Source organism: Rhodococcus sp. MPR-R1B, assembly GCF_058793255.1.
Genome location: NZ_JBXAFO010000024.1, coordinates 1 through 55945, shown reverse-complemented (window position 1 = coordinate 55945; position 55945 = coordinate 1). Strand labels below are relative to the sequence as shown.

Genomic DNA, 55945 nt, shown 5'->3' with positions numbered 1-55945 from the left:
CGGATTCCCCGACGTGGCTGCTGATGGGTGCCTTGTTCGTCATGGGCCTCGGTATGGGTTGCACCATGATGCCGCTGATGACCGCAGCTATCGTGACGCTCTCCAACGAGCAGATCGCTCGCGGCTCCACCCTGATGAACATCGTTCAGCAGACCGCAGGTTCGATCGGTACCGCCGTGATGTCGGTGGTCTTGACCAACCAGCTTCTCGATCGCGGCCTCGATACGACGATGGTCGGTGCGGCGTCGCACATTCCGACCGAGCCGGGAAGTCCGCAGGAGTCTGCTGCGAATTCGATTCTCAGTGCGGCGTCGGACGCATTCGGCAACACCTTCCTCGTTGCCACTGTGCTGATCGTTCTGACCCTCATCCCGGCGTTCTTCCTGCCGCGTAGCAAGACCACCAGGCCGGTGGCCGAGGGCGAGACGGCAACGCCGATCGTTATGCACTGACCGCTTTTCAGTAGATCGTTTGTCCAGGTGAGGGCGGCACACATCTTGTGTGCCGCCCTCATCTTTTGGCCGTGGAATACAGCGGGATGGTTGAATGTTTGATCAGTTACATGCAAACGCATGGATCTAGTTCGCGGAGGAGCAACCATGCAGTTCGGAATCTTCACGGTCGGCGACGTCACCACTGATCCAACGACCGGGGTCACGCCCACCGAGCACGATCGCATCAAGGCCATGACGACCATCGCCAAGCATGCAGAGGAAGTCGGTCTCGACGTCTTCGCGACCGGCGAGCATCACAACAAGCCGTTCGTTCCGTCGTCTCCGACGACGATGCTCGGATACATCGCTGCTCAGACCGAGAAGATCACGTTGTCCACGTCCACGACGCTGATCACCACCAACGACCCGGTGAAGATCGCCGAGGATTACGCGATGCTCCAGCACCTCGCCGAGGGGCGCGTCGACCTGATGATGGGACGCGGAAACACCGCGCCGGTGTACCCGTGGTTCGGCAAGGACATTCGCGCCGGAATCCCGTTGGCGCTCGAGAACTATCAACTTCTTCGCAGGCTGTGGGACGAGGAGGTCGTGAACTGGCAAGGGGAGTACCGCACACCACTCCAGGGATTCACGTCCACTCCGCGCCCGCTGGACGGCATCGCTCCGTTCGTGTGGCACGGGTCGATCCGCAGCCCCGAGATCGCGGAGATCGCGGCGTATCACGGTGACGGATTCTTCGCGAACAACATCTTCTGGCCGAAAGAGCACTACATCGAGCTGATCAATCTCTACCGCCGGCGTTACGAGCACTACGGCCACGGGTCCGCGGATCAGGCGATCGTCGGCCTCGGCGGTCAGGTCTTCATGCGCAAGAACAGTCAGGACGCGGTCAAGGAGTTCCGTCCGTATTTCGACAATGCTCCGGTGTACGGCCACGGGCCCTCACTCGAAGAGTTCACCGAGCAGACGCCGCTGACCGTCGGTTCCCCTGAACAGGTCATCGAGAAGACCTTGGCTTTTGCCGATTTCTTCGGTGACTACCAGCGCCAGCTGTTCCTGATGGATCACGCCGGACTGCCGCTGAAGACGGTGCTCGAGCAGCTCGATCTGCTCGGTGAGGAAGTTGTTCCGGTTCTGCGCCGTGAGTTCGCGGCCAGGCGGCCAGCACATGTGCCGGACAACCCGCCCACTCACGCGTCGATGAAGACGGCTCGTGAGGCAAGCAGTGTCACTGCCTGACGAGCAACTGCCTGAGGTTCCGGTCAGCACCACCGAACTCGCCACCGACGCCTGGGAAGCCTTGTTTCGCGCACAGGTGTCGGTGCTGCGGCGGCTCTCTGCCGACGACGTCTGGGATCAGGTGTTGATGCGCGAGTACGACGTGCTGTTCACGCTTAGTCTTGCGCCGAGTAGTTCCCTTCGCCTGCATGACCTGAATCGGGAGATATTGCTGAGCCAGCCGTCGCTCAGCCGCCTGGTGGAACGGTTGGAGGGCGAAGGTCTGGTAACGAGAAGTGTTGATCCACAGGATCGCCGCGGGACGATCGTGCAACTCACCGAAGCGGGTGCAGCGCTGCAGAAATCAGTGGGTCGCCGTCATGCGGCAAGTATTCGCCGCCACGTCGGACCGGCCCTGGACGCGGATGAACTTCGACTGTTGGCCGAATTGTGCACGCGTCTGCGTCTCGCGCAGTCATGACTGGAGGCAGGATGGACGATATGAGCAACCTCGAAGCGCAGCCCGTCGAGCAGGAATGCGAAGGCCATCCGGCGGAGAGCGAGATTCAGATCCTCACTCCGCGCGACGTACCGCTCGGCGGCCCGCGGGCCATGCGAGTGCGACGCACCCTCCCGCAACGCGAGCGTTCGCTGATCGGGGGATGGTGTTTTGCAGATCATTACGGTCCGGATGACGTCGGCTCAGGACCGGGCATGCATGTGCCGCCGCATCCGCATACCGGTTTGCAGACGGTGAGTTGGCTGTTCACCGGAGAGATCGAGCACCGTGACAGCATCGGTTCCCACGCGATGGTGCGGCCGGGCGAACTGAATTTGATGACGGCCGGGAGCGGGATCGCGCACTCCGAGGTGTCGACACCGAACACCAAGGTTCTGCACGGGATGCAGTTGTGGGTGGCGCTGCCGGATGCGGCGCGCGATACCGCACCCGCATTTGTTCACTACCGGCCCGAGCCGGTGACCACCGGCGGCGCCACGCTCAGTGTGTTCCTCGGTTCGCTCGCCGGTGACACATCTCCGGTGTCGACATTCACCGAATTGTTGGGCGCCGAGGTGATTTTGGATCCTGGCGCCGAGATCGCCCTCGATGTCGATCGTTCACATGAGCACGGCGTAATCGTCGATCAAGGATCGGTAGTGCTACGCGGAACCACCGTCGGCTGGGCCGAGTTGGGTTATCAAGCACCGGGTTTCGGCAAACTGACATTGCGTAATCCGGGATCCGAACCGGCTCGACTGCTACTTCTCGGCGGTAAACCGTTGGGAGAGCAGGTCATCATGTGGTGGAACTTCATGGGCCGCACCCACGAAGAGATCGTCGAGTATCGACGCAAGTGGCAGGCCGAGCTTGCCTCCGGATTCGACGGCAGCGTCCCGGACCGGCGTTTCGGCGTCGTGCCGGGATACGACGGTCCGGCGCTCCCGGCACCCGAGTTGCCGAACAGTACGTTGCGGCCCCGAGGCTAGTCGTTGCTCTTGCTGCTACCGGCCGCGAGCGTCGTTTCGATCAGGCTTGTTCGATGTCCTGGTGAGCCTTCGCGAGCATGATGTAGCCGGCGCCGTTGGCGGTGATACCGGCCTTTTCGCCTTCGGAGAGTTCACGTTTGACCTTGGCGGGCACGCCGGCGACCAGTGATCCAGGCGGGATTTGCATCCCCTGAGACACGACGGCGCCGGCTGCAATCAGTGACCCCGAGCCGATGTGTGCGCCGTTGAGCACCACGGCACCCATGCCGACGAGAACGTCGTCTTCGACGGTGCACCCGTGCAGCACTGCGTTGTGGCCGACCGAGATTCGTTCGCCCAGCACTGCGGGGAACGTCGGGTCGGCGTGCACGGTGCAGTTGTCCTGAATGTTGGTGTCAGCGCCGATGGAGATCGATTCTGCGTCGCCGCGGATAACCGCGCCGTACCAGATGCTGGCTCCCGCAGCGATGGTCACCGCGCCGACAACGGTGGCGTTGGGTGCGATGAACGCACTTTCGTCGATCTGCGGGGTGTTACCGAGAACGGTGGCGATGATCGGGTTGGTCATGGTTCTCCTGTGCGTTGGAATGACGTGCTCTGACGGTACCTGGACTACTTCGCTGTGGGTTTTCGATTCATGACGACTGTGCCGACGCCCGCGGCCACCACCAGTGCGATGGCCACGAGTGTGAACGCGTCGAGCGTTTGCCCGATCACGAGGACTCCGGCCAGTGCGGCCGCTGCGGGTTCGAGGGCGATGAGGACGGCAAAGACTTTCTTGGCGAGAGAGCGCAGCGCCCACATTTCCAAGCTGTACGGGATGACGGACGAGAGGACGGCGACGGCTGCGCCTGCGGCGAGCATCGTCGGATCCAGTAGTTCACTTCCTCCCGAGACGACGCCGAAGGGCAGCGTCAATACGGCCGCGACGATGCTTGCGCCTGCCAACCCGTCGGCGCTCGGGAGCGTCGCGGCCAGGTGGGAACCGGCCACGATGTATCCGGCCCACGCAGTAGCGGCGATCAACGCGAACATCACCCCGATCGGGTCCAAACCGGATTCGCCGTGATCGCCCAACCCGAGCAGCAACACTCCGCCGAAGGCGAGCAGCACCCATGCTCCGTCGGCCCACCGACGAGACAGAACTGCGGCCAGGGTGAGCGGTCCGAGGAACTCGATGGTGACGGCCGTTCCGATGGGCACCGTGTCGAGGGCGAGGTAGAAGGCGCCGTTCATCACGGCGAGGGCGATGCCCAGTGCGAAGATGCCTTTGCGCTGCCGGTTCGACCATCTGCTCCATCGCGGGCGGACGATGACGCCGAGGATGATCGCGGCGATCGTCAGCCGCAGCGTCGTGGCTCCGGCCGGCCCGATCTGCGAGAACAATGTCGTCGCGAATGCCGCTCCGAACTGGAGCGACAGTATCGAGGTGAGGACTGCTCCGACCGGCAGTAGCTGACTGCCCGCCTTCATTCTCCGGTGAACTCGGGACTTCGACGCTCGAGCATCGCGGCGACGGCTTCGTGGTGATCTCGGGTGTGGTGGGCGATCGACTGCATGGCGGCCGAGAGTTCGAGCAGGCTCTCGAGGCTCTGGTGCTGGCCCTCGCGGAGGAGCTTTTTGGTCATGCGGAGTACCTGCGGGGGATTGGCGGCTACTCGAGCTGCCAAAGCGTGCGCTGCGGAAAGCAATTCCTCGGGCTCGGTCACCTGCGAGACCAGACCCCAGTCGAGTGCTCTCGCAGCATCGATCGGTTCACCGGTGAACGCCATCTCGGCCGCGCGGGCGTTGCCGATCGCGCGCGGGAGCAGCCACGCTCCGCCGTCGCCGGGGATGAGTCCTACCTTGACGAAACTCTCGGCGAAGACTGCGGCGGTCGAGGCGATGCGGAGGTCGCACATGAGTGAGAGGTCGCAGCCCGCTCCGATGGCCGGGCCGTTGACCGCCGCGATGGTCGGCACCTCACACGTGTACAGCGCGAGCGGGATGCGTTGGATGCCGTGCCGGTAGCCCTGGCGGATCTCGCCGGGTGCGCCACCGAACATGCCCTCCTTGTCTCGCATGTGCTTGACGTTGCCGCCGGAGGAGAAGGCCGATCCGGCCCCCGTCAGAATGACCGTGCGCACACTCTGATCTCGGTTGACCGCGGTGACTGCGTCTTCGAGGGCCTCGATCATGTCGATCTCGGAGATCGCATTGCGGGTGTCCGGGCGATTGAGGGTCCACGTGACCACATCGCCGGTTCGCGAGATCAGTACGGCGTCGCTCATGGGTGCTCCTGGTTGTCGATGGCAGTTGAACTCAGTCTCTCACCACAGGATTTCGCAATAACAATCATTCGTGCTTGATTTTTATGGATGTGGGTGTGATGCTGGTCGCATGGCCGAACTTCAGACGTTCATCGATGACTTGCGGGCCGAAGGCGAGAGCCTCGACGCCCTGGTTGCGGATCTGCCCGAGGAGAAGTGGGCGACAATGACGCCTGCGGAAGGGTGGACCATCGCACATCAGATCGGGCACCTGCACTGGACGGACAGTGCAGCGATCCTGGCGATCACCGACCCGGACGGGTTCGCGGAGCAGTTGAAGGCGGCGTTCGTGAACCCGGCAGGGTTTGTCGACGACGGTGCTGCCGAACAGGCGGCCCGCCAGCCGGCGGAGTTGCTCGCCGATTGGCGAGCGGGGCGCACCGCTCTCGTCGAGGCGCTCACCGCCGCCCCGGCCGGAACCAAGTTCCCCTGGTACGGCCCGCCCATGGGCGGTGTCTCCATGGCTACCGCGCGACTGATGGAGACGTGGGCGCACGGGCAGGACGTTGCCGACGCACTCGGCGTCGAACGCGCTCCGACGGCGCGCATCAAGAACATCGCTCACCTGGGTGTGCGGACGCGAAACTTCGCGTACTCGGTCAACGAGAAGACGCCGCCCGCCGACGATTTCCGGGTTGAGTTGACCGCGCCGGACGGGTCGCTCTGGACCTGGGGGCCGGAAGATGCGCCGCAGAAGGTCACCGGGCCGGCGTTGGACTTCTGCTTGCTGGTCACCCAGCGTGCCAATCGCGCCGATCTCGATCTGGTCGCCGTGGGTGCCGATGCGGACGAGTGGCTCGGGTTCGCGCAGGCCTTTGCCGGACCCAGCGGTGAGGGACGAGCCGCCGTCGGATCCAGCGGTGAGGGACGAGCATCGAAGGTGGGCAAATGAGTTCGGTACGGATCGGTAACTGCTCCGGGTTCTACGGCGACCGCGTCTCGGCGATGCGCGAGATGCTCGAGGGCGGCGAACTCGACTACCTGACCGGCGACTACCTGGCCGAACTGACGATGTTGATCCTCGGGCGGGATCGGATGAAGGACCCGTCGCTCGGCTACGCGAAGACGTTCCTGCGGCAGGTGGAGGACACGCTCGGCCTTGCGCTCGACAAGGGGGTGAAGATCGTCGCGAATGCAGGCGGTCTCAATCCCGCCGGACTGGCCGACGCGTTGCGCGAGGTCAACACCAAGCTGGGGTTGAACGCGAAGATCGCCCACGTCGAGGGCGACGATTTGATCTCTCGGGCAGACGAACTCGGACTCGGCTCCCCACTGACGGCCAATGCGTACCTCGGCGCCTGGGGCATCGTCGAAGCATTGTCGGCCGACGCCGATGTCGTGGTCACCGGACGGGTCACCGATGCGTCGGTGATCGTCGGTCCGGCCGCTCACCATTTCGGTTGGAAGCGAGATGATTTCGATCAGCTTGCCGGTGCTGTCGCGGCGGGCCACGTCATCGAGTGCGGAACCCAGGCCACCGGCGGCAACTACGCGTTCTTCACAGAGATTCCCAATCTGGGCCGGCCTGGCTTCCCGATCGCCGAGATCAACGCGGACGGAACCTCGGTCATCACCAAGCACGCCGGAACGGACGGCGAGGTGAGCGTCGGCACGGTGACGGCGCAGCTGCTGTACGAGATCACCGGTGGACGCTATGCAGGCCCGGACGTGACGACCCGCATCGACAACGCAGTGCTCACCCAGGAAGGCCCGGACCGGGTGTTGATCAGCGGCGTCACGGGCGAGGCTCCGCCGCCGCAGTACAAGGTCTCCCTGAACACGCTGGCCGGGTTCCGTAACGAGGCCACCTTCATCCTCACGGGTCTCGACATCGAGGCCAAGGCCGATCTGGCGAAGACTCAGCTCGAATCCTGGCTGACGAAGAAGCCCGCCGAACTGGTCTGGACTCTCGCTCGCACGGATCATCCGGATTCCGACACCGAGGAAACCGCGAGTGCGTTGCTGCGCTGCGTGGTTCGCGATTCCGACCCCAAGGTGATCGGTCGCCCTTTCTCCGCGGTTGCGGTGGAAATGGCACTTGCCAGCTACCCCGGCTTCTCGCTGACGGCTCCGCCGAGCAACGGCCAACCGTACGGAGTGTTCACCCCCGGCTACGTCGACGCGGGATCGGTGCCGCACGTGGCCGTACTGCCGGACGGCACGCGCGTGGACATCGCTCCGTCCACGTTGACGCAGGACCTCGAACCCGTCGGCGAACCGGAGCGTCCGGAGCCGTTGCCGCCACAGACGTCGCTTTCAGTACCACTCGGCACGATCGCCGGTGCCCGTAGCGGCGACAAGGGCGGAAATGCCAACGTCGGCGTCTGGGTTCGCACGGACGATCAGTGGAAGTGGTTGGCGCACACACTGACCGTCGAGATGCTCAAGGAACTGCTACCGGAAGCAGCAGACCTGAACGTCACTCGCTACCAGCTTCCGCACCTTCGTGCCGTCAACTTCGTGATCGAGGGAATTCTCGGTCAGGGTGTCGCCTCGCAGGCGCGGTTCGATCCGCAGGCCAAGGGAATTGGTGAATGGCTGCGTTCGCGCCACATCGACATCCCGATTTCGCTACTCCCCGTAACTGACGAGAAAGAGGATTCACGGTGACCGTGTGGACCACACCGGAAAGGCTTGCGCTTCGCGAGACCGTACGCGGATTCGTGAACCAGGAGATTCTGCCGCATCTGACGCAGTGGGAGCGAGACGGCGAGATTCCGCGCGAATTGCACCGCAAGGCAGGCGCTCTCGGACTCCTCGGGGCCAGCGCACCCGAATCGGCCGGTGGTGAGGGCGGCGACGCCGTCGACTCCATCGTGATCTGTGAGGAGATGCATCAGGCAGGTGCATCGGGCGGGCTGTTCGCATCGCTCTTCACCTGCGGCATCGCGGTGCCGCACCTGATCGCGGCCGGCGACGAGGCGCAGATCGAGAAGTGGGTCAAGCCGACCCTGCGCGGCGACAAGATCGGCTCGCTCGCCATCACCGAACCCGGCGGTGGCAGCGACGTCGGCCACCTGACGACAACGGCCAAGCGCGACGGTGATCACTACGTCGTAAACGGGGCCAAGACGTTCATCACCTCTGGTGTTCGCGCCGACTTCGTTGTCACCGCCGTCCGCACCGGTGGCCCTGGTGCGGGTGGTGTCTCACTGCTCGTGATCGAGAAGGGCACACCGGGATTCACCGTCTCGCGCAAACTCGAGAAGATGGGCTGGCGCGCATCCGATACCGCGGAACTGTCCTTTGTCGACGCTCGGGTTCCGGTGGAGAATCTGGTTGGCGCAGAGAACAGCGGCTTCGCACAGATCGCCCAGGCATTTGTTTCCGAACGTGTCGCTCTCGCCGCGCAGGCGTATGCCAGTGCAGAGCGTTGCCTGGAGCTGACCCTCGAATGGTGTCGCGCCCGCGAGACTTTCGGTCGCCCCCTGATCAGCCGGCAGGCCGTGCAGAACACCGTCACCGAGATGGCCCGCAAGATCGACGTCGCCAAGGTGTACACGCACTCGGTGATCGAACGGCACATGGCCGGTGACGGCGATCTGATCGCCGAGGTGTGCTTCGCCAAGAACACGGCAGTCGAGACGGGCGAATGGGTTGCGAACCAAGCCGTTCAGCTGTTCGGCGGCCTCGGATACATGCAGGAAAGCGAAGTGGAGAGGCAGTACCGGGACATGCGAATTCTGGGAATCGGTGGCGGAACCACCGAAATCCTCACCGGCCTCGCGGCCAAGCGATTGGGGTATCAGTCATGAGTGTCATCCGGTCAACACTGGACACCAATTCCGAGGTGTACAAGACCGCAACTTCGACCATGAACACCAAGCTCGCCGAGATCGAGGTCGAGCACGCCAAGGCGTTGGCGGGTGGCGGCGAGAAGTACACCGAGCGGCACCACAAGCGGGGAAAGCTCCTGGCACGCGAGCGGATCGAACTCCTGCTCGATCAGGATTCACCGTTCCTCGAACTGTGTCCCCTCGCTGCGTGGGGGAGTGACTTCCCGGTCGGCGCCAGCACTGTGGTCGGTATCGGCGTCGTCGAAGGTGTCGAATGCCTGATCGTCGCCAACGATCCCACCGTGCGCGGCGGCACCAGCAATCCGTGGACGCTGCGTAAGGGATTCCGGGCCAACGACATCGCCATGCAGAACCGCCTCCCGGTGATCTCCCTCGTAGAGTCCGGTGGCGCAGACTTGCCGACGCAGAAAGAGGTGTTCATCCCGGGCGGGCGTATGTTCCGTGACCTCACTCAGCTGTCCGCAGCCGGAATCCCCACCATTGCACTGGTCTTCGGTAACTCGACGGCCGGCGGTGCGTACATCCCGGGCATGTCCGACCACGTCGTGATGATCAAGGAACGCTCCAAGGTGTTCCTCGCAGGCCCGCCGCTGGTCAAGATGGCCACCGGTGAGGAATCCGACGACGAGGCACTCGGCGGCGCCGAAATGCACGCTCGCAAGTCCGGGTTGGCCGACTACTTCGCCGCCGACGAGCAGGACGCGATCCGCATCGGGCGCTCGATCGTCAAGCGGCTCAACTGGACCAAGAAGGGGCCGGCGCCGCGCGCGGAGATCATCGAACCGCTCGAGGATCCGGAAGAGTTGCTCGGCATCGTTCCGGCCGACCTTAAGATCCCGTTCGATCCGCGTGAGGTCATCGCCCGTATCGTCGACGGTTCCGACTTCGACGAGTTCAAGCCGCTCTACGGTTCCTCCCTCGTGACCGGGTGGGCCGAGCTCAACGGCTACCCGATCGGCATCCTGGCGAACGCACGTGGAGTGCTCTTCAGTGAGGAATCACAGAAGGCCACGCAGTTCATCCAGCTCGCCAATCGTTCCAACACGCCGTTGCTGTTCCTGCACAACACCACCGGGTACATGGTGGGTAAGGAATACGAGGAGGGCGGCATGATCAAGCACGGATCGATGATGATCAATGCGGTTGCCAACTCCAAGGTTCCGCACATCTCGATCCTGCTCGGAGCGTCCTACGGCGCCGGTCACTACGGTATGTGCGGACGCGCGTTCGATCCGCGGTTCCTCTTTGCGTGGCCCAGTTCCAAGTCCGCCGTCATGGGCGGTGCGCAGCTCGCCGGCGTCATCTCCATCGTGGGACGCGCTGCTGCCGAGGCGCGCGGCCAGGTATTCGACGAGCAGGCCGATGCCGGCATGCGCGCGATGATCGAGAACCAGATCGAGGCCGAGTCACTCCCGATGTTCCTGTCGGGTCGTCTGTACGACGACGGCGTCATCGATCCCCGAGACACCCGCACCGTGGTGGGAATGTGCCTGTCGGCCATCGCCACCGCCCCGATCGAAGGCACCGACAACTTCGGCGTCTTCCGTATGTGAGGCACGCCGTGACAATCACTTCAGTACTGGTCGCCAATCGTGGCGAAATCGCCCGCCGTGTCTTTGCAACCTGCCGCAAGAACGGAATCGGCACGGTCGCGGTATTTTCCGACGCAGATGCCGACAGCCCGCACGTCGCCGAAGCCGATGCTTCGGTTCGCCTGCCGGGTAACACGCCCGCCGAGACCTACTTGCGGGGTGAGCTCGTCATCGCCGCCGCCAAGGCTTCGGGCGCCGACGCGATTCACCCCGGATACGGATTCCTCTCCGAGAACGCGGAGTTCGCGCGCAGCGTCATCGACGCGGGACTGACGTGGATCGGCCCGCCCGTCGAATCCATCGAGCTCATGGGGTCGAAGGTCGAGTCCAAGAAGATCATGGACGCCGCCGGAGTGCCGGTGCTCTCCGAACTCGATCCCGCCGCGGTGACCGAGGCTCATCTGCCGGTGCTGATCAAGGCGTCGGCGGGCGGCGGCGGACGCGGAATGCGTGTCGTTCGTGAATTGTCGGCGCTGGACGGCGAACTGGAAGCGGCGCGGCGTGAGGCGCAGTCCGCTTTCGGCGACCCGACAGTCTTCTGTGAGCGGTACCTCGAGACCGGTCGGCACATCGAGGTTCAGGTCATGGCCGACCGCCACGGTGCGGTGTGGGCGGTGGGGGAGCGCGAGTGCTCGATCCAGCGTCGGCATCAGAAGGTGGTCGAAGAGGCACCGTCGCCGCTCGTGCAACGCATCCCCGCCATGCGCGACAAGCTGTTCGACGCCTCGCGGCTCGCAGCCAACGCCATCGGTTACGAAGGCGCAGGAACCGTTGAATTCCTGGCTGACGAAAAAGGCGACTTCTTCTTCCTGGAAATGAACACGCGTTTGCAGGTGGAGCATCCGGTCACCGAGTGCACCACTGGACTCGATCTGGTGGAACTGCAATTGCAGGTCGCTTCAGGTGAAGCACTTCCGGACGATCAGCCGGAGATCCGGGGGCATTCGATCGAAGTGCGCCTGTACGCCGAGGACCCCGCCAAGAACTGGCAGCCGCAGAGCGGAACCGTCCACCACATCGAGTTGCCCGGTGACCCGCAAGAATTCAGTGTTCTGCGTGAGCAGGGCGTTCGCCTCGACTCCGGCGTCGTCGACGGCAGTGTTGTCGGCGTCCACTACGACCCGATGTTGGCCAAGGTCATCTCGTACGCGCCGACGCGGACCGCAGCTGCCCGGCTGCTCGCATCGACGCTGGCGCGCACCAGGATTCACGGGCTGCGCACCAACCGCGACCTGCTCGTCAACGTCCTGGCCCACCCCGCCTTCATTGCCGGAGACACCGACACTGCCTTCTTCGAGACTCACGACCTCGAGAAGCTGTCTACGCCCTTGGTCGATACCGCCGCCGAAAGACTCTCGGCGCTGGCGGCGGCACTTGCCGATGCCGCGCACAACCGGGCGTCGGCCCGCGTCATCGGCCGCTTGCCCAGCGGGTGGCGCAACCTCCCGTCGCAGCCGCAGAGCAAGAGCTACTCCACTGCGTCGGGCGAGTACGACGTCCGCTACTCCCTGAGCCGAAGCGGCGTGCTGAGTGCAGAAGGCTTCGACGACGTGCGCCTGGTATCGGCAACTGCGACCCGGGTAGTGCTCGAGCAGAGCGGAGTACAGCGCTCGTTCGACGTTGCGGCCTACGGGAGTGAGATTTTTGTCGACTCCTCGCTCGGACCCGTCGCGTTGACGGCAGCACCGCGCTTCGTGGATCCGTCGGCAGAAGTCGCCGCCGGTTCGTTGCTCGCTCCGATGCCGGGATCGGTCATCCGCCTCGGTGCCGCACTCGGTGACACCGTCACCGCCGGCCAGCCGATTCTGTGGCTGGAGGCCATGAAGATGGAACACACCGTCACCGCGCCGACTGCCGGTGTCCTGGTGGAACTTCCGGTCGCCGTCGGCCAGCAGGTCGAGGTCGGATCGGTACTCGCACGTGTGGAAGAACCCGCTACAGAAGAGGAAGCATGATGAGTTTCATCGAAACCGAAGAGCAGAAGGAACTGCGGGCATCCGTTTCCAAACTGGGTGAGCGCTTCAACTACGTCGACTACGTGCTGCCCAAGGCGCGAAAGGGGGAGCCGCTCACCGAATTGTGGAACGAGGCGGGCAAACTCGGATTCCTGGGCGTCAACCTGCCTGAGGAATACGGCGGCGGCGGTGCAGGCATCTACGAACTCGCGCTGGTGCAGGAGGAATTGGCGGCGCAGGGTGCCGGTCTGCTCCTGGTTGTCGTATCCCCGGCCATCTGCGGCACCATCATCGGCAAGTACGGCACGGCGGAGCAGAAGCAGCAGTGGCTACCCAGCCTCGCCGACGGCTCCAAGATCATGGCGTTCGGAATCACCGAGGCCGACGCTGGTTCCAACTCTCATCAGATCACCACGACGGCACGCAGGGATGGCGACGACTGGATCCTGAGCGGCAACAAGATCTACATCTCGGGTGTCGATCAGGCTGACGCGGTCCTCGTCGTTGCGCGGACCGAGGACTCCAAGACGGGCAAGCTCAAGCCTGCTCTGTTCATCGTCCCCACGGATTCTCCCGGATTCGTGAAGACGCAGATGGAGATGGACATCATCGAGCCGGACCACCAGTTCATCCTCTTCCTCGACGACGTCCGTCTGCCGGCCGACGCTCTGGTCGGCGAAGCCGATGCCGCCTTGATGCAGTTGTTCGCCGGCCTCAACCCCGAGCGCATCCTGGGTGCGTCGATGGCCATCGGCATGGGCCGTTACGCCCTGAACGCCGCAGTGAAGTTCGCCAACGAGCGCACGGTGTGGAAGACGCCGATCGGTGCGCACCAAGGTATTTCGCATCCACTCGCGCAGGTGAAGATCGAACTCGAGCTCGCCAAGCTGATGATGCAGAAGGCCGCGGTGCTCTACGACAGCGGTGACGATTTCGGTGCTGCCGAAGCCGCGAACATGGCAAAGTACGCCGCCGCCGAAGCCAGCATCAAGGCGCTCGATCAGGCGATCCAGACGCATGGCGGCGCAGGACTGACGAAGGAATACGGACTGGCCGCCATGCTCGGTGCGGCTCGTATCGCCCGCGTCGCGCCGGTGAGCCGCGAGATGATCCTCAACTTCGTCTCACAGCATTCCCTCGGTCTGCCACGGTCCTACTAGGAAGAGGCGACTCATGACGGATCAGGACAAGCCATACGTACGGTACGAAGTATCGGGCGGTGCTGCCACGATCACTCTCGACTCACCCCACAACCGCAACGCGATTTCGACGCGGTTGGTCACGGAGTTGCAGGCTGGGTTGACGTCGGCTGCCGCCGATCCGGCAGTTCGAGCGGTGGTACTCACCCACACCGGTGGAACATTCTGTGCGGGAGCCGATCTCAGTGAGGCCTCCGGTTCGTCCGCATCACCGGAGGACGCCGTCAAGGAGCGAGGACGGGGGATGCTGACACTCTTGCGCAGCATTCTCGAGCTTCCCAAGCCGGTGATCGGGCGGATCGACGGTCACGTCCGGGCCGGAGGCATGGGTCTTGTCGGGGCGTGCGACATCGTCGTCGCCGGACCGGCGAGCACCTTCGCGGTGACGGAATCACGGTTGGGTTTGGCGGCGTCCATCATCTCGCTCACGGTCCTACCGAGGCTCGACCAGCGATCTGCGAGCCGCTATCTGCTCACCGGCGAGAAGTTCGGCCAGCACGAGGCCGAATCCATCGGACTCGTCACCTCCGCGTCGCAGGACACGGAGGAGTCGATCACCGAACTGCTCGGCACCTTGCGCCAATGTTCACCGCAGGGACTTGCCGAATCGAAGTGGATCACGACGCGTTCGGTCCTGGCTGGATTCGACCGGGACGGCGAGGAGATGATCGCGCAGTCGGCTCGGCTGTTTTCCTCTGACGAGGCTCGTGAGGGCATGATGTCTTTCTTGCAGAAGCGTCCAGCGGCCTGGGCGCAGTAGAAACTGCGCAGCTGGGACACAGAAGCGCTGGAACACAGAAGTAGAAGGGATGGCGGCGCGATGACTCGAGAGCCCAAGCAGGACCGAAGTCGAGTCACGCGCTCCCACCTGCTCGAAGTGACTGTGGAGTGTCTCGCCGAACTCGGGTGGAGCGCAACGACGATGAGCGTCGTCGCGCAGCGTGCCGGGGTGTCCAGAGGCGCCATGCAGCATCACTTCCCGACCCGCGAGGACCTCATCACCGCGGCGCTCGAGGTGATGTTCGACGCCCGGATGGATCAGGCACGAAAGGAATCGACCGACCTTCCGGTGGGTGCCGGACGAACCGAGGCGATCATTTCGCGGTTGGTGGAGTACTACACCGGGACTCTGTTCAAAGCAGCGCTGCAGGTGTGGACGGCCGCTGCCTCCGACCCCGACCTGCGTGCCCGCGTACTGCCCCTCGAGGAACGATTCGGGCGCATCGCGCACCGCATGGCCGTCGAGAGTCTGGGTGTCGACGACTCCGACCCGGTGACGCACCGCTTGGTACAGGCGACCCTGGACCTGGCCCGCGGGCTGGGGCTGGCTGATGTCTTGACAGACGACTCGCGCCGACGCACCGAGGTGGTCAAACAGTGGGCGGCGCAATTGGATTCCACGCTTGTTCGGGTACCGGTGGCAACTCCCTGAATCGGTAGCGGCGGGGCCGGCGCCGGTGCTCTCGACGCGCACGTGGCGTGTGTCGGGGGCCACCGAGAAGTACAGTCGGCTCCATGGCCGCACGCACTCTCACTTCGATCGGGACTTCGGTATTGGTCTCGGCTGCCGTGCTCTCGGCCGTGGTCGGCTGCAGCTCCGGCGACGGGTCCGTCGATCAGCCGGGCGACGGTGCGGGTTCGCAGGCACTCGCACCTACGGATCCGGGCCCGATGTTCGCCGAATGCGGCTCGGTGACCGACGAGGAAGTTGTCAACGCCTTCAATCTCGGCGCTTTTGCGACGACGACGCGCAACGGCGTCGGTTGCCAGTGGGAAGTCGCCGGTTCGAACGGCCCGAGCGTCAGTTTCTCCTGGTACCGCGGTAGCCCGATCGGCCGCGAACGGGCCGGGTCCGACCTGCTCGGACGTCCTGCCGACGACATCACGATCGGTGGACACCAGGGCTTCATCGCGTCCACGGCAGGTTCGTTGTGCGAGTTGGGTATCGCGTTCGGCGGAGACTTCGTGCACTGGTCGATCACCTACGGTTTGCTGCCACCGACCGCGGATCCATGCACGGTGGCGCGGGATCTGATGGAAAAAACAGTTTCGAGGGCACAGTGAAGTTCGAGGGCGCCGTGAAGCGCGTAAGGATCGGGCTCGCCTTGGCGGGGTCGCTGGTTCTACTCACGGGGTGCGGCTCCGTGGTCACCGGGACTCCTCGTGCGGAGGGCAGCTACGGCGGTAGTGACAGCCAGGAATTCGCGAACGTCCTCCAAGAATGCGAAGCCGTCACCGACGAGCAGATCGCCGGCGCAGTGGGTGCCGACGCCGTCGGGCGTGGGTTCTTCGGCGCTATCTGCCGTTGGGACGGCATCGGAGCCGCGGGTCCGATCAAGATCACCTTCAACTGGTTCGAGACGGGCACCCTCGATCACGAGCGCGCTGCATTCGAGCACCTGGGATACGTGGTGGCGAAAATCGACATCAACGGCAGTGGCGGGTACCAGGTTCGCCAGCCGGCCGATCCGCAGAGCTGCGGGGTGAGCGCGAGCGCACCGGCCGGGGGAGTGTTCGGTTGGTGGGTCACCGAGCCGCAAGGCGGCGCGGATCCGTGCGAGGCTGCGGCAAAGCTCGGCGCGTTGACGTTGAACCGCAGCATCTGATCGCGACCGGTCCGGCTGCGTGGTCTGAGTGTGCAGCCAGAGTCTCTGGTCAGAGCGTGAGGTCACTATCACCGTGGCCTCGCTTTGACCTCGTGGCGCGCCGACAGGTATCGTTATGGGTCGTGTCCGGCATGCCCGGGCCGATCTGTGTGCCTAGCTAGGTATTGCCGTGCGCGCGTTCGAGCAGAAACTGCTGATGAACGAGCATCCGGCTGCCTGTGTGGGGGTATGCGACACGCCCGACCTCGGGGGCAGTGCGCGGCATGAAAGTGCTGAGTACAGACTCTGAGGTGGGTGAGGAGCAGCAGCTCTCTTGCTCCAACTGCTAGATCCCTAATTTCAGAACAGCCACGTTTTCGAACGGCCCGAGTTCGCTCGAGCAGTCTGTTCGTCACAAGAAAGCCGGTAAATGCCAACCATCAACCAGCTGGTCCGCAAGGGTCGCCGCGACAAGACCGCCAAGGTCAAGACGGCAGCCCTCAAGGGCAGCCCGCAGCGTCGTGGCGTGTGCACTCGCGTGTACACCACCACCCCCAAGAAGCCGAACTCCGCGCTCCGTAAGGTCGCACGTGTTCGCCTCACGACTTCGGTCGAGGTCACCGCGTACATCCCCGGTGAAGGTCACAACCTTCAGGAGCACTCCATGGTGCTCGTCCGTGGCGGTCGTGTGAAGGACCTCCCGGGTGTCCGTTACAAGATCATCCGCGGCTCCCTCGACACCCAGGGTGTCAAGGGTCGCAAGCAGGCACGCAGCCGCTACGGCGCCAAGAAGGAGAAGAGCTAATGCCACGTAAGGGCCCCGCTCCGAAGCGCCCGCTCATCAACGACCCGGTTTACGGTTCCCCGTTGGTGACGCAGCTCGTCAACAAGATCCTGCTGGACGGCAAGAAGTCCACCGCAGAGCGAATCGTGTACCAGGCTCTCGAGCAGGCACGCGAGAAGACCGGCACCGATCCGGTCGTCACCCTCAAGCGCGCCCTGGACAACGTCAAGCCTGCACTCGAGGTTCGTAGCCGCCGCGTCGGTGGCGCTACCTACCAGGTGCCGGTCGAGGTTCGCCCCGGTCGTTCCACCACGCTGGCACTGCGCTGGCTGGTCACCTTCTCGCGTGCACGTCGTGAGAAGACCATGGTCGAGCGTCTCGCCAACGAGCTCCTCGATGCCAGCAATGGCCTCGGTGCAGCTGTGAAGCGTCGCGAAGACACTCACAAGATGGCCGAAGCCAACAAGGCATTCGCCCACTACCGCTGGTGATGTAAAGCGTCGGAGCAACTGCCATCGGGTGGGGCTCCGACGCTTGTCGCCGTTGGCGGCCTGATCATCGCGACGGATTCCGGACGCAGGTGGCCAGGTTCGCCTCGGCAGAGACATAATTGAAAGACCATGGCCCTGACGGTGGAACACACCGATAAGGCCGACACCCGAAAACCAAGCAACGAGCGGGGAAGAAACCTGTGGCACAGGAAGTGCTGACTGACCTGAACAAGGTCCGCAACATCGGCATCATGGCGCACATCGATGCCGGCAAGACCACCACCACCGAGCGCATCCTGTTCTACACCGGTGTCAATTACAAGATCGGTGAGACGCACGACGGTGCGTCGACGACGGACTGGATGGAGCAGGAGAAGGAACGCGGCATCACGATCACGTCTGCCGCCGTGACTTGCTTCTGGAACAACAACCAGATCAACATCATCGACACCCCCGGCCACGTCGACTTCACGGTCGAGGTGGAGCGGTCGCTGCGCGTGCTCGACGGCGCAGTTGCTGTCTTCGACGGTAAAGAGGGTGTCGAGCCGCAGTCCGAGCAGGTTTGGCGTCAGGCTGCCAAGTACGACGTTCCGCGCATCTGCTTCGTCAACAAGATGGACAAGATGGGCGCGGACTTCTACTTCACAGTCCAGACCATCATCGACCGCTTGGGCGCGAAGCCGCTCGTTCTCCAGCTGCCCATCGGCGCTGAGGACGACTTCGACGGCGTCGTCGACCTGGTCGAGATGAAGGCCATCACCTGGCGCGGCGTGGTCCCGACGGGAACCGCTCCGACCATCGAGGAGATCCCCGCGGATCTCGTCGAGAAGGCTGCCGAGTACCGCGAGAAGCTGCTCGAGACGGTTGCAGAGTCCGACGAAGCTCTCATGGAGAAGTACTTCGGCGGCGAAGAGCTCACCATCGAGGAGATCAAGGGCGCCATCCGCAAGATGACGGTCGCCTCCGAGCTGTACCCGGTTCTCTGTGGCTCCGCGTTCAAGAACAAGGGCGTTCAGCCCATGCTCGACGCTGTCATCGACTACCTTCCGAACCCGCTGGACATCGGCGAGGTCATCGGCCACAAGCTCGGTGACGAAGAAGTAGAGATCACTCGCAAGCCGAGCAAGGACGAGCCGTTCTCGGCTCTCGCCTTCAAGATCGCTGCTCACCCGTTCTTCGGCAAGCTGACCTTCGTCCGCGTGTACTCGGGTCGTATCGATCCGGGTGCTCAGGTGCTCAACGCAACCAAGGGCAAGAAGGAGCGCATCGGAAAGCTCTTCCAGATGCACGCCAACAAGGAGAACCCGGTAGACGAGGCCGTAGCCGGCCACATCTACGCAATGATCGGCCTCAAGGACACCACCACCGGTGACACCTTGTGCGATCAGGCGAGCCCCATCGTCCTCGAGTCGATGTCGTTCCCCGCGCCGGTCATCCAGGTCTCCATCGAGCCCAAGACCAAGTCCGACCAGGAAAAGCTGGGCGTCGCGATCCAGAAGCTCGCCGAAGAGGACCCGACCTTCTCGGTCGAACTCGACGAAGAGACCGGTCAGACCGTCATCGGCGGTATGGGCGAGCTCCACCTCGACATCCTCGTCGACCGCATGCGTCGCGAGTTCAAGGTCGAGGCGAACGTCGGTAAGCCGCAGGTTGCGTACCGCGAGACCATCACCAAGAAGGTCGAGAAGCACGACTACACCCACAAGAAGCAGACGGGTGGCTCGGGCCAGTTCGCAAAGGTCATCATCGCTCTGGAGCCTTTCGTGGGCGAAGACGGTGCTACCTACGAGTTCGAGAACAAGGTCTCCGGCGGACGTATCCCGCGCGAGTACATCCCCTCCGTGGATGCCGGTGCGCAGGACGCGATGCAGTACGGTGTTCTCGCCGGCTACCCGCTCGTGAACCTGAAGCTGTCGCTGCTCGATGGTGCTTACCACGACGTCGACTCCTCGGAAATGGCGTTCAAGGTTGCCGGTTCGCAGGCACTGAAGGAAGCCGCCCGCAAGGCCGGCCCCGTCATTCTCGAGCCGCTCATGGCTGTCGAGGTCACAACGCCCGAGGAGTACATGGGCGACGTGATCGGCGACCTCAACTCCCGCCGTGGCCAGATCCAGGCCATGGAGGAACGCAGTGGTGCCCGTGTCGTGAAGGCGCTGGTTCCGCTCTCGGAGATGTTCGGTTACATCGGTGACCTGCGGTCGAAGACCCAGGGCCGAGCGAACTTCTCCATGGTGTTCGATTCCTACGCAGAGGTTCCCGCGAACGTCTCGAAGGAAATCATCGCCAAGGCGACGGGCGAGTAAGCACAGCGAGCTCCCCAGCCCGCGCCGGCAAGTAACCTCGGTTTCTTCCGGCACGAAGCACGACCTAGTAACAACCAACCGCACTGCTGCATACGGCAAGCAACAACAGTCCAGGAGGACACAAAGTGGCGAAGGCGAAGTTCGAGCGGACGAAGCCGCACGTGAACATCGGCACCATTGGTCACGTCGACCACGGCAAGACCACGACGACGGCGGCCATCACCAAGGTTCTCGCGGATGCATTCCCCGACCTGAACGAGGCTTCGGCCTTCGATCAGATCGACAAGGCTCCCGAGGAAAAGGCTCGTGGCATCACGATCAACATCTCGCATGTTGAGTACCAGACGGAAAAGCGCCACTACGCGCACGTCGATGCACCGGGTCACGCCGACTACATCAAGAACATGATCACCGGCGCAGCTCAGATGGACGGCGCTATCCTCGTCGTCGCAGCTACCGACGGCCCGATGCCCCAGACGCGCGAGCATGTCCTGCTCGCTCGCCAGGTTGGCGTTCCTTACATCCTCGTCGCCCTGAACAAGGCCGACATGGTTGACGACGACGAGATCCTCGAGCTCGTCGAGATGGAGGTCCGCGAACTGCTGGCCGCTCAGGAATTCGACGAGGAAGCCCCCGTCATTCCGATCTCGGCACTCAAGGCACTCGAGGGTGACCCGAAGTGGACGCAGTCCATTCTCGACCTGATGGCTGCTGTCGACGAGTCCATCCCGGACCCGATTCGTGAGACCGAGAAGCCCTTCCTCATGCCCGTCGAGGACGTCTTCACGATCACCGGCCGTGGCACCGTTGTCACCGGTCGTATCGAGCGTGGCGTTGTCAACGTCAACGAAGAGGTCGAGATCGTCGGCATCAAGGAAACCTCGACCAAGACCACGGTCACGGGTATCGAGATGTTCCGCAAGCTGCTCGACTCGGGCCAGGCCGGCGACAACGTCGGACTGCTCGTTCGTGGCATCAAGCGCGAAGATGTCGAGCGTGGACAGGTTGTCGTCAAGCCGGGCACCACGACTCCCCACACGGAGTTCGAGGGCCAGGCATACATCCTGTCGAAGGACGAGGGCGGCCGCCACACCCCGTTCTTCAACAACTACCGCCCGCAGTTCTACTTCCGTACCACGGACGTTACGGGCGTCGTGACGCTGCCTGAGGGCACCGAGATGGTCATGCCCGGTGACAACACCGAGATGTCCGTCAAGCTGATCCAGCCTGTCGCCATGGACGAGGGCCTGCGCTTCGCAATTCGCGAAGGCGGCCGTACGGTCGGCGCCGGCAAGGTTGCCAAGATCATCAAGTGAGACTCTTGTCTCGCTAGCTGATTCACAGCACTGAAAAAGGCGCTCATTCCCTTCGGGGAGTGAGCGCCTTTTCTGTGTCTTCCATCGGTTGGCCTGTGATCGAGTGTTCGGTGATCGGGTGCCTGCGTGGTTCTTGCTTACTTGTTGGCTTCCACCCGGTCGAGGTGCAGCAGAACCTGTACTGCGACGGTTGAGCCGTCGAGGCTGCGCCTGGTTGCGCCGGCGATACGTTCGGCCGAAGCGGTGAATCCGGCGACGTCGATCGACGGATCTGCAGTGACGACAATCGACAGCGTCGGCAATCCGCGATCGACCGTCGCTTTGCTCTTGGTGCTCCGCACGCCGGTCAGCTGAGCGAGCTCGGCCGCTACGCCGTCTGCGACGGGTCCGAGATCCACGCTGACGTCGGTACCGGATTCGTTGTGCCGCAATGTGACTGCGCTTGTACGGCGCCGGCGAAGGTTCAGGTACAACAGCCCGAAACCGGCGAAGACACAGAGGACGAAGGTGCCCGACAGTACCCAGTGCCACCACGGCTCCTCCGGAAGGCCGAAGAGGACCTCCCGATCGAGGCGTGACACCCAGGTTCGAATCAGCGACGCGCCCGCGTCCCACGCGATGGCGTATGCGCCCGCCGCGAGGAGTGCGATTCCGACGATGAGGACGATGATCCGATCGACCACGGAGATCCAACGGTTCACGAGGCGTCCTTTCGTCGTACTACAGTTTCTCGCACGACAACCGAAAGTTGCAGTGGCCGCTGCAGTATCGCGAGATGAGGCCGAACCGCCGCGTCGACGGCTGCGGCAAGTTCAGCTCGATCGCCACCGGTCGATTCGATGTGGACCTTGACGTGTTTACGGTCGACGCTGGTGTGAGCCGAGCCGACGCCGGGAACGACCGCTGCGTGGCTACTGCACAGACGTGCAATGTCAGTCGGCCGCATCCACACCGTCGATGCGCTCGGGTTCCCGAGTGGGACATGGGTTTTCGCACGGCGTTTGATCGCCGACATTATCAGGACAACACCCGCGACAACGGCAGCGATTGCCACCGGAAGTAGCCACGGTTGCCAGTGCAGACGAGACGTCCACTCCACGGAGTTTCGGATCCAGGGTGCCGATTCGAAAGTTCCACGGTTGATGAACCATTCGCGCGAGACGACGAAGGCGAGTGCGAGTAGACCACACGCGATGACGACGGCCGAAACTGCGGCCGCCGGGTTCGCAGAGGGGACACGCGGCGGAATCGGATCCGAGAGTGCCTGCTGTGCCGGGCCCTCCGCGATCTCGACGCCGGAAACACAGGAGTCGTCAGAACCCTCGGTTGCCGCGATCATCACGTTCATGTCGTGGAGTGGAAGCCCGGTCAGCGATTCGACGCTGCGTCCGACTTCCGTTCGCACCCGGCCGGTCAACTCGGTGACCGAACACGGCCAGGACACGGCGAGGAAGAGATTGATGGCGACGGCGTCGCTACCCATCGAGATGTCGGCTCGCGGAAGGTCGCGTCCTGTCAGGCGAGTCAAGCCACCGGACTGGCGGACCACCCCCGGGACGTTCACCGCTGCGGCCGTGGCGATCTTGGCCATCGCACGGTCCTTGATGACCAAGGAGCCGCGTAGACCAGGATCGTCCGCTGCGCTGGGATCGGACGGCTCAGCCACGGCCACGGCTTCGGAGGATCGCGCCGAGGTCGAGATGTCCGTCGCGGTGTGCTCCGATCGCCATACCGGCGGCGCCGAGCAGGACTGCGAAGACGAAACCGCTGAACCCACCCATGATTCCGGCGAGTGCGAGGAGCAGACCGACCAGCAGTCCGACGGTGGTGCTGTTCATGTCAGTTCCCTTCTCGAATGTTCGGTGCAATGTCTGTGACGGTGGCAGGCTCGGTGACTGCATTTTCGGCATCAACGGGTAGATATCCCGCTGTCGACAGGTCGCCGACGGTCACGTTCACCGGTACGTCGACCAATCTCGCCACCACCGCTCGTACGCGTTCGGCGACGCTGCGAACGTCTGCCGGATAGTGAACGGAAATGTGTACAGCACAGGAGTTTTCGTCGACGACGACGCCGGTGATGCGGCGTCCGGGGAGGTAGGTTCCCACTTCGCCGAACTGTCCTCCGTGCAGATCTGCCACTTCCGGGATGGCAAGAACCGCGTCGGCGACTACCTCGGCCGCGTCGATCTCGCGGCCGGCGTCGGCGGTACTCACTGAACCCTCGGCTTGGCTTCCGGATCGGTACTGCCGCCGCTCTCTGCATCCTCGAAGAGCATGACGTCGAAGACGGTGATGTTGACCTCGGTGACCTCGAGACCCGTCATGCTTTCCACTGCGGCAATGACGTTGCGGCGGATACCTACCGCCAGTTCGTGGAGTGCGACGCCGTACTCGGCGACAATGCCGATGTCGATGGCGGCTTGTTTCTCGCCTACCTCCACCGCCACGCCCTGGGCATGGTTGACGCGGGCGCCCGGTATGCGGTCGCGAAGTGCCCCCACCGCACGCGCTGTGCCCCCGCCGACGTCGTACACGCCGTTGATCTCGCGGGTCGCGATACCGGCGATCTTGGCGACCACGGCGTCGGCGATGATCGTCTTACCCTGGGTGCTGACTAGTTCCGCGCCACCGTCGGCGCCGAATCGGACGCTGTTCTTTTCACTGGAATCGCTGGTCATGGGGGCTCCCTGCTCATGTGTCAGTGCGTGCGTCTGAAGTACCTCCAACTGTAGTGACTGGTAGGTGACCATGCGGGATGCACCACACCTACTCCGGCATTTGGTATGGCAGAGTCGGAGGCAAATAGTGACGGCGTTCATAGTGAGCGCTGCAAGTGACGTGGGTCGGACAGGGTGGTACGTGGTGGCACGGATAGTGATCGTGGGTGCGGGTTTGTCGGGACTGCGGACCGTCGAGGAACTGCGACGAGCGGGTTTCGAAGGTGAATTGACGCTCGCGGGTGGGGAAACGCATCTGCCCTACGACAGGCCTCCGTTGTCGAAGGAAGTGATCCGCGGCGACAAGGACGAGACGACCTTGCGTCCGGCCGAGTTCTACGTCGAGAACAAGGTCGATCTCAAGCTCGGTTCGCCGGCAACCTCGGTGGACACGGTCGCCAAGTCGGTGGCGTTCGCCGACGGATCCACCCTGGACTACGACGAGTTGGTCATCGCGACCGGACTGACTCCGCGTCGCATCGCCGGCCTTCCGGAGTTGTCCGGAGTGCACGTTCTGCGCTCCATCGAGGAAGCGTTGGCCCTCCGCGCCGACCTTGCTCCCGGTAAGCGTGCGCTGATCGTCGGGGCCGGCTTCATCGGCTGCGAACTGGCCGCGAGCATGAAGTCTCACGGCGTCGACGTCGTGTTGCTCGAACCCCAGCCGACGCCGCTGGCGTCGGTGCTCGGCCCCACCGTCGGCGCCCTCGTCGAACGTCTGCATCGGAACGAGGGCATCGACGTCCGAGTCGGTACGGGCTTGACCTCGTTGTCCGGCGACGGAGCGGTTGCCGCTGCGACCTTGAGTGACGGTTCGGAAATCCCGGTCGACGTGGTCGCGATCGGAGTCGGTTCGGTGCCGGTCACGGAATGGCTCGACGGTTCGGGGATCGAACTCGACAACGGAGTGCTCTGCGACGGCGTCGGCCGCACCAGCACCGAACACGTCTGGGCGGTCGGCGACGTCGCGTCCTGGCAGATCGGAGATCGACGCAAGCGTGTCGAACACTGGACCAATGCTGGGGACCAGGCCAAGATCCTGGCGGGAGCGATCACCGGAACGGGTGATCCGGATGCGCCGGCGCAGGTTCCGTACTTCTGGAGCGATCAGTACGACGTCAAGATCCAGGCATTGGGGACCGTCGCACCCACGGACACCGTTCACATCGTGAAGGACGACGGCCGAAAGTTCGTCGCCTACTACGAGCGCGACGGTGTGCTGGCAGCTGTCGTCGGCGGCGGTAGCGCGGGAGCTGTGATGAAGATGCGCGCGAAGATCGCAGCCGGCACGCCCATCTCGGACGTGTTGGAGTCCACACCGGCCTGAACGGATGAGGCAGGACCGGTTCCGAGACGATAGATTTGTGCGGTGATCGTTGCACTCATCGACTCGGGACTGGGCCTGCTCCCTACCTCTGCGTGGCTCAGACGCCTGCGCCCGGATCTCGATCTTGTGCTGTCCCTCGATCCGGACGGCGCCCCCTGGGGGCCCAAGCCCGAGGAGTGGGTCGTCGACCGGGTACTCGGTGCGGTGCGCCGGAGCCTCGATCGTGGGGCTCAGGTCATCGTTCTTCCATGCAATACCGCGAGCGTCACCGCTCTCCCACACGTCCGTGAACTGGTCGGACCGGGTGTGCCGGTCATCGGAACGGTGCCCGCGATCAAGCCCGCGGCCGCCGCGTGCGATTCAGTGGCGATCTGGGCTACCGCCGCGACGACTGCCAGCCGGTACCAAGCCGATCTGATCGAACAGTTCGGCAACGGCGCCAAAGTCGTCGGGGTGCCGTGCCACGGCCTGGCCGATTCGATAGACCTCGGTGATCGTGCAGCCGCACTTGCAGCCATCGAATCCGCAGTGGCCCGGACGCCGGACGACGTCAACGGCGTTGTCCTCGGCTGCACGCACTACCCACTGCTCGCGGACGAAATCGCAGCGCGGCTACCCGCCGGCGTCACACTCTTCGACAGTGCCGAAGCCGTTGCACGACAGACCCTGCGGCGGATCGACGGGCTCGGTGACGCGGGTGAAGGATCGGGAACCGTCGAGGTTTTCGTGAGTGGTCGTCCGGGCGCGCTACCGCCCAGCGCCGAAGCCTTCGACGCCGGGCGGTTGTTGGGCGCGATCAAAGCCTGATCCAACCTGTATTCAGCCATTCATCAACGGGCAGCTACTCCGCTCTGTCAATGGGCGGCTACGCCGCTCCGTCAATGTGCGGCTACGCCGCTCCGTCAATGTGCGGCTACGCCGCCGTGACCCCCGTGATGCATCCGCGCACTCATCACCGGCATCGCACTCACCGCGACCACAACGGTCAGGACCCCGACCACCCAGGCCGTCCACGACGCACCGCGTAGAGCGTCGAAGCTCATGACCCAGGGTGAAATGAACATCAAGACGCCGAAAACGCCCATCGCGTAATCCGCCATGGCCATGTCCGGACGTGCCATGTGCGCCAGACCCGACAGTGCAACCAGGACACCCAGGACGACGAGTGACCACATTGCCCGATCGGTGGTGTCGAGCCACATCGGCGAGAGAGCCGCAAAGACGCCGAGAACCACCGCGACGGCATCTTGCATTCGATTCCACGACTTCATGACGAGACCTCCAAAGACGAGAGTGTGTCCACCTGTAGTACACGCCCGCGGCAGATCGAGATCAACTCTCCGCCAATTGCATTCGCGTTGCAGTTAGAGGCGATGTGGCGGCTCGAATATCAAGATTTGTGACTATTCGTCCGGATTGCCACGAGCCCGCGCGGAGCGCTGGCCGCGATATGTCCCGAGAGTGCCATGAGGGTGAGAGTGGTGAATGCGATAGCGGCGGTGATCATGGGTGGTCCTTTCACTGACTGTCCTCGAGTGTCGTCTGCCGACCTGTGGCCGAGCAGGGCACACGGTGTGAGGACGCTGAGAGAATCGAAGAGTCCGCACAGACGACCCGTGAGAAGGTTCTGGGGTGACGCAATCGAGTGCCCAGGACGTGATCGAACAGTTGGCCGACCTCGCGGATCCCGCGGATGCCGTCCAGCTACAGAAGTTCTTCAAGACAGCGCCGGGGGAGTACGGAGAGGGTGACGTCTTCATCGGCGTGCGAGTACCGAAGACGCGTTCGGTGGTGAAGAAGCATGTCGGTCTCGAGTTGCCTCAGGTACGCCTCCTTCTCGACAGCGACGTCCACGAGCATCGCTTGGCCGGTCTGTTGATCCTTGTTGCTCGATTCGAAAAGGTCAGTCGCCCAAAATTTTTCGACGACGAGAGTCGCTCCCGCATCGCCGACTTCTATCTCAGCGCTGTCGAGGACGGGCGGGTGAACAATTGGGATCTCGTGGATTCGTCCGCCGGACAGATCCTCGGCGGCTGGCTGTACGACCGAGATCGCCGGCTGATCTTCGAGCTTTCCGATTCGGGTGACCTGTGGCGACGACGGGTGGCGCTGCTGACGACGTACGGATTCATCACTCGCGGCGACGGGTCGACCACGCTCGAGCTTGCCGCGCGGGTGCTGGGTGATCGACGAGACCTGACCCAGAAAGCGATGGGCTGGATGCTCCGCGAGGTGGGCAAGCGGGTGGACCGGGATTTGTTGACCGGTTTCCTCGCGACGAATGCAGCAGACATGGGACGCACGGCACTGAGCTACGCGTGCGAACACCTGACCGCAGACGAGCGAGCGCACTTCCGGGCGGCCCGCTAGCGAAGTACCGCTCGGTAGGTTGTGGGACGATTCTCGGTATGCCCGCCACCCGTGTCGAGGCGTCTCGAATTGTGACGATCGGTTCACTGATCGCTGCCGGCGTCGCAGCTCTGTGTTATCTCGTGTACTCCGTTCGAGCCGTCGAACCCGTTGATTTTCTCGTCTACCGCTACGCTGCCCAGGCGTTCGCAGCGGGATCGAACATCTACGAGGGCAATCTGTCCGGCCCGTTGATCGTCGACGAGGGTATGCCGTTCACCTACACCCCGTTCGCGGTGATCTTCCTCTGGCCGACTGTCCTCTTCGACTGGTGGACTGCCTATCTGCTGTGGTCGGGATTGTGCATCGCGGCGTTGGTGTGGACGGTTGCGAGGTTCACTCCCGCTCGCGTCCCCAAGCGGCCGCTCGTCATGGCGGCATTGGTCCTGGCCGTGTCGGTGACTCCCATCGTCAGTGCGCACATCTCATTCGGCCAGGTGAACTTGGTGCTGATGGCGCTCGTACTGCTCGATGTGACTCGCCGAGAGGATTCGAGATTCGGCCGGTGGTTTCCGCGAGGACTGCTGATCGGCGTCGCGGCCGCGATCAAGCTGACTCCGGCTCTCTTCATCGTCTACTTCGTCGTCACGAAGCAGTGGCGACTCGCGATCTGGAGTTCGATCGGATTTGCCGCGGCGACCGCCGTCGCAGCAGTGGTGGACCCGGCCGTCAGCTGGACCTTCTGGTCGGACGTAGTCTGGAACCTCAGCGACCGGGTGGATTTGAGCGGGCAGGCGATCGCGAGTGCCGGCAACAGTTCGCTGCAGGGCGGACTTGCCGCGCTGGGCCCATGGACAGCGTCTCTGGCGATGCCGTCGACCGTGCTGTGCGCGGGGGTAGCGCTATGGATCGCCCGAGATGTCTATCGCGTCGGGCGAGCGGTCGATGCGGCGTTGGTGATCGGATTGAGCGCGCCGATTCTTTCGCCGATCAGCTGGATTCACCACTGGGTGTATCTCGTGCCTGCTGCCGTCACGGTTCTCTTTCGGCTTCGATCGCCGCTGCAGTTCGGTGCGGCCGCTCTGGGGTTGGCCATCGTCTACTGCGGGCCGAGTATGGGACAGCAGTTCATCGAGACGTCACCGCTCCTGCTGCCGTTCGGGTTGGTCCTTCGTGAGGGTTTCCTGATCGTGACCCTCGTACTGATTCTTGCCCTGTGGCGGTTGCCCACAACGGCGCCTGCGTGGGTTTCGCGGCGGGACTCGGGAGACTCCGAACATGACGAAGCCCCCGATTCCGCAGGGAATCAGGGGCCGTCATGCATCGAAGCAGGGTTCAGAACTCGATCTTCAGGTGATCGGTGATCGGCTTCGCCTGGCAACCGAGGATGTAGCCGTTCGCCACGTCCTCGGCGTCGAGGATTTCGGAGTTGTCCATCTGAACTTCGCCTTCGGTGACGGTGCAGGCACACGACCCGCACTCGCCTTCCTGGCAGGAGTACGGCACGTCGAGGCCCTTGGCGAGCATGATGTCGACGAGCGTCTGCTTGCGCGGCCAGACGAGGGTGTGGGTTTCACCGTCCAGTTCGACCTCGACGGTTGCGGCGTCGGCTGCTTCTTCGTCGGAGACCTCGGCTACCTCGACGTCACGGAACGGGTCACCCGCGAGTGAATTGAAGACCTCGGCGTGAACCTGCGTGCGGGGCATGCCGGCCTCTGCCAGTGCCTTGTGGACGGCGTCCATGAAGGGGCCTGGACCGCACATGAAGGCCTCGTACGCGACAAATGGCTTGGCCAGTGTCGCCAACTGTGAGACGGCGGGGAGTCCCTGCACGGTTTCGATCCAGTGGACAACGGTGAGGCGGCCGGGGTGTTGCGCTGCCAATTCGCGAAGTTCGGCGCCGAAGATGACGGACTTCTCGTCGCGGTTCGCGTAGATCAGCACGACGTTGCCGCTGCCCTGCGTGAGGGCGGACTTGAGGATCGAGATCACCGGAGTGATTCCGCTGCCTGCACCGAAGAGCAGGAAGTCGTGATCGAGCGACTTGGGCGTGAAGACACCTGACGGCGGCAGCACTTCGATGGTGTCGCCGACCTGGAGCTTGTCGCACAACCAGTTGGAGCCGTAGCCGTCGACGGTTCGCTTGACGGTCACCTTGGGGGCGTCGTCGGTGAAGGGTGAACTGGCCAGCGAGTAGCAGCGTGCGACCGAGCCGGTCTGATCACTCGGGATGCGCAGGGTCAGGAATTGACCTGGCTTGTAGTCGAACTTGTCCTTCAGTTCTGCGGGAATCTCGAACACCAGCGACCGGGCGTCGGAAGTCTCTTCGATGACTCCGGACACGGTGAGTACCGCCGATCGCGAGCTGTGCGGTACCTCGACTGTCGTCATCGCGAAGCTAGTCCTCTCGTGAAGCTGGGTAAAGCGCAGGTCAGTGAAGTGCAACATCTAGAACGTGTTCTAGTTCAATGTTAGCAGTGATGAAAAGCTACTGGGGATCGTAGTCGCCGAGCAACACGTTCCCGATCAGCGGGAACCACGGCGGTCTGATCCAGCCGTCCTGGCAGTCCGGGGTGGCGTCGACCTGCCCGAACGGGCGGTTCGTGAGTGGCGTCCGGGCGGTTGAGCTGCCGAAGTCTGTGCACGGGCTGTTTGTCGGTACACAGTGGGAACCAGGTGAGACGCCGGTCACAAAGATTCGGCTCGAATCCCTCCCGCAGTCACATTCGTGCACATCCCTGAGGAGATACCGATGGCTATCGAGCTCAACCAGATCTGGGACTTTCCCATCAAGGAGTTCCACCCCTTCCCTCGCGCCCTGATGGGTGTGGGCGCTCACGACATCATCGGGGTGGAGGCCAAGAACCTCGGCTTCAAGCGCACCCTTCTGATGACGACCGGTCTGCGCGGTTCGGGCATCATCGAGGAACTCGTCGGCAAGATCGAGTACCAGGGTGTCGAGGTCGTGCTCTACGACAAGGTCGAGTCGAATCCCAAGGACTACAACGTCATGGAGGCCGCGGCTCTCTACCAGAAGGAGAAGTGCGACTCGATCATCTCGATCGGCGGTGGTTCGAGCCACGACGCCGCCAAGGGCGCTCGCGTCGTGATCGCACACGACGGTCGCAACATCAACGAGTTCGAGGGCTTCGCCAAGTCCACCAACAAGGAGAACCCGCCCCATATCGCCGTATCCACCACGGCCGGAACGGGTTCCGAGACGTCGTGGGCGTACGTCATCACCGACACGTCGGACATGAACAACCCGCACAAGTGGGTGGGCTTCGACGAGGCGACCATCGTCACCCTGGCGATCGACGATCCGCTGCTCTACTACACCTGCCCTCAGCATTTCACCGCGTACTGCGGCTTCGACGTACTCGCGCACGGCAGTGAGCCTTTCGTGTCTCGTCTCGATTTCGCGCCTTCGCTCGGTAACGCGATCTACTCGGTCGAGTTGGTCGCGAAGAACCTGCGCGAGGCCGTCTTCGAGCCTCGCAACCTCAAGGCCCGCGAGGGAATGATGAACGCGCAGTACATTGCCGGGCAGGCCTTCAACTCCGGTGGCCTCGGCATCGTTCACTCGATCTCGCACGCGGTCAGTGCCTTCTTCGACAGCCACCACGGTCTGAACAACGCCATCGCGTTGCCGCGTGTGTGGGAGTACAACCTGCCTTCGCGCTACGAGCGCTACGCCCAGTTGGCCGGCGCACTCGGTGTCGACACTCGCAACCTCACCACGGTTCAGGCCGCAGATGCTGCCGTCGAGGCTGCCATCCGTCTGGCCAAGGACGTCGGTATCCCCGACAACTTCGGTCAGGTTCGCACCGACTCGTACGCGAAGAACCAGATGAACACCAAGAAGTACGAGGGCCGTGGTGATGTCATCAAGGGTGACGAGAAGACTGTGCGCGCCATCTCCGAGCACATTCAGGACGACTGGTGCACCCCGGGCAATCCCCGTGAGGTCACCGTGGAGTCGATGATCCCGGTTGTCGATCACGCGATCAACAAGTCGTACTTCTAGCAGGGCCTTCGGCCCCGTGGGCCTTTTTGGTAGCCCGCACTACCAAAAAGGCGCACAGGGGCTTGCCCCCCCATGAAAGGTGTTCCATGTCCGGTCGCAGTTTCTCCAGCGGAATCGAAGTGAAAGATGCTCTGCGAGAGCAGGACTACATTGCCGATGACGAGTTCGCGGTAGTCGTTCATCTGGCGACGGCGCTGGGGCGCCCGCTCCTGCTCGAAGGTCCGGCCGGTGTCGGCAAGACGGAACTGGCGAAGTCTCTGGCTGCGATCGGGGGCCGCAAACTGGTGCGATTGCAGTGCTACGAAGGGCTGGACGACAATCGCGCCCTGTACGAATGGGACTACGCGAAGCAACTCCTGCACGTGCAGATGCTCCGCGACCGGATCAGCGATCAGGTTTCCGAATTCGACAGCGTCGCCGAAGCGTCCAAGTTTCTGGCCGATCAGGATTTCGGTTTGTACTCCGAGAACTTCCTGTCCGTACGGCCGCTGCTCGAAGCAATCCTCTCACCCGATCCGGTAGTGCTTCTGGTCGACGAGGTAGATCGCACCGAGGAATCGATGGAAGCACTGCTCCTCGAGATTCTCGCCGAACAGCAGATCACCATTCCCGAGGTCGGTACGTTCGTTGCCCGCTCGCAGCCCTGGGTCATCCTGACGTCCAACGACACCCGCGAGCTCTCACCCGCGCTCAAGCGTCGTTGTCTGCATTACCATCTCGGCTATCCGACGTCGGAGCGTGAACGCGAGATCGTCACGGCCCGAGCGCCGGAGGTGGATTCGGCTACGGCCACCGAGGTTGTCGAATTGGCTCGCATCCTGCGTGACCTCCCGCTGCGCAAGAGTCCGTCCATCTCGGAGGTCATCGACGCGGCCAGAGCGGCAACAGTGCTCGCGGCCGGCGGATTCGACACCGCTTCCGACGCCAAGGTGCGCGACATCCTGCTCACGGCGTTGCTCAAGTACTCGTCCGATGTGACGCTGGCCAAGGAACGATTCGACGGAAAGCGTCTCGAATCACCGTCGCGTGACGGTGGCGAGCCGATCGAGCGGGCCACGGTGGCAAGCAAACCCGCCAACACGACGACGGCCGTGTTCCGGGGCACGGGTGGACGTGACCCTCATCAACAGGGAATCCGCGGCGGCAGCGGAATCCGTTCGACGCGATGACGACGCTCGGTGGCCTTGCCGTGTGGCAACCGTCGTTTGTTCTCGACGTGGTGTCCGCGAGTTTCGGCCGATTGCTGAGGGCGGCCGGAGTTTCCGCGTCACCGGCCGAGGTCATCGAGGTTCGGCGTGTTCTCGCGATGGTCGGCGCTTCGGATCGTGAGACGTTGCGAGCATGTCTTCGGGCAGTGTGCGCCAAGTACTCTCACGAGCAGGCCGGTTTCGATCGGGCGTTCGACGCGCTGTTCCGGCCGGCCGCAGGCAAAGCGCACGGCGAGCGGATGGGTTCGCGCGCCGAGGTGGCGGACGGTCTGCCTACCGCGCTGGGGATCGACGAGGATCAGGAAGTTGGTCGGTACGCCGAGTACAACGAGCGTGCGGCCGAGGTCGGCGACTACTTCGACACTCCGGAAGCGGAGAAGGGCTTCAACCCGCACAAGGACGACGACGATGTGTCGATGACGTCGAGCGATGCCGAACTGTCGGTCGATACCGGTTCGGAGACCGGTCGACGCGGAGTCAGTTACACGGTCGACGTGGACCGTGCAGCATCGGCAGTGGTCGGCGACTTGAGCACCAGTGTTGCTGCAGCAGTGGTCGGCTCGTTGTCCTGGGACGATCCGACGTCGATCCTCGCCTGGTTGGATGCCTACGACCCGAGCAAAGCGTATGCAGATGTCTCCGACGACGGGCCGTTGACGCAAGCACAATTGAACCGGCTCGTCGAGGCGGTCGAAGCGTTCGTGCAAGCACTCTCGGCAGCTGCACTCGCCGAAACCGCTCCCGATGCGCCCGACAGTGAATCTGCCGCGGGCGCAACGCACAACGACATCGAACTCGCGTGCCACGAAGTGCTTCGGCGGATGAGAGGACCGTCCAGACCTCGGCCCCGTGAGCGCTCTCGTGGGCATCTCGACATGCGACGCACGGTGCGTTCGAGTCTGCGCACCGACGGAATTCCCTTCCATCTGGTCGTGAAAGCTCCTCGCCCCGATCGTGTTCGACTACTTCTCATCGCCGACGTGTCGCTGTCCGTGCGCCCCATCACCGCGTTCACTCTGCGCTTGGCTCAGGCAATGCATCGCCGAGCAGATCGTTGTGAAGTCCTCGCCTTCGTCGATCGTCCGGTCGACGTGACCGACACCCTTCTCGCCAGTAGTGGTGACGGCGCACTGGCCGCGGTACTCGCGCACCCGGGTCTGGATCTGGAAGCCAGCAGCGATTACGGGCGGGTGCTCACAGAATTGTTGGACGAGCACGGAAACACCTTGAACTCACGGACGTCTGTCATCATCGTGGGCGACGGTCGGTGCAACGGGTTGCCCCCGCAGGCGGACAAGCTCGAGGAACTCCGCCGAAAGGTCCACCGTCTGGCATGGATCACGCCTGAACCACAGCGTTACTGGAACCAGGCATCGTGCGCGATGCCGGAGTATTCGGAGATCTGCGACGAGGTTGTTGTTGCCCGAGATGCCGCGCAACTGATGGCAAAGGCCGCCGAGCTGGGGCACGCACTTCGCTGATGTCAGTGCACTTCACCGATGTCACTGCGCGATCTGTCGTGAACTAGTTTGATCTCATGTCCGAAATCAGGGGATCGATCTGGCGACCGATCGCGGCGCTGACAGTGCTCGGCGCCGTGTGTGGGGTTGTGGCGCTCGGCGTGTTTCAGTGGTGGTGGAAGTCGTTGGCGTCACCGCACATTCTCACCGGAGGATCCTATCGGGAGCCGTTTTCCGAACCGACGTACACCGGACCCATATTCATGGACCTCTTTCCGGCAGAACCTGCCCCGTGGCTGTACTCGGGACTGGTCCTCGGACCGACTGTGGTCGGCTTGCTCGCCGGGATCGTGTTCGTGGTGTTCGTCCGGTGTAATCGTGCGCAGAACCGCACGATTGCACCGGACGAATCATCAGAGCGCTAGCAACGCGCGCGAGCGCAGGCGAGGGTCTGCCAACGGACGTAGCGCCAAGCGCAGCAGGACCAAGACGTTGTCGTCGCCGGCAATCCTGTTGACTTTCAACGTATTGCACTCGACACACTGGTGAACGAGCATCCATTCACCGTCTTGCCGGACCGACAGGCAGAGCGCCGCCATGGCACCTCGGCACTGTTGTGCTCGGTCGCCCGGAACGCGACCGTCCACGTGGCGGCTGGCCAGACAGTTCGGGCAGTGGTTCCGATGAGCGGTACCCGGCGCCGCAGTGGAGATGTCCAAACGGCATGTGAGACAACGGAAGCTCGATCCTTGTTCTCCGCCGATTCCGTGCAGTACGTGCTTGGCCCGTTGCGGTGCCCGCCGCGGGCGGGTGCTGGGATTCCTACGTGGCATCTGATTCCCCCTCACAAGTCGCCGAAGGCTTCGAGCGGGAAGGGCGGTTGCGCGAGCGGCCGCACTGCCATTCTCATCAACAACAACTGGTTGTCGTCTCGGCTGACGGGGTTGGAGGTGAGCTCGAGGCACTGTGCGCAGCGGTGGATGATCATCCAATCGCCACTGCGCAGTACTGCGATCGAAATGGGAGCCATCCGCATTCCGCAGTCCGACGGTCCACCTTCCACCTGGTCGAACAGGTGTCGGGAAAGCAGGCAACTGGGGCAGTGGTTTCGGCGATCACCATCGGGGCCGTAGGTCATGACTGTGAGTCCGCACTGAATGCACGAGAAGGTGTCGGTTTTCGAGATGGAATTGTGTGATTGAGGCACTGGAGAACTCCTAGCTGAGTGAACAAAGCAGTAGGAGCAGGCCGAGGGGGCCTCGCGGCTGTCAGTCCGACGTTTGGAGGATCAGCATGTGACCCTCGAGGTTGCCGGCAGTGCAGGGGCGGGAGGCGCGCTCGGCGCGGGCTGGGTCATAAACACCTTCTGAATCGGTTCTACGGGCCACTCTGGCCGCAACCGAAAGTACAGCGGGACCTTCTCGCCGCGCCATTCATTTTCCCGAGACGCCTTACCTGCCCGAACGGGTAGGTAAGCGCCTCTCCTTCGGTGGGTGTGCCCCGACTGCTGTCCGCGTAGGCTCGGGGCCAGCGATTGTAAGGTGGATCACACCAGTGTGTGCACGTGGGAGTTGATGCGCTGAGAGCGACGGATGCGAAATCCCGACCGGAGATCTCAGAGCAGCGAGAGGAGAGTGGGGTCGTGTCCGTGGCATACCCGGATGCTGTGAACCACGGTGTTCATCGCCGCGGCACTGCTGCTCGACTGGTCAAATTTCACGCCCCCGAGATCGTCTTCGGTATCGGTTCCCTGGTCGAGGCAGCACACGCGACTCTGAGGTTCGGCGGGTTCCGACCATTCCTGGTCACCGATCCCGGTCTGATCGACGCGGGATGGGTCAGCGAACTCGAAGACCATCTCACGGAGCAGGGATTGACGGCGACGGTGTGGTCAGGGCTGACGCCCAATCCCAAGGACTTCGAGATCGCGGCCGGTTTCGAGGTGTACCAGGAAGGTGAGTGTGACGTCATCATCGCGCTCGGCGGCGGTTCCGTCATCGACGCGGCTAAGGGTGTAGCCGTCCTCGCTGCCAACGGTGGCAACATACTCGACTACGAGGGGGTAGATCAGGCGACCAAACCGATCCCGCCGTTGGTGATGGTTCCCACCACGTCCGGCACGGGCGCGGACGTGTCGCAGTTCTGCATCGTCACGGACACGACCCGCGGCACCAAGATCACCATCATCGGCCGGGCGCTGGTTCCCGATGTGACGGTCATCGATCCGCGGTTGCTCACGACGATGCCCGAGTGGCTCAATGCGGCAACAGGATTGGACGCACTGACGCACGGAATCGAAGCCTTCGTCTCACTGGCGCACAATCCGTTGACCGATCATCACGCGCTCCGCGCTGTCGGCCTCGTGACCGAGAATCTGGTGCACACGATCCAGGACCCGATGGAGATGGAAGCTCGATCGGTGATGGCGCAGGCGAGCCTCGAGGCCGGGTTGGCGTTCACCAACGCGATACTCGGAGCCGCGCACGCCATGAGCCATCAGGTGGGCGGCATGCTCGACCTTCCGCACGGCGTCATCAACGGAATTCTCTTGCCCCACGTCATCCGGTTCAATTCCACCACGGACGCCGCCCCCTTTGTCGCCATCGCTGCGGCACTGAGTCTTCCCGAGCAGCGCGGCACCCCGGAGGAAGCAGCGCTGGCGGTGGCCGACCGTGTCGAACGTCTCGCCCGGGAGGTCGGTGTGCCGAAGGGACTGGGGGAGTTGGGTGTTCGCGAGGAAGACCTGAGTAGGCTCGCCAGCTTCGCGTTGCTCGACGCCTGCATGTCCACCAATCCCAGGGAAGCGACGCAGGAACAGATGGTGGCGTTGTTCCGAGGTGCCTTGTGAAGATGGACGCTGTGAAGAGGGCCGCTGTGAATTGGTGCAGGCGATGACCGCGGACCTGTCCCGGCTCACCGGATTACGATCGGGTAAGAGTTCGTTCTACCCGCAGTATCGCGGTGCGGCCGAGCGCCTCGAACGCGTCGTGCATGCCTTGGAGTTGATCTCGCGGGCTTTGGTGCGCACCGTCGAGGGGCCGGAAACCCTCGTCTGCGCGGTCGCGGAAGCTGCCCGTGCGCATCTGAGTGCCAACTGGATAGTCTTCGCCTTGGCTGACGGAACATTGCCCGACGCCGGACCACGGCGACTGGTTCTCGGCCCGGACGCCACCCCTTTTCTGGTCGACAATGTGGAGGGGCCGCCACTTCCGGAGGACGTCGTCGAATGCCTCGACGACATCCGGTACGGAAGAATCGAATCCAACTCGGTGATCGACGCGCACTACGCGTTTGTGCCGATCGTGCTCGGTGGCGGCGTGGTAGGTGCCTTTGCAGCCTGGACGCCGGCCAACCGAACCCTCGACACGACGGACGGAGCCGTGCTCAGCATTCTGGCCAGCCAGACTGCTGTGGCTCTGCAGAATTCGGCGCTCTATCAGCGCGGACAACTACTGCTCGAGCGTGCCGAAGATGCGTATGCGGAGGCCAATCGTACTGCAGCCGACCTTGCGGTGCGCAACAGCGAATTGGAGTCCACTCAGCGTCAACTCGGAGTGGCGCACCGGCACCAAGTGGTCGACGACGAACGTCACCGGATCGCCCGCGAACTGCACGACAGTGTGACACAGGCGGTGTTGTCGGCGGGCATGCAGATCGAGGTCTGCCGGAGCGACATCCCGGAGGCTGAACGCAGTGAAAGACTGGACTTGGCAAAGGATTTGACCAGGAGGGCGGTCGAGCAGCTTCGTTCGGCGATCTATGCGCTCAATCATTCGTCGGACGCGGACCGGACGTCGTTGCCCGAGATGCTCGAGCAACTCGGCGTGGTTCACATGCCGGACGAGTTGGCGGTGAGCGTTCGCGTCGGCGGTACCCCGACCGAACTTCCGGGCGATGCCGAACACGCTCTTCTCCGGATCGCTGGGGAAGCTCTCTTCAATGCAGCGGTCCATGCTCACGCGAATCGGGCGGTGCTACGTCTGACCTATCGGGCGGACTCCGTGTTGCTGTCGGTCTCCGACGACGGTGACGGCGACCCTGCGCGAATGCGTCTGATCCTCAAACTCGCAGCCACCAACGACGTCGACGGCCGCCATCGCGGTCTCGCGAACATGCAGGCGCGAACACTCGAGTTGGGTGGTGCGCTCGAAGTACGGCGCGCGCGGATCGGTGGGATTCAGATTCTCGTGCGACTACCACTGCCGTTCGACTCGGGCATGGAAAACCTTTGCTCCACAACTGAAATCGAGAGCGAGGAATCATGACCACTGCGCGTCCCGTCATCACCCGCGGAGCATCGCCGGTTCAGGGATTGGTTCGAATCGTCCTGGTCGACGACCATGCAATTCTGCGGCAAGGGCTCCGCTCGGTTCTCGAGCGCGAAAGCGATCTCGAGATCGTGGGGGAGGCGTCGTCCCTCGCCGAGGCCCTCGCCGTGGTCGACAAGGTCGGCCCGGACATCGTCCTGATGGATCTCAAACTCTCCGCCAGTTCCGACTACGAGGGACTGACCCTGTGTGGCCAGCTGTCCTCGGCGCATCCCGGCCTCGGACTGTTGGTTCTCACCACGTTTCTCGACGATCAACTGGTGGTGCGAGCGGTGCACGCGGGTGCTCGCGGCTATGTCGTCAAAGACGTCGACACCACCGAATTGGTGCGTGCGATCAGGGCGGTCTCGCGGGGTGAGAGTGCGTTCGATTCGCGCAGCGCGTCAGCTGTCGTGCGATCGCTCAACGGGCAGTCGTCGTCGAAAGAACGATTGACCGATCGCGAACTCGAAGTGCTCAGACTCCTCGCAAACGGCTTGTCCAACATCAAGATCGGTGAGAGATTGTTCATCTCACCGACCACCGTCAAATTTCACGTCAGCAACATCATGCGCAAACTCGAGGTGAGCCGTCGAGCAGAGGCCGTCTACGCCGCGAGTAAGCAAGGTCTGATCTAGCTCCGCTCGGAGACCGTCCAGGCGCGCAGCGCTTGATGCTGTACGAGGAGCACGCTCGAACGAGTTGTGCGCAGAGTCGACGCGGTCATCTCGGCAGTCAGACCCACTGCGATTCGTAGTACCAGAACCTCACGTTGGTCGTCGGTCAGGCGACGCGGGCGTTTGAATTGTCCGTCGATGTTGCGTGACTGGGGAATTGACGCAATTCGTCGAGAGGCCAACTCGTACGCGAAGGTCTCGATGCGTGTGTCGGCCGAGATCGTGTCGGACATTCGTGTGACGACGTCCAGGGTGCATTGGTGGGCGAGATCGTCGGCGAACGTCGCGACGGGCGTCCCGAGGAGTCTGGCGCGATAGTAGAGAACGACGCGAGGGTGCAACCGGGCCAGTAGTTTCGACAGTGCATGGTGATCACCGGCGAATGCCTCGGCGGCGGTGCGATTCAGGGAAATCGATCGTTCACAGGTTTCGGGTGAAGCGGTACGCGCGAAGGGTGGAGTCGGTGAAGTGTTCGCGCCCCTGATCGACAGCTTCATCAGCAACTCCTCGATTACACCGCACCTGACCATGCTGGAACGAGAATTGAGGTACCCCGCCGAAATTGCGGGTAAACCTGAAGTTACCTGCCAGGTGTCCGGTCTTTTCGCCGGGAGCGCCAGTCCGCGAGCATTCGCGGCATTTCCGCGGCCATGAAGTCGAAGAAGTCGCGCAGATCTGCCATTCGATCGCCGGCTGTGGTTCCTTCACCGAGGACTCGTATGCCCTCGTCCGCAACTGCCGAGACCTGGTAGAGCGAGGACTGTTTCGTGACAAACGCGTCGGCCCACATGTCGACGCTGACGCAGTAGTGCTGACGCCGCGATCCGGGGACGGCCACACGCTCGATCAATCCGACTTGCTGGAGGTATCTGACGGCTCCGGAAATGGCGGCGGGGCTCACTCCCAACCGAGATCCGAGATCTCCTGGCGTGGACGAGGGTGTCTCGCTGGTCATCAACGCGGCCCAGACGCGGGCGGGCATCGGCGGAAAACCCATGTCGCTCAGTACGAGTGAGAGTCGCTCGACATAGTGTCGGCTCTCGTCCGGTGCAACGGTGTGGCTGGTGTCGGTCATCGGAACCCTTCGATCTTTCCGTCTATTCTATCTTCACACATTTGTGAAATCGGCGTACGGTCAAATTCATGGGTGCGGCAATTTCAGTGAAAAGCCTCGTCAAGACCTTCGGTACCACCCGCGCGCTGGACGGCCTCGACCTCGACGTCTCGACGGGTGAAGTGCACGGATTCCTGGGGCCGAACGGTTCCGGAAAGTCCACCACTATTCGGGTGCTCCTCGGCCTGCTCCGCTCGGACTCCGGAGACGCAACCGTTCTCGGCGGCGATCCGTGGCGAGACGCTGTTACTTTGCATCGACGTCTCGCCTATGTGCCTGGCGACGTGAATCTGTGGCCCAACCTCACCGGCGGTGAGGCTATCGATCTGTTGGCGGGCCTGCGCGGTGGCCTGGACCGAAAACGCCGCAGCGAGTTGCTCGATCGCTTCGAATTGGACCCGACCAAGAAGGCGCGCACGTACTCGAAAGGTAACCGGCAGAAGGTTGCACTCGTGGCCGCGTTCTCGTCCGACGTCGACCTTTACGTCCTCGACGAACCCACATCGGGGCTCGACCCGTTGATGGAGGCGGTATTCCAGGACTGCGTCGAGGAGGTGGCTCACGCCGGAAAGACGGTACTGCTGTCGAGCCATATCCTCGCCGAGGTCGAAGCGCTGTGCGATCGTGTGAGCATCATCCGCGACGGGCGGACGGTGGAAGAGGGAACACTGTCCGAACTCAGGCATCTCACGCGCACGTCCGTCGCGGCGGAGACGCAGCGTCCGATCGGTGGACTCGACGGACTGGGCGGTGTCCACGACGCCGTGATCGACGGTAACCACGTCACCTGCGAAGTCGACAGCGCGCAACTCGGACCACTCATGACGTACTTGGTCGGATTCGGAATCGTGGCGCTCACTTCCACTCCGCCGACTCTCGAAGAACTTTTCTTGCGGCACTACGGTGACGAACGGGCCAGGGAGACTTCGGTACACCTGCGAGCCGAGACCGGAGTACGGCCGTGACCGTTGTTGTCGAGGCCGCTTCACCGGTACCGGCCTCGGCAAGTCAATTCACCGGCACACGCCGACTGGTTCGGCTGGCTTTGCGGCGGGACCGAATTCAGCTCTCCGTGTGGGTTATCTCCATCGTCTTGTTCATGCTGCTGGTTGTCGCCAGTGTGACCGGGCTGTACTCGACACCCGAGGAATTACGAAACATCGCAGTCAGTTCCGCGGTATCGCCGGTCGCGCTGGCGACCAACGGGATCGTGTCCGGTGATTCGCAGGGCGCGATAGTCGCCAGTCAGTCGGTGCTCGTGTTCGCGTTGGTGGCCGCATTGATGAGCACCCTTGCGGTGGTTCGCCATACGCGACAGAACGAGGAGACCGGCCGAGCCGAGATGATCGGTGCAGCGGTGGTAGGTCGACGAGCGCTCCTGACCTCCGCACTGATCGTAACGGTCGGTGCGAACGTCGTTCTTGCACTGGGAATTGCACTGGGATCGATCGCCGTCGGTTTGCCTGTCGTCGGTTCGTTCGCGTTGGGCGCCTCGATAGGTGGGACCGGAATCGCGTTTGCCGGAGTGGCAGCCGTGACGGCGCAGATCACCGACGGTGCTCGTACGGCCAACGGCCTGGCGGGTGCCGCGATCGGCGTTGCGTTCATGCTGCGCGCGATCGGCGACGTGAACAGTACGGTCGTCGACGACGGAACTCGCGTGGTCAGTGGCTGGTTGTCGTGGCTCTCGCCGATCGGATGGGCACAACAGATCAGACCTTTCGACGACGACGCCTGGTGGATCCTGTTGTTGCTGATCGGATTCGCGGCTGTGCACGTGGTGGTGGCTTTTGTTCTCATCGGCCATCGCGATCAGGGAGCGGGACTCGTTCAGCCCCGACCCGGCCCGCCAGTCGCGGCATCGTGGCTACCGTCGGCTTGGGGCCTGGCGTGGCGCATGCAGCGAATGACGATGTTCTGGTGGATCTTTGCCGTTGTCATACTCGGGTTCGCGTACGGCGCTGTGGGCAACGAGATCGACGCGATGGTGGGATCGTCGCAGCAGGCCGCGGAGATGTTCGAGAAACTTGGCGGCGGCGGATCGGATCTGGTGGATTCCTACTTGGCCACTGCTCTGGGGCTCACGTCGATAGTCATCGCGGCGTATTCGGTCCAGAGTCTTCTCCGGATGCGGGGCGAGGAAACTTCGGGACGGCTCGAACCGTTGCTGGCAACGTCTTTGTCGCGGTGGAGGTGGATGCTTTCCCACCTGGGTGTGGTTGTGGGCGGCGTGATCCTCGCGCACGTCTTGATGGGTGCCTTCACCGGATTTGCCTTCGGGCTCGTCACGGACGACATCGGCGGCAACACACTTCGCATGACTGGCGCCGCGTTGGCCTATCTGCCTGCGGTGCTCGTAGTCGTGGGGTTGGTGTCGTTGGCTTTCGGACTGTTTCCGACGTACGCGTCGGCGCTCTCCTGGGGAATCTTGGCGGCATGCATCGTGCTCGGGCAACTCGGCACGTTGCTGAAGCTTCCGCAGGTAGTGCTGGATCTGTCGCCCTACACTCACGTGCCGGGTGCCCCTGCCGAGCCGGTGACAGTTCTGCCACTGCTGGCAATGATCGTTGTGGCAGTGGTGCTTTCGACAGCATCGCTTGTTGCGTTCCGTCGTCGCGACCTCCAGGTGTAGGAGAGCTGAAACTCAACTCAGAATTCGACGAAGCTGGCGAGCCCGAGCAGCAAGTCGTCCGGTCGAGTCGAATAGTTCGGATTCGTCAACACAGAGAGTGTCCGTCGCCCAGGCAGTCCCGTGGCGTAGGCGATACCACGGTGACAGCGTTCGGGGATCTGCCGTGAGGTGCTCCGGGGTGAAATGCGCGGTGAACTCGATGGTCGGTATGGCCACGGGCATCGTCAGTGTCGCGAACAGTCCGGGCGGAAGCGCGTCGAGAAGGACCGCGGCGCGCTCTTGGGCCGTGAAATCGAGGTCTGTGAGCAGGCGGATCCAGACGTCGAATTCAGGGGAGTCGCCACCGGCGAACGGCCTCGCGGAATTGATCGGCCGGATGTCGAGGTGCTGGGCGAACGGCACAAAATCCACCGGGATCTCCAGCGGCGGCAGGGTTGACGGGTCGGCCGGAGCCGGTTCGGCGACAGGGGCGGACATTGTTGTAGCTCCTATGTCGCGGGCCAACCGAACGAGAGCGGATCCCGAACCGGTCAGCGTGACGTGGCAACTGACGGTCCGCCCGCCCCGCATCTCGCCGACAGTCAACTCGGCCGGCCCAGGAGGAACGGGGCGGTCCAGATGCGCCGTGACTGCCAGCGGTTCGGCTCCGGACGCGTCGGCCGCCACCCGCAGCATCCGTGCAATTGCGAGTCCGCCCTGGATGCCGTCGAAACTCCGCCAACTGGAGTCGAATTCGGTGTGATGACGCGCTGCGTCGGTCGACGGCGCGGCCGCCACTGATGCCTGACTAGTAATTGCCATAGTCAGCACCCTAGATGCTGACTATGGCTATGGCAAGCTAGGGTCTATTCGGGAGTGCTGGACGACCCACCGAAGAGCATGTAGATGAGGATCTGAAGAATGCCGAGAGGATTGATCTCGCCGAGGCTGCTCATGTGTGAGGAACTCCTGATTGCAGGGATGGGTATTGTTGCGTCGCAACGTCACTGAAAGTACGGCAATTCGAACAGTGTGGTGCGAAATTTACCGATAATTCACTGTCCGCGAGTCGAGCGGCAGTGCAGGTAGGCGTCAGTGACCACGTCGAGAACGCGATTGCCGTGTGCATCGACCAATTTCGCTGTGATGGTCACCAATCCTCGCGCGCGATTGTCGAACACGACGTTGTCGACGGTGACCTTTCCGCTCAGGGTGTCACCGGGGCGAAGCGGACGGAGGAAGCTCACGTCGCGCATGGTTTTCCCGGCGATCACGTTCCACTGGTCGTAGAGACTGGCGACCACCAACTTCTGGCAGATCGACAGGGTGTGCAGCCCGCTGGCGATCAACCCGCCGAAGACGCCGGACTCGGCGGCTTCCTTGTCGACGTGAAACCACTGGGGATCCCACTGAGTTGCGAACTCGACGATTTCCTCTTCGGTCACCGAATACGAACCCAATGGGATCACTTGGCCGATCTCGAGATCCTCGGCGAACACTGCGCGTTTGTGAAGGGCGGCCGAATCGTTCATGGTTGTGAAAATCTCCTGCGTGTTCCGGGTGTACTCGGAACATACTCTCGCAGTGTGTTCGAGTCGGTCTCCGGTGTCGTCGGGCAATGCAGGGTCACTAGAATCGCCACATGGTCGACGACGCGAAAATCGAGCCGAGGGCGCTGGTAGGAAAGTGGCACTTCGAGCGGGACATCGTCGACCGCCTTTCCGGTTCCACCAAGCATGTATTCGGCGAGACCACTATCTCCGACGCCGGTGACGGTCGGATGCGCTGGTACGAGAGCGGCACGCTGCGTGACGGCGACCTGGAATTACCCGTGTTCCGAACTCTGTTCGTTGCCGAGCGCGGCCTCGAGTGGGCCGTGACATTCGAAGACGGCAGAGAGTTCCACGACTGGGCGCCGGGGGAGGAAGTCGAGCACCTGTGCGGTGCGGATACCTACCGCGGGCGAATCGACGTCACTGCCGGAGATCGATCGACCTGGACTGTCGTCTGGACCGTGACGGGGCCGAGCAAGGACTACACGATGACCACGCATCTCACCCGGCCCTGATCACATCGCTCGCCAGTTACTCGACGCCGATCGTCACCTCGGTGGACTTCACGAATACCGTTGCGGCTTGGCCTGGTTCAAGATCGAGATCCAGTGCGGCATCGCGGGTGATCGACGAGGTCACAATCTGATTCCCGCCGTCCAACTTCACCTTGACCGTCGCCATGACGGTGCCGAGGTTGACCTCGGTTATGGTGCCGGTGAGTTGATTTCGTGTGGACAGTCGCATCGCTGAACTCCTGTGCTCTCGGGTGGGTGTTCTTCGACCATAATGCGATGGTCGCGTATCTACCCAGCGATTCCGCAGGTGCGGACATGCGGGCGCCGCCGGTGCGCGAATATTGTCGGGCGGTGGAGGTAGATTCCGGTCATGACTGAACCCGTGAAAGGCCCGGCGTCGTATTTTCCGTCGATCGAGAAGAAGTACGGTCGGCCGATCGGTGAATGGCAAGAGCTGATCAGAAGCTCAGACCTCACGAAGCACATGGAATTGGTCAACTGGTTGAAGTCGGAGCACAGTATGGGTCATGGGCACGCGAATGCGCTTGTCGCCCATACGCTGAAAGAAGGGTAGTTCTTTTCAGGCGGCCGATGCGTCCAGCACCAACCAGCCGCCGTGATGCTCGAATACCTCGAACGGCACACGGCTCTGCCGGCCGACCGCACGCAGTGACTCGAGATCGAAAGTGCGGATGTGGCCGTGGCACGCGGTGGCTTCGTCTTCGAAGGGGACGGCAAGGACGACCCGTTGACGCGCGATCCGGAGTGCTTGCGCGATCACGGCCTCGCCGACTGCGTCGTCGACGTGTTCGAGGAGATGAATCGCGGTGACGGTGTCGGCGCTGTTGTCCGGTGCCGGTACTTCACCCGCGTCGCAGATCACCGTGTCGATCGTGATGCCGAGTTCGGGGGCAACCGCGTCGAGCAGGATCATCGTTCCGGGCAGGATGTCCGTGGCGGTCACGTCCATTCCGGCGCGCGCGAGCCGCAGGGGCAGGAAACCGAAGCAGGAACCCAGATCGAGCACGGAACCGCGGACCAGCTCTTCGGCTTTGTCGTGAATCGGCGCGAAATCTGCAGTGCCGTCCAGTAGTTCGGCAAGTGAGTTCCGGTAGTAGGTGGTCCAGGATTCGAGAGCGCCGTCCACGGTGGAGCGAACCAGGCCGACCATCGTCAACTCGAATTCGTCCTGGCCGAACTCCGCGTCCTGGATCGACGAGGTGACTCCGGCGACGAGTCGCTCACTCAGATCGGCGGGAGTGAGGGAGTGCCTGACGTGGAGGCGACCGCCTCGGCGATCGAGCGAGATCGGACCGGACTCGACGCGTTCGACGGTGACATGTCCGAACGACCACAAGCCCGGCGTCGACGGCGCCAGGGAATCCAGGACGGGTTCGTTCGTGATGGTGGACATGATCGCCTTTCTCAGGTGGTGATGCTTTCTCAGGTGCTGATACCGGTCCGCAGGGACTGCGTACCTGTTTTCAAGAGTTCCGGTAGCTCGAGTGAATCGTCGGTGAGCCACTGCTCGTACGCCGACATCGCGACCCCGAGCAGAAGATAGCCGACCGTGCGTGGGCCGTGATCGGTCGGCTCGAGATTCATTCGGCGTGCGACGTAGTCGGCGACCACCTGCCGCCAACCTTCGTACATCACCACAGAGTATGCCTGAAGCGTCGGAACTTCGAGGATCAATTCCATCCGTTTGCGATGTACCGCAGTCTCTTCCGGTGGGAAGGTGTTGAACGTCAACAATGCGGATTCGAGTGCGTCGACCAACGGAATATCAGCGGGCAGTGAATCCAGGTGCTCGCGCATCTCGTCGAGATGTCCGTCGAAGTCTCCCCAGGGGACGGCGTTCTTGGACGGGAAGTAGCGAAAGAAGGTCCGACGCGCGATGCCGGCGGCGTCGGCTATCTGGTCGACGCTCACCTCGTTGAAGCCGACTGTCGAAAACAGTTCGATCCCGATCGTGCTGATTCCCTCCTTCGTTGTGGAGGGGCGACGACCTATCCGAGCGGACGGTTTCTTGCGGCTACGCATACTTTTTTCGCTCCATGTGTGTCATTCTGCACTCGATGCCATTACAGTGGTGAACCGAGTCACAGTGAAGTCCCACTAGTGACCACCAACTCCCAGGTTGGAAGTCTGATCTACAGACTTCCAGACGGAGTGCGACCGCAGGAGGAATCCATGTCAGATCGTGACAACAAGGCGCTCGAGAACGACCTCGTCGAGGAGTCCCTCGTGGAGGAAGTTTCCATCGACGGCATGTGCGGCGTGTACTGACCGTGTCTGCTTTGGATCTCGATGCGGGGTGGAAACTCCACCCGCAGGTAGCGCTTCGCCCCGAACCTTTCGGGGCGTTGCTCTACCACTTCGGAACACGCAAGCTGTCGTTCCTGAAGAACACGACCATCGTTGCGGTGGTCAAGGCGTTGCCAGACCATCCTGATGTCCGGTCCGCACTACGTGCGCAAGGCATCGAAGATGACGCGGCTCCCCAATATGCCCGCGCGCTGAGCACTCTCGCCGACTCGCACATGATCGTGCCTGTCTGAGCCAGACGCTCGCCCCCACGTGCGGAACAGCCCTTCCGCACGTTCGCCCGCTTCATTTCTTCGCGAGGACACAGCCATGACCTCAGTTCTTGAACAGCCCTCCCCGCCCGCCAAGGTGGGTCGCCTCGTCGATCAGTTCGAACTCGGACTCGACGCCCCCATCTGCCTGACGTGGGAACTCACCTACGCCTGCAACCTGTCCTGCGTGCACTGCCTTTCGTCGTCGGGTCGTCGTGACCCCAACGAGCTGAGCACCGAACAGTGCAAGTCCATCATCGACGAGCTGCAGCGTATGCAGGTTTTCTACGTCAACATCGGTGGCGGCGAGCCGACGGTACGCTCCGACTTCTGGGAGCTCGTCGACTACGCGACCGACCACCAGGTTGGTGTGAAGTTCTCCACCAACGGCGTGAAGATCGACAAGAAGGTCGCGGCGCGCCTCGCAGCCAGTGACTACGTCGACGTGCAGATTTCCATCGACGGTGCCACCGCTGAGGTCAATGACGCTGTGCGCGGGCCTGGTTCGTTCGCGATGGCCGAGCGCGCTCTCGCGAACCTGAAGGAAGCCGGCTTCAAGGACGCCAAGATTTCGGTGGTCGTCACGCGGCACAACGTCAGTCAGCTCGACGAGTTCAAGGCTCTCGCGGACGAGTACGACGCGACCCTGCGCATCACTCGACTGCGTCCTTCGGGCCGCGGCGCCGACGTGTGGGACGACCTGCACCCGCGTCCGGAGCAGCAGCGTGAGCTCTACAACTGGCTGGTCGCCAATGGCGAAGGCGTCCTGACGGGCGACTCGTTCTTCCACCTCTCCGCCTTCGGCGATGCACTGCCCGGTCTCAATCTCTGTGGCGCGGGCCGCGTCGTGTGCCTGATCGACCCGGTCGGTGACGTGTACGCATGCCCCTTCGCGATTCACGAGCAGTTCCTCGCCGGAAACATCGTGAAAGACGGTGGATTCCAGGAAGTCTGGCAGCACTCGGACCTGTTCGAGGAGCTGCGCTCGCCCCAAACCGGTGGCGCCTGCAGCAAGTGCAACCACTACGACTCCTGCCGCGGCGGCTGCATGGTGGCCAAGTTCTTCACCGGACTGCCGATGGACGGACCTGACCCCGAGTGCGTCATCGGTAACGGTGAAATGGCACTGGCGTCGGCGGGCGAGGTCCCGAAGTCCAGTGTCGACCACTCCCGTTCCGGTCAACGTAAGACCCCACGCGCATCGGTGCCACTGACACTGATGATGCGTCCGCCCGCCAAGATTTGTGACGAAAACCCGCTTGCGGGAATGCAGTAACTACTGCGCGATACCGACAGTGCGGCGAAAGCTGCACCCCAGAGAGGTCAGTTCAATGGCTAAGAATGCTTTCTTCGAGACGGTGGCAGAAGCACAGCGCCGTGCGAAGAAGAGGTTGCCCAAGTCCGTGTACGCGGCGTTGGTGGCGGGATCCGAGAAAGGGCTGACGGTCGACGACAACGTCGCGGCATTCAGCGAATTGGGTTTCGCTCCCCACGCTGCCGGGCTGTCGGACAAGCGCGAGATGTCCACCACCATTATGGGCCAGGACATTTCGTTGCCCGTCATGATTTCACCGACCGGTGTGCAGGCAGTGCACCCCGACGGTGAAGTAGCGGTAGCCCGTGCGGCTGCAGCACGGGGAACAGCCATCGGACTGAGTTCTTTTGCCAGCAAGTCCATCGAAGAAGTTGCCGCGGCCAACCCGCAGGTCTTCTTCCAGATGTATTGGGTCGGCAGCCGCGACGTGCTCCTGCAGCGTATGGAGCGCGCTCGCGCTGCCGGCGCCAAGGGCCTGATCATCACCACCGACTGGTCCTTCTCGTACGGTCGCGACTGGGGCAGCCCGTCCATCCCCGAAAAGATGGACCTCAAGGCGATGTTCCAGTTCGCACCCGAGGGAATCATGCGCCCGAAGTGGTTGCTCGAGTTCGCCAAGACCGGCAAGATCCCGGACCTGACCACCCCCAACCTCGCGGCTCCCGGCCAGCCTGCACCGACGTTCTTCGGCGCATACGGCGAGTGGATGCAGACTCCGCTTCCGACGTGGGAAGACATCGCCTGGCTTCGTGAGCAGTGGGGTGGACCGTTCATGCTCAAGGGCATCATGCGCATCGACGACGCCAAGCGAGCTGTCGACGCCGGTGTCTCCGCTATCTCGGTCTCCAACCACGGTGGTAACAACCTCGACGGCACCCCGGCGCCGATCCGTGTGCTCCCGGGCATTGCCGAGGCCGTGGGCGATCAGGTGGAAGTTGTTCTCGACGGCGGCATTCGACGCGGCGGCGACGTCGTCAAGGCGCTCGCACTCGGAGCCAAGGCCGTCATGCTCGGGCGCGCCTACCTGTGGGGCCTCTCGGCCAACGGCCAGGCCGGTGTCGAGAACGTGCTCGACCTCATGCGGATGGGCATCGACTCGGGGCTGATGGGCCTCGGCCACTCGTCCATCACCGAACTGAGCCCGGCGGACCTGGTGATTCCGGAAGGCTTCACACGCACATTGGGTGCCAGCTGAGATTACGGCTCCGATAGAGCTGTGAGTTGACACTCGACGAACACACGACCCTGGCCGGACGCCTCGTCCGGTCCAGGGTTGTTTTCGGTCCGCACGAGACCAATCTTGCTGTGGGACGCTCGCTTTCCGATCGGCACCGTGCGTACTACCAGCGCCGCGCCGAGGGTGGAACCGGGATCGTCGTCACCGAAGTGGCCTCGGTATCGGAGAACGACTGGCCGTACGAGCGGGCGCCGTTGGCGTCGCAATGTGGCCCGGGGTGGCAGTCGATCGCGGCTGCATGTGCTCCGTACGGAACGCTGGTTCTGGCCGGGCTCGGTCATACCGGGATGCAGGGATCGAGCGCATACTCCCAGTCGGTGCTGTGGGGACCGTCCAGAGTGGCCGACCCGGTGACGCGTGAGTTGCCGATGGCAATGGGGCAGGCGGAAATCGACCAGTTGATAGCCGGCTTCCGTGAGGCGTCGGCGCTGGCCGTCGCTTCGGGAATGGACGGAGTGGAACTCGATGCCGGTCCTCGAAGCATTCTGCGACAATTCCTTTCGGGTCTGACCAACACTCGGCAAGACCGATACGGTAGCGATCGCGTTGCTCTTGTTCGCGAGGTCATCTCGGCAGTGCGCGAGGAAGTCGGGTCGGATCACGTTGTCTCCCTGCGGTTGTCCTGTGACGAGGAAGCTCCATGGGCGGGCCTGACGCCCGATCTTGCCATCGGTATCGCGCGTGAAGTGTCTCCGTTCCTCGATCTCCTTGTCGTCGTTCGTGGCGGACTCTATTCGTCTGACCGGTACCGCCCCGATTTTCACTGCCCGCCGAACTTCAACCTCGATCTGTGCCGTGAGATCAAGGCCGCTCTGTCGATTCCTGTTGTCGTGCAGGGGAGCGTCGTGGACATCGCCGACGCTCACGCGGCGCTGGAAGTAGGTGAGTTCGTCGAGATGACCCGGGCCCAGATCGCAGACCCGGACCTGGTTGTGAAAGCCGCGCGCGGCGATCGTCCCCGGCCGTGTGTGCTCTGCAATCAGACGTGCCTCGTGCGTGATCCTCGCAATCCTGTCGTGACATGCGTCGGGAATCCGAGCGCGGGTTTCGAGACGGTGGACCCCGATGAGCGAGAGCAGATTTCGACACCGGGAGCCGTGCTGGTCGTGGGGGGTGGCCCCGCTGGGATGGAAGCCGCACGGATCTCGGCGGTGGCGGGGCACTCGGTCACACTCGTCGAGAGTTCATCGCAGTTCGGCGGCATGATCCGAACTTTTGCGCGAGGTGACGGCCGTAGCCGGTTCGCACTCCTCGCGCAGTGGCTGGAGGACGAATGCCGTCGTAGCGGCGTGACGATGCGGACCGGGGCGGCGCTCGACGCCCAAGGCCTGGGTGACGCACGCAGCCGGGGCGAGTTTGTTGTCGTTGCCACCGGTAGTGCTGCGAGGCCGCCGACGTATCCGGTCGACGATTCGGTTCGGTGGTTGGATGCGTCGGAAGCCTTCGAGAAGTTGAGCACCGTGGGGCCGGGTCCGGTCGCGCTGATCGATCCCCTCGGTGGACCGATCGCGGTGGCGTTCGCAGAAGCACTCGCGGCCCATGGCATCTCCGTCTCGATTGTGACTCCCGACAGCATCGTCGGTTCGAGGCTCGGCGCGAGTGGGGATCTGGTCGGCGCCAACACGCGCATCCAGCAGGCCGGGATCACCAGGGTGCTCGCGTCACGTGTCACCGAAATCGCACGAGGGGCCGTCTGCGTCGAACACGTCCATACCGGCGAGCGGTCACAGCTCGAGTGCGAAGTGGTGATCGACTGCTCGCCTCGTCTGCCGAACGAAACGCTGAAGGAAGAGGCCGACATTCAGGTGGGCGACTCGGTTGCCCCGAGAACTGTTCTCGAATCCATCCGCGAAGGGCGCTTTGCAGGGTTTACTACTAGAACGAGTTTCAATTCTGCAGAGAGGGCTATCTCATGACACAGGGTTCAGTTCGTTCGCTCGAAGGTCGCGTTGCTTTCATCACCGGCGCAGCGCGCGGTCAAGGACGTGCGCACGCGGTCAAGATGGCGCGCGAGGGAGCAGCGATCATCGCGGTCGACGTATGCGCGTCGGTGGCGTCGGACAATTCCTACGACGCAGCAACTTCCGAGGACTTTGCCGAGACGATACGTCTGGTGGAAGCGGAGGGCGGGAAGATCCTCGCCCGTGAGGTCGATGTCCGTGACGGCGCAGCGCTCACCGCGGTGGTCAAGGACGGCGTCGAACAGTTCGGACGTCTCGACATCGTGGTCGCCAACGCCGGGGTCTGCAACTGGAATCGATTCTGGGAAATGTCGGACGAGCAGTGGGAAACCCTGATCGACATCAACCTGACCGGAGTCTGGAAAACCCTCAAGGCCTCGGTGCCGGCGATCATCGAGGGTGGGCGCGGTGGATCGATCATCGTGGTCAGTTCGGTGGCCGGACTCAAGGCGCTGCCCGGACAGGCGCACTACGCGAGCGCCAAGTTCGGTCTCGTCGGTCTGACGCAGGCCGCGGCAAAGGAACTGGGGGAGTACAAGATCAGGGTCAACTCGATCCATCCTTACGGAGTGAATACGCCGATGGGGGTCGACCAGGGCGCTCTCGAGGTATTTGCAAAGTTTCCGCAGTACCTTCCCAACTTCACTCCGATCCTCTCGGACATCGCTTTCGCCGAACCTGACGAGATCGCCGATACCGTCCTGTGGCTCGCCGGTGACGGTTCCCGCACCGTCACGGCAAGTCATATCGCTCTCGATCAAGGAAACTCCAAGGTCTGATGACGCCGTACCCGCGCCTCTTCGCGCCACTGCGCCTGGGCAACCTGACACTCCGCAATCGGGTCGTGTTCTCCGCACACCTGACCAATTACGCGGAGAACGGGTTGCCGACGGAGCAGCACTCGAGCTACTACGAGGCGCGGGCACGCGGCGGTGCGGGTCTGATCATCACCGAGGAGCACTCGACGCATCCTTCGGATCGACCGTACGAGAAGATGATTGCGGGCTATCGGCCGGAAGCGATCGAGGGATACCGGCGGATCACCGACGCCGTTCATGCGCATGGTTCGTCGATTCTCGCGCAGATCAACCACAATGGGGGTCAGGGCGCTGGAACCTATTCGCGATCGCCGCTGTTGGCGCCGAGCGCCGTTGCGGATCCGTTGTTCCGCGAGGTGCCCAAGGCTGTCGACGACGCGGACATCGCCGAGATTCTCGCAGGGTTCGCCCTTGTTGCGCGCAACTGCGTTGCCGGTGGCTTCGACGGGGTGGAATTGCAGGCGTCGCAGTCGTCCATCGTGCGCGCGTTTCTCGCACCCTCGACCAACCTGCGCACCGATCGCTACGGCGGGGGCGTGGCGAATCGTGCGCGTTTCCTTCTCGAAGTGCTCGGGGTACTGCGCAAGGCCATCGGCCCGGATCGTGTGCTCGGTGTGCGCCTGAGTGGATACGAAGGAACGCGGGGTGGCATCGAACTGTCCGACGCAGTAGCCACCGCTCAACTCATCGAAGCTGACGGTCACGTCGACTACATCAACACCACCGTCGGAATGGCCACGGAAACACTGCATCTGGTGGAAGCATCGATGGCTGTACCCACCGGCTACGCCAACTTCGTCCCGTCTGCTATCAGGGAGGTCGTCGATCTTCCAGTCGTCGGAGTCGGCCGTTTCAAGACGCCGGAGCATGCCGAAGCCGCACTCGAGGACGGTGTATGCGATCTGGTGGGAGTAGTTCGCGGGCAGATCGCCGATCCGGATTTTGTGAACAAGGCGCGTGCTGGTCAATCGGTACAGGTGCGAACCTGCCTGTCCTGCAACCAGGAATGCGTCGGGCGGATGGGTCTGGGACGTTGGTTGGGGTGCACCGAAAATCCGCGCGCCGGTCGGGAATCGGTACCGCTGCCGATGCCGCGGCGACGGGGCCGCACGGTGGTGGTGGTCGGTGGTGGCCCGGCCGGCCTGCAAGCTGCGGCTACAGCGGCCCAGCGAGGTCATGCGGTGACGCTGTTCGAGCGTGAACGAAGACTTGGGGGACAGATTCTTACCGCCTCGGTGGTACCGGCTCGCCGTGAGCTCGCCGACCTCGTCCGGAATCTCGAATCTGAGTGTCGCCGAAGCGGTGTGACGATCGAGTTGGATGCTGGAGCCGATCTCGCGATCGTGGAGGAGCGCGCGCCCGAGGTGGTCGTGATTGCAACCGGAGCGCGGCCTGTGCGACCGGCGTGGGCGGGTGGATCAGAGCGTGTGGTGGGTGTTCGAGACGTTCTCGACGGCAAGATTCTGCCGAGTGGAACGGTGCTCGTCTACGACGAACTGGGATTCCATCAAGGTACGTCGGTGGCTGAGTTCCTCGCTGATCGAGGCTGTGCCGTCACGATCGCGACCAACGGCATGGTGGTCGCGCAGGACCTGAGCATCACCCTGGATTTCGAGGGGTGGAACCGCCGGGCGTTCGAGAAGTCGATCGGTCAACGGACAGATCTGATGGTGACTTCGGTGAGTGCTGGGGCCACGCCGCTCGTGAGCTTGGTTCACCTTCCGACGGGTGTGACCGAGGAAGTTGCAGTCGACTGGGTGGTCTTCGCGACACAGCAGGAACCTGTCGACGAGTTGTGGAACACCTTGCAGGGAAGCTGTTTCGAGAAATTTCGCATCGGTGACGCCTTGTCTCCGAGGCGTTCGCACGCGGCCGTCATCGAGGGGCATCGGGCCGCGTTGGCGATATAAGTCGTCCGTTTTGTCTCTGGTTCTCGAAAGTATGTTCGATTAAACTTTCGGCATGGACAGTCGGGGAGCGTGGCAGCTGGATGGCGAGGACCTCAAGAGTGAGGTTCTCGATCTGGTGCGCGCCCGGCACGAGTTGCAGTCGCGGTTGGTGTTGTTGATCGTGGAGATGTTTTCCCGTGAGGTTCTTGGCGGGAAGGGTTTTCGGGCGATCGCGCTGTGGTTGCATGGTTCGACGAATTTGGAGATCGGTGAGTGCAGTCTGCTGGTCGGGTTGGCGCGGTTGTTGATGCTCGAACCTGTTGTCGCGGATGCGTTTCATCGTGGTGACGTGGATGCGTTGAAGGCGCGGCAGGTGGCGTCGTTTTGTCAGCATCCGCCGAAGAACATGACGCCGGCGGATGTGGACAAGGCCCGCGGGATTCTGTTGGGGTTGGCGTCGAAGAACATCGCCGATTGTGATGCGGTGCGGGCGGCGATCCGGCGGATCGAGAAGCAGTACGGCAAGCGTGAGGACGGGGTTCCGGTCGGTGAGGATTCGGAGCGTAACGAGTTCTACGCGTCGAAAGGTTTGTACGGGCGTGTGTCGGTGAAGGGTGATCTGGATGCTGTGAACGGGGCGCGTCTGATCACGTTGTTGTCGAGCCTGTCGGCTCCGACGCCGGAGAAGGACGGGGTCAAGGACACCCGTACGCCGGCGCTGCGGCGGGCGGATGGGTTTTGCGAATTGTTGCGGCGGTACGAGCGGGCGGGGTTGGGTCCGATCGAGGG

General features: G+C 63.1%; 60 protein-coding genes (1 of these 60 cut by a window edge). 41 read left to right on the top strand and 19 right to left on the bottom strand.

Features of this window, described 5'->3' with window-relative positions; translation table 11 throughout:
• From AC1Q61_RS25900 to AC1Q61_RS25885, 4 genes are all read left to right on the top strand, one after another.
• On the top strand, positions 1-452 hold the 3' portion of the coding sequence (locus tag AC1Q61_RS25900) for a DHA2 family efflux MFS transporter permease subunit (RefSeq protein ID WP_003942006.1). 1081 nt of this gene lie to the left of the window's left edge; only the last 452 of its 1533 coding nucleotides appear in the window; its start codon lies beyond the left edge, outside the window; its stop codon occupies positions 450-452.
• Positions 453-599: 147 nt separating this feature from the next.
• Positions 600-1694, top strand: coding sequence for an LLM class flavin-dependent oxidoreductase (locus tag AC1Q61_RS25895; protein WP_042921071.1), 1095 nt, complete (start codon positions 600-602; stop codon positions 1692-1694).
• Positions 1681-2154 (top strand): MarR family winged helix-turn-helix transcriptional regulator, encoded by a 474-nt coding sequence (locus AC1Q61_RS25890; RefSeq protein WP_128637874.1) that lies wholly within the window; start codon positions 1681-1683, stop codon positions 2152-2154. Before AC1Q61_RS25895 ends, AC1Q61_RS25890 begins: the two co-directional genes overlap by 14 nt.
• 20 nt (positions 2155-2174) lie before the next feature.
• Positions 2175-3161: a pirin family protein gene (locus AC1Q61_RS25885; protein ID WP_042921065.1), complete on the top strand. Its 987-nt coding sequence runs from the start codon at positions 2175-2177 to the stop codon at positions 3159-3161.
• 40 nt (positions 3162-3201) lie between these two features.
• Here the strand turns inward: AC1Q61_RS25885 and AC1Q61_RS25880 are convergent, their stop codons facing one another.
• The 3 genes from AC1Q61_RS25880 to AC1Q61_RS25870 are packed head-to-tail and all read right to left on the bottom strand — an operon-like array spanning position 3202 to position 5431.
• Entirely contained in the window at positions 3202-3729 is a 528-nt protein-coding gene (locus AC1Q61_RS25880; RefSeq protein WP_003941993.1) for a gamma carbonic anhydrase family protein, read from the bottom strand.
• Between the two features lie 44 nt (positions 3730-3773).
• The gene (locus AC1Q61_RS25875; protein WP_007728407.1) at positions 3774-4634 is read right to left on the bottom strand and encodes an EamA family transporter; all 861 of its coding nucleotides are present in this window, start codon (positions 4632-4634) and stop codon (positions 3774-3776) included.
• The gene (locus AC1Q61_RS25870; protein WP_003942035.1) at positions 4631-5431 is read right to left on the bottom strand and encodes a crotonase/enoyl-CoA hydratase family protein; all 801 of its coding nucleotides are present in this window, start codon (positions 5429-5431) and stop codon (positions 4631-4633) included. Before AC1Q61_RS25870 ends, AC1Q61_RS25875 begins: the two co-directional genes overlap by 4 nt.
• 109 nt (positions 5432-5540) lie before the next feature.
• Between AC1Q61_RS25870 and AC1Q61_RS25865 the strand changes: the two genes are divergently transcribed.
• The 14 genes from AC1Q61_RS25865 to tuf all read left to right on the top strand — a co-directional run bounded on the left by AC1Q61_RS25865 (position 5541) and on the right by tuf (position 21492).
• Entirely contained in the window at positions 5541-6362 is an 822-nt protein-coding gene (locus tag AC1Q61_RS25865) for a TIGR03084 family metal-binding protein (protein ID WP_003941918.1), read from the top strand.
• Entirely contained in the window at positions 6359-8080 is a 1722-nt protein-coding gene (locus AC1Q61_RS25860) for an acyclic terpene utilization AtuA family protein (protein ID WP_047268913.1), read from the top strand. Before AC1Q61_RS25865 ends, AC1Q61_RS25860 begins: the two co-directional genes overlap by 4 nt.
• Complete coding sequence (locus AC1Q61_RS25855; RefSeq protein ID WP_042921024.1) at positions 8077-9225, top strand: acyl-CoA dehydrogenase family protein; 1149 nt, start codon at positions 8077-8079, stop codon at positions 9223-9225. The genes AC1Q61_RS25860 and AC1Q61_RS25855 overlap by 4 nt, the downstream gene beginning before the upstream one ends.
• Positions 9222-10820, top strand: coding sequence for an acyl-CoA carboxylase subunit beta (locus tag AC1Q61_RS25850; protein WP_042921023.1), 1599 nt, complete (start codon positions 9222-9224; stop codon positions 10818-10820). The genes AC1Q61_RS25855 and AC1Q61_RS25850 overlap by 4 nt, the downstream gene beginning before the upstream one ends.
• An 8-nt stretch (positions 10821-10828) precedes the next feature.
• Positions 10829-12814 carry an acetyl/propionyl/methylcrotonyl-CoA carboxylase subunit alpha gene (locus AC1Q61_RS25845; RefSeq protein WP_215515750.1) on the top strand — a complete coding sequence of 662 codons (1986 nt, stop codon included), beginning with the start codon at positions 10829-10831 and terminating at the stop codon, positions 12812-12814.
• Positions 12814-13974 (top strand): acyl-CoA dehydrogenase family protein, encoded by a 1161-nt coding sequence (locus tag AC1Q61_RS25840; RefSeq protein ID WP_003942033.1) that lies wholly within the window; start codon positions 12814-12816, stop codon positions 13972-13974. Before AC1Q61_RS25845 ends, AC1Q61_RS25840 begins: the two co-directional genes overlap by 1 nt.
• A gap of 13 nt (positions 13975-13987) precedes the next feature.
• A complete protein-coding gene (locus tag AC1Q61_RS25835) occupies positions 13988-14773 on the top strand; it encodes an enoyl-CoA hydratase family protein (RefSeq protein WP_007728400.1) in 786 nt (261 codons plus the stop codon).
• 60 nt (positions 14774-14833) lie between these two features.
• A complete protein-coding gene (locus AC1Q61_RS25830) occupies positions 14834-15445 on the top strand; it encodes a TetR/AcrR family transcriptional regulator (protein WP_003942008.1) in 612 nt (203 codons plus the stop codon).
• A gap of 83 nt (positions 15446-15528) precedes the next feature.
• Complete coding sequence (locus AC1Q61_RS25825; protein WP_003941874.1) at positions 15529-16077, top strand: DUF3558 domain-containing protein; 549 nt, start codon at positions 15529-15531, stop codon at positions 16075-16077.
• Positions 16074-16619 carry a DUF3558 domain-containing protein gene (locus AC1Q61_RS25820; protein WP_042453122.1) on the top strand — a complete coding sequence of 182 codons (546 nt, stop codon included), beginning with the start codon at positions 16074-16076 and terminating at the stop codon, positions 16617-16619. The genes AC1Q61_RS25825 and AC1Q61_RS25820 overlap by 4 nt, the downstream gene beginning before the upstream one ends.
• A 409-nt stretch (positions 16620-17028) precedes the next feature.
• Positions 17029-17403 carry a 30S ribosomal protein S12 gene (gene rpsL, locus AC1Q61_RS25815; RefSeq protein WP_003941908.1) on the top strand — a complete coding sequence of 125 codons (375 nt, stop codon included), beginning with the start codon at positions 17029-17031 and terminating at the stop codon, positions 17401-17403.
• Complete coding sequence (gene rpsG / locus AC1Q61_RS25810) at positions 17403-17873, top strand: 30S ribosomal protein S7 (RefSeq protein ID WP_003941856.1); 471 nt, start codon at positions 17403-17405, stop codon at positions 17871-17873. Before rpsL ends, rpsG begins: the two co-directional genes overlap by 1 nt.
• Before the next feature lie 200 nt (positions 17874-18073).
• A complete protein-coding gene (gene fusA / locus AC1Q61_RS25805) occupies positions 18074-20176 on the top strand; it encodes an elongation factor G (protein WP_007728394.1) in 2103 nt (700 codons plus the stop codon).
• 125 nt (positions 20177-20301) lie between these two features.
• A complete protein-coding gene (gene tuf, locus AC1Q61_RS25800) occupies positions 20302-21492 on the top strand; it encodes an elongation factor Tu (RefSeq protein ID WP_003941926.1) in 1191 nt (396 codons plus the stop codon).
• A gap of 137 nt (positions 21493-21629) precedes the next feature.
• Here tuf and AC1Q61_RS25795 read toward each other — a convergent pair whose 3' ends face one another.
• The 5 genes from AC1Q61_RS25795 to AC1Q61_RS25775 are packed head-to-tail and all read right to left on the bottom strand — an operon-like array spanning position 21630 to position 24173.
• Entirely contained in the window at positions 21630-22193 is a 564-nt protein-coding gene (locus AC1Q61_RS25795) for a hypothetical protein (protein WP_042921019.1), read from the bottom strand.
• A complete protein-coding gene (locus AC1Q61_RS25790) occupies positions 22190-23164 on the bottom strand; it encodes an Asp23/Gls24 family envelope stress response protein (protein ID WP_007728390.1) in 975 nt (324 codons plus the stop codon). Before AC1Q61_RS25790 ends, AC1Q61_RS25795 begins: the two co-directional genes overlap by 4 nt.
• On the bottom strand, positions 23151-23330 hold the full coding sequence (locus AC1Q61_RS25785) for a hypothetical protein (protein WP_003942043.1): 180 nt from the start codon (positions 23328-23330) through the stop codon (positions 23151-23153). Before AC1Q61_RS25785 ends, AC1Q61_RS25790 begins: the two co-directional genes overlap by 14 nt.
• A gap of 1 nt (position 23331) precedes the next feature.
• On the bottom strand, positions 23332-23709 hold the full coding sequence (locus tag AC1Q61_RS25780; protein WP_042453130.1) for a hypothetical protein: 378 nt from the start codon (positions 23707-23709) through the stop codon (positions 23332-23334).
• Positions 23706-24173: an Asp23/Gls24 family envelope stress response protein gene (locus AC1Q61_RS25775; RefSeq protein WP_003941912.1), complete on the bottom strand. Its 468-nt coding sequence runs from the start codon at positions 24171-24173 to the stop codon at positions 23706-23708. The genes AC1Q61_RS25780 and AC1Q61_RS25775 overlap by 4 nt, the downstream gene beginning before the upstream one ends.
• A 196-nt stretch (positions 24174-24369) precedes the next feature.
• Here AC1Q61_RS25775 and AC1Q61_RS25770 point away from each other — a divergent pair, with 196 nt between their 5' ends.
• Positions 24370-25536: an NAD(P)/FAD-dependent oxidoreductase gene (locus AC1Q61_RS25770; protein ID WP_042921016.1), complete on the top strand. Its 1167-nt coding sequence runs from the start codon at positions 24370-24372 to the stop codon at positions 25534-25536.
• 42 nt (positions 25537-25578) lie between these two features.
• Complete coding sequence (locus AC1Q61_RS25765) at positions 25579-26343, top strand: glutamate racemase (protein ID WP_042921015.1); 765 nt, start codon at positions 25579-25581, stop codon at positions 26341-26343.
• A 95-nt stretch (positions 26344-26438) separates the two neighbouring features.
• On the opposite strand, the gene AC1Q61_RS25760 is transcribed toward AC1Q61_RS25765, so the two are convergent.
• Complete coding sequence (locus tag AC1Q61_RS25760) at positions 26439-26807, bottom strand: SPW repeat domain-containing protein (protein WP_003941901.1); 369 nt, start codon at positions 26805-26807, stop codon at positions 26439-26441.
• A 361-nt stretch (positions 26808-27168) separates the two neighbouring features.
• On the opposite strand from AC1Q61_RS25760, the gene AC1Q61_RS25755 reads away from it, so the two are divergent.
• Together AC1Q61_RS25755 and AC1Q61_RS25750 are read left to right on the top strand one after the other, a co-directional pair.
• Positions 27169-27906 (top strand): DNA alkylation repair protein, encoded by a 738-nt coding sequence (locus tag AC1Q61_RS25755; protein ID WP_042921012.1) that lies wholly within the window; start codon positions 27169-27171, stop codon positions 27904-27906.
• 38 nt (positions 27907-27944) lie between these two features.
• Positions 27945-29249: a glycosyltransferase 87 family protein gene (locus tag AC1Q61_RS25750; RefSeq protein ID WP_042921009.1), complete on the top strand. Its 1305-nt coding sequence runs from the start codon at positions 27945-27947 to the stop codon at positions 29247-29249.
• On the opposite strand, the gene AC1Q61_RS25745 is transcribed toward AC1Q61_RS25750, so the two are convergent.
• Entirely contained in the window at positions 29221-30276 is a 1056-nt protein-coding gene (locus tag AC1Q61_RS25745) for a ferredoxin--NADP reductase (RefSeq protein ID WP_003941851.1), read from the bottom strand. The genes AC1Q61_RS25750 and AC1Q61_RS25745 overlap by 29 nt on opposite strands.
• Before the next feature lie 361 nt (positions 30277-30637).
• On the opposite strand from AC1Q61_RS25745, the gene mdo reads away from it, so the two are divergent.
• The 4 genes from mdo to AC1Q61_RS25725 all read left to right on the top strand — a co-directional run bounded on the left by mdo (position 30638) and on the right by AC1Q61_RS25725 (position 35005).
• The gene (mdo, locus tag AC1Q61_RS25740; protein WP_003942095.1) at positions 30638-31912 is read left to right on the top strand and encodes an NDMA-dependent methanol dehydrogenase; all 1275 of its coding nucleotides are present in this window, start codon (positions 30638-30640) and stop codon (positions 31910-31912) included.
• An 86-nt stretch (positions 31913-31998) separates the two neighbouring features.
• Positions 31999-33081 carry a MadB family AAA-type ATPase gene (locus AC1Q61_RS25735; protein ID WP_042921005.1) on the top strand — a complete coding sequence of 361 codons (1083 nt, stop codon included), beginning with the start codon at positions 31999-32001 and terminating at the stop codon, positions 33079-33081.
• Positions 33078-34601: a MadC family VWA domain-containing protein gene (madC, locus tag AC1Q61_RS25730; protein WP_042921003.1), complete on the top strand. Its 1524-nt coding sequence runs from the start codon at positions 33078-33080 to the stop codon at positions 34599-34601. Before AC1Q61_RS25735 ends, madC begins: the two co-directional genes overlap by 4 nt.
• 56 nt (positions 34602-34657) lie before the next feature.
• Positions 34658-35005, top strand: coding sequence for a hypothetical protein (locus tag AC1Q61_RS25725; RefSeq protein WP_042921001.1), 348 nt, complete (start codon positions 34658-34660; stop codon positions 35003-35005).
• On the opposite strand, the gene AC1Q61_RS25720 is transcribed toward AC1Q61_RS25725, so the two are convergent.
• Positions 34994-35413, bottom strand: coding sequence for an RNHCP domain-containing protein (locus AC1Q61_RS25720; RefSeq protein WP_037129880.1), 420 nt, complete (start codon positions 35411-35413; stop codon positions 34994-34996). The genes AC1Q61_RS25725 and AC1Q61_RS25720 overlap by 12 nt on opposite strands.
• Before the next feature lie 11 nt (positions 35414-35424).
• Positions 35425-35787, bottom strand: coding sequence for an RNHCP domain-containing protein (locus tag AC1Q61_RS25715; protein WP_042920997.1), 363 nt, complete (start codon positions 35785-35787; stop codon positions 35425-35427).
• Positions 35788-36222: 435 nt separating this feature from the next.
• Between AC1Q61_RS25715 and AC1Q61_RS25710 the strand changes: the two genes are divergently transcribed.
• The 3 genes from AC1Q61_RS25710 to AC1Q61_RS25700 are packed head-to-tail and all read left to right on the top strand — an operon-like array spanning position 36223 to position 39525.
• Positions 36223-37428: an iron-containing alcohol dehydrogenase gene (locus AC1Q61_RS25710; protein ID WP_003942060.1), complete on the top strand. Its 1206-nt coding sequence runs from the start codon at positions 36223-36225 to the stop codon at positions 37426-37428.
• 43 nt (positions 37429-37471) lie between these two features.
• Positions 37472-38845: a MadS family sensor histidine kinase gene (locus AC1Q61_RS25705; protein ID WP_003941844.1), complete on the top strand. Its 1374-nt coding sequence runs from the start codon at positions 37472-37474 to the stop codon at positions 38843-38845.
• On the top strand, positions 38842-39525 hold the full coding sequence (locus AC1Q61_RS25700; protein ID WP_003942005.1) for a MadR family response regulator transcription factor: 684 nt from the start codon (positions 38842-38844) through the stop codon (positions 39523-39525). The genes AC1Q61_RS25705 and AC1Q61_RS25700 overlap by 4 nt, the downstream gene beginning before the upstream one ends.
• On the opposite strand, the gene AC1Q61_RS25695 is transcribed toward AC1Q61_RS25700, so the two are convergent.
• Together AC1Q61_RS25695 and AC1Q61_RS25690 are read right to left on the bottom strand one after the other, a co-directional pair.
• Positions 39522-40061, bottom strand: a complete 540-nt coding sequence (locus AC1Q61_RS25695; protein WP_042921062.1) for an RNA polymerase subunit sigma — start codon at positions 40059-40061, stop codon at positions 39522-39524. The genes AC1Q61_RS25700 and AC1Q61_RS25695 overlap by 4 nt on opposite strands.
• An 83-nt stretch (positions 40062-40144) precedes the next feature.
• The gene (locus AC1Q61_RS25690) at positions 40145-40639 is read right to left on the bottom strand and encodes a GbsR/MarR family transcriptional regulator (RefSeq protein ID WP_007728322.1); all 495 of its coding nucleotides are present in this window, start codon (positions 40637-40639) and stop codon (positions 40145-40147) included.
• 68 nt (positions 40640-40707) lie between these two features.
• Between AC1Q61_RS25690 and AC1Q61_RS25685 the strand changes: the two genes are divergently transcribed.
• On the top strand, positions 40708-41643 hold the full coding sequence (locus AC1Q61_RS25685; RefSeq protein ID WP_003942009.1) for an ABC transporter ATP-binding protein: 936 nt from the start codon (positions 40708-40710) through the stop codon (positions 41641-41643).
• On the top strand, positions 41640-43310 hold the full coding sequence (locus AC1Q61_RS25680) for an ABC transporter permease (RefSeq protein ID WP_215515751.1): 1671 nt from the start codon (positions 41640-41642) through the stop codon (positions 43308-43310). The genes AC1Q61_RS25685 and AC1Q61_RS25680 overlap by 4 nt, the downstream gene beginning before the upstream one ends.
• A 12-nt stretch (positions 43311-43322) precedes the next feature.
• On the opposite strand, the gene AC1Q61_RS25675 is transcribed toward AC1Q61_RS25680, so the two are convergent.
• Complete coding sequence (locus tag AC1Q61_RS25675; RefSeq protein ID WP_042920993.1) at positions 43323-44111, bottom strand: thioesterase family protein; 789 nt, start codon at positions 44109-44111, stop codon at positions 43323-43325.
• A gap of 233 nt (positions 44112-44344) precedes the next feature.
• Entirely contained in the window at positions 44345-44821 is a 477-nt protein-coding gene (locus AC1Q61_RS25670) for a MaoC/PaaZ C-terminal domain-containing protein (protein WP_007728315.1), read from the bottom strand.
• A 110-nt stretch (positions 44822-44931) separates the two neighbouring features.
• On the opposite strand from AC1Q61_RS25670, the gene AC1Q61_RS25665 reads away from it, so the two are divergent.
• Complete coding sequence (locus tag AC1Q61_RS25665; protein WP_042920992.1) at positions 44932-45357, top strand: DUF6314 family protein; 426 nt, start codon at positions 44932-44934, stop codon at positions 45355-45357.
• 16 nt (positions 45358-45373) lie between these two features.
• Here the strand turns inward: AC1Q61_RS25665 and AC1Q61_RS25660 are convergent, their stop codons facing one another.
• A complete protein-coding gene (locus tag AC1Q61_RS25660) occupies positions 45374-45586 on the bottom strand; it encodes a TOBE domain-containing protein (RefSeq protein WP_003942061.1) in 213 nt (70 codons plus the stop codon).
• A 141-nt stretch (positions 45587-45727) separates the two neighbouring features.
• Between AC1Q61_RS25660 and AC1Q61_RS25655 the strand changes: the two genes are divergently transcribed.
• A complete protein-coding gene (locus AC1Q61_RS25655; RefSeq protein WP_042920990.1) occupies positions 45728-45931 on the top strand; it encodes a DUF4287 domain-containing protein in 204 nt (67 codons plus the stop codon).
• 6 nt (positions 45932-45937) lie between these two features.
• On the opposite strand, the gene mftM is transcribed toward AC1Q61_RS25655, so the two are convergent.
• Entirely contained in the window at positions 45938-46771 is an 834-nt protein-coding gene (gene mftM / locus AC1Q61_RS25650) for a mycofactocin oligosaccharide methyltransferase MftM (RefSeq protein ID WP_042920988.1), read from the bottom strand.
• 29 nt (positions 46772-46800) lie between these two features.
• A complete protein-coding gene (gene mftR / locus AC1Q61_RS25645; RefSeq protein WP_007728311.1) occupies positions 46801-47400 on the bottom strand; it encodes a mycofactocin system transcriptional regulator MftR in 600 nt (199 codons plus the stop codon).
• Positions 47401-47550: 150 nt separating this feature from the next.
• On the opposite strand from mftR, the gene mftA reads away from it, so the two are divergent.
• From mftA to AC1Q61_RS25605, 8 genes are all read left to right on the top strand, one after another.
• Positions 47551-47646 (top strand): mycofactocin precursor MftA, encoded by a 96-nt coding sequence (gene mftA / locus AC1Q61_RS25640; RefSeq protein WP_063836238.1) that lies wholly within the window; start codon positions 47551-47553, stop codon positions 47644-47646.
• Positions 47631-47918 (top strand): mycofactocin biosynthesis chaperone MftB, encoded by a 288-nt coding sequence (mftB, locus tag AC1Q61_RS25635; protein WP_007728309.1) that lies wholly within the window; start codon positions 47631-47633, stop codon positions 47916-47918. Before mftA ends, mftB begins: the two co-directional genes overlap by 16 nt.
• 76 nt (positions 47919-47994) lie before the next feature.
• Complete coding sequence (gene mftC, locus AC1Q61_RS25630; RefSeq protein ID WP_492651237.1) at positions 47995-49212, top strand: mycofactocin radical SAM maturase; 1218 nt, start codon at positions 47995-47997, stop codon at positions 49210-49212.
• A 55-nt stretch (positions 49213-49267) separates the two neighbouring features.
• A complete protein-coding gene (mftD, locus tag AC1Q61_RS25625) occupies positions 49268-50446 on the top strand; it encodes a pre-mycofactocin synthase MftD (RefSeq protein ID WP_003942047.1) in 1179 nt (392 codons plus the stop codon).
• 26 nt (positions 50447-50472) lie between these two features.
• The gene (locus AC1Q61_RS25620) at positions 50473-52404 is read left to right on the top strand and encodes a mycofactocin system FadH/OYE family oxidoreductase 1 (RefSeq protein WP_116057005.1); all 1932 of its coding nucleotides are present in this window, start codon (positions 50473-50475) and stop codon (positions 52402-52404) included.
• A complete protein-coding gene (locus AC1Q61_RS25615; RefSeq protein WP_003941966.1) occupies positions 52401-53228 on the top strand; it encodes a mycofactocin-coupled SDR family oxidoreductase in 828 nt (275 codons plus the stop codon). The genes AC1Q61_RS25620 and AC1Q61_RS25615 overlap by 4 nt, the downstream gene beginning before the upstream one ends.
• A complete protein-coding gene (locus AC1Q61_RS25610; RefSeq protein ID WP_215515753.1) occupies positions 53228-55177 on the top strand; it encodes a mycofactocin system FadH/OYE family oxidoreductase 2 in 1950 nt (649 codons plus the stop codon). Before AC1Q61_RS25615 ends, AC1Q61_RS25610 begins: the two co-directional genes overlap by 1 nt.
• 52 nt (positions 55178-55229) lie before the next feature.
• Positions 55230-55945: DUF222 domain-containing protein (locus AC1Q61_RS25605; RefSeq protein WP_492654908.1), on the top strand; the 716-nt coding region annotated here is incomplete at its 3' end.

Bases quoted from the DNA above. Each gene is read 5' to 3' on its own strand.
- AC1Q61_RS25895 (WP_042921071.1), top strand. From the start codon at position 600: ATGCAGTTCGGAATCTTCACGGTCGGCGACGTCACCACTGATCCAACG.
- AC1Q61_RS25885 (WP_042921065.1), top strand. From the start codon at position 2,175: ATGAGCAACCTCGAAGCGCAGCCCGTCGAGCAGGAATGCGAAGGCCAT.
- AC1Q61_RS25880 (WP_003941993.1), bottom strand. From the start codon at position 3,729: ATGACCAACCCGATCATCGCCACCGTTCTCGGTAACACCCCGCAGATC.
- AC1Q61_RS25875 (WP_007728407.1), bottom strand. From the start codon at position 4,634: ATGAAGGCGGGCAGTCAGCTACTGCCGGTCGGAGCAGTCCTCACCTCG.
- AC1Q61_RS25870 (WP_003942035.1), bottom strand. From the start codon at position 5,431: ATGAGCGACGCCGTACTGATCTCGCGAACCGGCGATGTGGTCACGTGG.
- AC1Q61_RS25865 (WP_003941918.1), top strand. From the start codon at position 5,541: ATGGCCGAACTTCAGACGTTCATCGATGACTTGCGGGCCGAAGGCGAG.
- AC1Q61_RS25860 (WP_047268913.1), top strand. From the start codon at position 6,359: ATGAGTTCGGTACGGATCGGTAACTGCTCCGGGTTCTACGGCGACCGC.
- AC1Q61_RS25850 (WP_042921023.1), top strand. From the start codon at position 9,222: ATGAGTGTCATCCGGTCAACACTGGACACCAATTCCGAGGTGTACAAG.
- AC1Q61_RS25840 (WP_003942033.1), top strand. From the start codon at position 12,814: ATGAGTTTCATCGAAACCGAAGAGCAGAAGGAACTGCGGGCATCCGTT.
- AC1Q61_RS25835 (WP_007728400.1), top strand. From the start codon at position 13,988: ATGACGGATCAGGACAAGCCATACGTACGGTACGAAGTATCGGGCGGT.
- AC1Q61_RS25830 (WP_003942008.1), top strand. From the start codon at position 14,834: ATGACTCGAGAGCCCAAGCAGGACCGAAGTCGAGTCACGCGCTCCCAC.
- AC1Q61_RS25825 (WP_003941874.1), top strand. From the start codon at position 15,529: ATGGCCGCACGCACTCTCACTTCGATCGGGACTTCGGTATTGGTCTCG.
- rpsL (WP_003941908.1), top strand. From the start codon at position 17,029: ATGCCAACCATCAACCAGCTGGTCCGCAAGGGTCGCCGCGACAAGACC.
- rpsG (WP_003941856.1), top strand. From the start codon at position 17,403: ATGCCACGTAAGGGCCCCGCTCCGAAGCGCCCGCTCATCAACGACCCG.
- AC1Q61_RS25785 (WP_003942043.1), bottom strand. From the start codon at position 23,330: ATGAACAGCACCACCGTCGGACTGCTGGTCGGTCTGCTCCTCGCACTC.
- AC1Q61_RS25775 (WP_003941912.1), bottom strand. From the start codon at position 24,173: ATGACCAGCGATTCCAGTGAAAAGAACAGCGTCCGATTCGGCGCCGAC.
- AC1Q61_RS25760 (WP_003941901.1), bottom strand. From the start codon at position 26,807: ATGAAGTCGTGGAATCGAATGCAAGATGCCGTCGCGGTGGTTCTCGGC.
- AC1Q61_RS25750 (WP_042921009.1), top strand. From the start codon at position 27,945: ATGCCCGCCACCCGTGTCGAGGCGTCTCGAATTGTGACGATCGGTTCA.
- AC1Q61_RS25745 (WP_003941851.1), bottom strand. From the start codon at position 30,276: ATGACGACAGTCGAGGTACCGCACAGCTCGCGATCGGCGGTACTCACC.
- mdo (WP_003942095.1), top strand. From the start codon at position 30,638: ATGGCTATCGAGCTCAACCAGATCTGGGACTTTCCCATCAAGGAGTTC.
- AC1Q61_RS25735 (WP_042921005.1), top strand. From the start codon at position 31,999: ATGTCCGGTCGCAGTTTCTCCAGCGGAATCGAAGTGAAAGATGCTCTG.
- madC (WP_042921003.1), top strand. From the start codon at position 33,078: ATGACGACGCTCGGTGGCCTTGCCGTGTGGCAACCGTCGTTTGTTCTC.
- AC1Q61_RS25725 (WP_042921001.1), top strand. From the start codon at position 34,658: ATGTCCGAAATCAGGGGATCGATCTGGCGACCGATCGCGGCGCTGACA.
- AC1Q61_RS25720 (WP_037129880.1), bottom strand. From the start codon at position 35,413: ATGCCACGTAGGAATCCCAGCACCCGCCCGCGGCGGGCACCGCAACGG.
- AC1Q61_RS25705 (WP_003941844.1), top strand. From the start codon at position 37,472: ATGACCGCGGACCTGTCCCGGCTCACCGGATTACGATCGGGTAAGAGT.
- AC1Q61_RS25700 (WP_003942005.1), top strand. From the start codon at position 38,842: ATGACCACTGCGCGTCCCGTCATCACCCGCGGAGCATCGCCGGTTCAG.
- AC1Q61_RS25695 (WP_042921062.1), bottom strand. From the start codon at position 40,061: ATGAAGCTGTCGATCAGGGGCGCGAACACTTCACCGACTCCACCCTTC.
- AC1Q61_RS25690 (WP_007728322.1), bottom strand. From the start codon at position 40,639: ATGACCGACACCAGCCACACCGTTGCACCGGACGAGAGCCGACACTAT.
- AC1Q61_RS25685 (WP_003942009.1), top strand. From the start codon at position 40,708: ATGGGTGCGGCAATTTCAGTGAAAAGCCTCGTCAAGACCTTCGGTACC.
- AC1Q61_RS25675 (WP_042920993.1), bottom strand. From the start codon at position 44,111: ATGGCAATTACTAGTCAGGCATCAGTGGCGGCCGCGCCGTCGACCGAC.
- AC1Q61_RS25670 (WP_007728315.1), bottom strand. From the start codon at position 44,821: ATGAACGATTCGGCCGCCCTTCACAAACGCGCAGTGTTCGCCGAGGAT.
- AC1Q61_RS25665 (WP_042920992.1), top strand. From the start codon at position 44,932: ATGGTCGACGACGCGAAAATCGAGCCGAGGGCGCTGGTAGGAAAGTGG.
- AC1Q61_RS25660 (WP_003942061.1), bottom strand. From the start codon at position 45,586: ATGCGACTGTCCACACGAAATCAACTCACCGGCACCATAACCGAGGTC.
- AC1Q61_RS25655 (WP_042920990.1), top strand. From the start codon at position 45,728: ATGACTGAACCCGTGAAAGGCCCGGCGTCGTATTTTCCGTCGATCGAG.
- mftM (WP_042920988.1), bottom strand. From the start codon at position 46,771: ATGTCCACCATCACGAACGAACCCGTCCTGGATTCCCTGGCGCCGTCG.
- mftR (WP_007728311.1), bottom strand. From the start codon at position 47,400: ATGCGTAGCCGCAAGAAACCGTCCGCTCGGATAGGTCGTCGCCCCTCC.
- mftA (WP_063836238.1), top strand. From the start codon at position 47,551: ATGTCAGATCGTGACAACAAGGCGCTCGAGAACGACCTCGTCGAGGAG.
- mftC (WP_492651237.1), top strand. From the start codon at position 47,995: ATGACCTCAGTTCTTGAACAGCCCTCCCCGCCCGCCAAGGTGGGTCGC.
- mftD (WP_003942047.1), top strand. From the start codon at position 49,268: ATGGCTAAGAATGCTTTCTTCGAGACGGTGGCAGAAGCACAGCGCCGT.
- AC1Q61_RS25615 (WP_003941966.1), top strand. From the start codon at position 52,401: ATGACACAGGGTTCAGTTCGTTCGCTCGAAGGTCGCGTTGCTTTCATC.
- AC1Q61_RS25610 (WP_215515753.1), top strand. From the start codon at position 53,228: ATGACGCCGTACCCGCGCCTCTTCGCGCCACTGCGCCTGGGCAACCTG.